The following is a 56278-nucleotide window of genomic DNA, read 5'->3' on the forward strand; positions in this document are numbered from 1 at the left end:
CTTCCAGGTCCAGCTGGGTCAGCTTCTCGATGTCGATCGTCGCCTGCTGTTCGGCGATGATCTGGTCCTTCACTTCGCGCAGGGCCGACGACCACTTCTGCTTGCGCTTCAGTGCGTCTTCCACCCACTCCAGGTTGGTCTGGTTGCCTTCCCAGGAACGGATGAAGTCCTTGCGCGGCATGCGGGCGGTGACGGTCGCCAGGTTCAGCACGCGGCGCTCATGGGCCTTGATCGACGCCATGGTGTCGCGCAGCTGCTTGGTCAGCACATCGGTCAGCGGCAGCGGCAGCTTCAGGGTGACGAATACCGCCGACATCTCTTCGCGCAGGCGCGGCAGGTTCTTCTTGTCGCCCTTGGTCGCCGCCTTCTTGAAGGCATTGAAGGCATCGCTCAGCGCCTGCATGCGCGCAGCGACTTCCTCCGGGTCCGGACCGGTCGGTGCGGCTTCTTCCTCGCCACCCTCGACATCATCGTCCTCGTCCTCGTCGCCGTCGGCGTCGGCATCGTCGCTGTCATCAGTGGCAGCTGCGGCCGGCGCAGGCACTTCGTCGGCCAGGTCGTTGAAGCCGACGATCACTTCGGCCAGGCGCTTCTTGCCTTCCTTGTGGGCTTCGTAGTCGGTCAGCAGCGACTCGACCGAGACCGGGAACTGGCCCAGGGCGGCCTGGACCTGCGAAAGGCCTTCCTCGATGCGCTTGGCGATGGCGATTTCGCCTTCGCGGGTCAGCAGCTCGACGGTGCCCATTTCGCGCATGTACATGCGCACCGGGTCGGTGGTACGGCCACCTTCGGTGTCGAGCGCGCTCAGCGCGGCGGCGGCTTCTTCGGCCGCGGTGTCATCGACTTCGCGGTTACCGGTGTTGCCGTCGTTGAGAAGCAGGGTTTCCACATCCGGCGCAACTTCATGGACATCAATGCCCATGCCGTTGATCATGCCGATGATGTCTTCGATCTGTTCCGGGTCGACCATGTCGTCCGGCAGATGGTCATTGACTTCGGCGTAGGTCAGGTAGCCCTGTTCCAGGCCCTTGCTGATCAGTTGCTTGATTTCGGATTGGGCAGGACGTTCGTTGGCCATGTAGTGCTCGCGCCACCGGCTAGGGAGAAATAGGGAACGTAGCATTATACCAGCCCGGGGCCCCGCCTGCCGGGCGGTGGTCCCGCAGGCTCAGGGCCTGAGAAGGAAGGTCACGGGACCGTCATTGACCAGGCTGACGACCATATGGGCACCAAACCGGCCCGTTTCCACCCCTGGCGCGTGATTTTCACGGCAGATGTCGACAAATCGATTGAACCCGCGTTCAGCCTCGTCCGGCGGCGCCGCGCTGGTGAAACTCGGCCGCATGCCCGAACGGGTGTCGGCGGCCAGGGTGAACTGGCTGACCAGCAGCAGGCCGCCGCCGGTGTCGCGCAGCGACCGGTTCATCTTCCCGGCCTCGTCGGCGAACACCCGGTAGCCCAGCAGGCGCTCGGCCATGCGTTGCAGCTGGGCCTCGGTGTCGCCCGGCTCCATGCCGACCAGGGCCAGCAGGCCGGGGCCGATCTGCCCCACCACCTCCTCGTCGACATGGACGGCAGCCTGGCTGACACGCTGGATCAGGACGAGCATCGTGGGCTTCCAATGAACGGGGCCGGCCACGATAGCAGCGCCCTTGGCTAAACTGGCGCCGATGAATCCGCAACGCAAAGCCCGGCTGGTCTACCGCGCCACCACCCTGTTCGCCCGCCTGCCCTGGCCCCTGCTGCGGGGGTTCGCGCACGCCCTGGCGTGGACGTGGGTCCGTCTCAATGCCCGCGAGAGCCGCGTCACCCGGCGCAATCTGGAACTGGCCTACCCGGAACTGGACGGTCCGGCGCGCGACCGCCTGCACCGCGAACTGCTGCGCTCCACCGCGCTGCAGGCCATCGAGACCCTGCGCCTGTGGAGCCAGAGGCCGGCCGACAACCTGCGCCTGCACCTGAAGCAGCGCCACGGCGAAACCCTGTACGACGCGGCCCTGGCCAGCGGCAAGGGCGTGATCGTGGCCGCGCCGCACTTCGGCAACTGGGAGCTGCTGAACCAGTGGCTGGCCTCGCGCGGGCAGATCGCCATCGTCTACAAGCCGCCGGAAGACGAGGCCAGCGACGCCTTCCTGCAGCTGGTGCGCGGCGGCCAGAATGTGCAGCAGGTGCGCGCCGAGGGCCCGGCCGTGCGCCAGCTGTTCAAGGTGCTCAAGGATGGCGGCGCCACCGGCATCCTGCCCGACCAGCAACCCAAGGCCGGCGATGGCGTGTTCGTGCCGTTCTTCGGCGTGCAGGCGCTGACCATGACCCTGGTCAACCGGCTGGCCGAGCGCACCGGCGCCACCGTGCTGTATGGCTGGTGCGAGCGCATCGGGCCCGACATGGAGTTCGCCCTGCACATCGAGCCGACCGACCCGGCCGTGGCCAACCCGGACCCGCAGGTGGCGGCGACCGCGCTCAATGCCGGCATCGAGCGCATCGCCCGCCGCGACCCGACGCAGTACCAGTGGACCTACAAGCGCTATACGCTGCGGCCACCGGGCAGCGGCGAGGAAGATCCGTATGCGACCGAAGAGCATCCGCACTGACGGCCTTCGCGCCCAGGCCCATCCGGCCCCTGCGACCGGCGGCCGCACCACGTTGAATACGACGCCGGCGCCCCCATAGAGACTGCGATGTCCGCCTCCCCCGGTCCTGCCATGCCTGCTGCCTCTTCCCTGTTCGGCGACCCCGCCGCGATCCGCTGCGAACGCGCGGTGGCCGAACTGCGTGCCGGTCGCCCGGTGCTGCTCCACGATGGCCAGGGCCAGCGCCTGGCGGTCATCGCCCTGGACAGCGCCACCGCCAGCAGCTTCGCCACGTTCGCCAGTGCCGCACGCGAGCGCCACTACCTGTTCCTGACCGCCACCCGCGCCCGCGTGCTCGGCGTGGAGGCACCGGAAGGCGTGCGCCTGCCGCTGGCCGGCGTTGCCTTCGATGCCCTGCCCTCGCTGGGCTACCTGCGCGAGCCTGGCCCGATGCCGGACGGCTGGACGGCCGGCGATGCCTTCGATGCCGGCGCGGTGGAGCTGGCCCGCCTGGGCCTGCTGCTGCCGGCGATGGTGGCCGTGCGCCTGGATGCAGATGACAGCACCTTCAATGGCGCTGCTGAAGTGGCGCTTTGCGATCTGGCCGAGGGCGCGGCCCACGCCACCCACGACTACGAACTGGTGGCGCGCTCGCCGGTGCCGCTGCGCGACGTCGGCATGACCACCTTCGCGGTGTTCCGCGGCGGCGTGGCCCAGCGCGACCAGGTCGCGATCATCGTCGGCGAACCGGACCTGTCGGCGGTGGTGCCGGTACGCGTGCACTCCTCGTGCCTGACCGGCGACCTGTTCGGCTCACTCAAGTGCGACTGCGGCGACCAGCTGCGGCGGGGCCTGCGCAAGCTGAAGGAACTGGGCGGCGGCGTGCTGCTGTACCTGGACCAGGAAGGCCGCGGCACCGGCATCGCCGCCAAGATGCGCGCCTACGGCTACCAGCACGACGGCCTGGACACCATCGATGCCGATGCACAGCTGGGCTTCGGTGCGGACGAGCGCCGCTACGGCAGCGCGGTGGCGATGCTGCACGGCCTGGGCATTTCGCGCGTGGCCCTGCTCAGCAACAACCCGACCAAGGCACAGCGCCTGCGCAACGCTGGCATCGAGGTGCTGGACTGCATTCCGGTCACCGGCGAGATCACCGCCGAGAACGAACACTATCTGCGCACCAAGGCCGATCGTGCTGGCCACATGCTGGATGTCGACGCGCTGATCCAGGCTGCCCAGTAACGCAGCCGACCTGCTACCGTCTGCGCGGTGCGGTCTCGGCCGCCATCGCCCGCCCTGCCGCCTGACGGAGCCCGCGTGACCGACGTTGCCCTGACCTCCCCGCCCACCGATGCCTGGCAGTCGCTGCCACAGCGCGCCGCCCGTCTCGCTGCACTGGAAGGCGCTTTCGGCGGTCTGTTCGTGCCGGGCCTGCCACTGGCCGCGGCCGCCTGGTTCTTCGATCTGCCCGGCGCCCTGTGGACTGCCGCCCTTGGGCTGCTGATCGGCATCGTCTTCGGCGCCTGGCTCGGCCGCCGACGCTTGACCCGCACCCGCTGGCGCTTGGATGCCCAGGGGCTGGGCCTGCGCCGCGACCTGATGTGGCAGCTGGAAACCCGCATTCCCATATCGCGCGTACAGCACCTGGACCTGCGCCGGGGCCCGCTGGAGCGCCGCGCCGGCCTGGCCACGCTGATCGTGCACACCGCCGGTACCCGCATGAGCGCGGTGACCGTAAGCGGCCTGGATGAAGCCGACGCCGAGCGCCTGCGCGACACCCTCTCGCACCAGCTGGACCAGGACGCCGACGCCCTGTGAGCCTGCCGCCGCCCCTGCCCGCATCGCTGCCTGCCGGTGGCGAGGACCATCGCCTGCACCCGTGGTCGTGGCTGTTCGTGCTGCTGATGCAGCTGCGCCACTACTTCCTGCCGCTGGTGGCGCTGCTGGTGTTCGGCCAGCGCGGCGACCGCGACCCGATGTGGGCGCAGCTGATTCCGCTGTCGGCGATTGCCGCGCTGGTGCTGGTCTCGGTGCTGCAGTACCTCAGCTACCGCTACCGCATCGGCAGCGATGCGATCACCGTGCGCAGCGGACTGCTGGCGCGCAACCGCCGCGAGATCCCGTTCGCCCGCATCCACAACGTGGAAGTGCGGCAGAACCCGTTGCACCGGCTGTTCGGCGTGGCCGAGCTGCGCCTGGAATCGGCCGGCGGCGTGCGTCCGGAAGCTGAAATGCGGGTGCTGAAGCTGGACCAGGCGCTGGCGCTTGAACGACTGGTGCGCCAGCGTGGGCAGGCACCGCAGGCCGCCGACGTTATCGCCGCCCCCTCGATCACCGAAGCCGGCGCCGAACAGGTGCTGCTGCGCCTGTCGAGCTGGGACGTGGTGCGCATGGGCCTGCTGTCCAACCGCGGTTGGGCACTGGCGATCGCCGCCTTCGGTGTGCTGTTCCAGACCGTGCCGCGGCCGGTGATGGACGCGGCCATCCAGCGTGGCGGCCGGGAAGCCTTCGGCTATGCCAGCCATCTGCATCCCGGCGTGGCCGGTGCCTTCCTGCTGCTGGCCGCAGCCTTGCTGCTGGGCTGGCTGGCGCTGCGTGCGCTGTCGGTGGTGCTGACCCTGCTGCGCTATCACGGCTTCACCCTCAGCGAGCAGGATCGCCGCCTGACCGTCTCGGCCGGCCTGCTCAGCCGCACCCGCAGCAGTGTCGCGCGTCGCCGCATCCAGGCCTGGACGCTGCGCGAAACCACCCTGCATCGCTGGTTCGGCCTGCGCCAGCTGCGCATCGACAGTGCTGCCGGCGGACCCTCGCGCGATGAGGATCGCGCCCTGCGCGAGCTGGCACCGCTGGCCCCGGCAATGCGCTGCGAGCAGCTGGTGCAGCATCTGTTGCCTCAACTGCAGTGGCCCCCGACGCAATGGCAATCCATTCCGCAGCGTGGCTGGTGGCGGCTGTGCCTGGGCGCGCTGGTGCTGGTGCCGTTGCTGGCGGCGGCCGCGTACTGGCGCTGGGGATCGTGGGGGCTGGTCGTGCTGGCCTGGCTGCCGGTGGCGCTGCTGGTGGCACATCGGCAGATGGCGCGCATGGGCTGGTACCTGGATGACCACTACGTGGCCGTGCGCGGCGGCTGGTGGAAGCGATGGTGGCGCTGGGCCGAGCTGGACAAGGTGCAGGGCCTGCGCCTGCAGCGTTCACCGCTGGACAAGCTGCTCGGCACCAGCAGCCTGCAGCTGGATACCGCCGGTGCGCATGGCGATGTGGCGCTCACCCTGCACTACCTGCCGCAGGCGCAGGCGCAGCAGGTGATGGAGCAGCTGGCCGCAGCGCTCGCGCGGCGCAAGCTGCGCTGGTAAGCAATACCGGTAGTGCCGGCCGCTGGCCGGCAACCGCAGACATGCCCCGGATTGCCGGCCAGCGGCCGGCACTACCGCGAGCGGGGCCGTGCATCCACGCATGGCGTGGATCCACATCAACCCGATCAGCGCTGCGACGGGCCCCAGTACCCCAGATCCTTGCGGATCTGCATGTCGCGCACCCAACTGCCGAATGGCTTGCGCCGCAACACACCCATTTCACCGGACAGGAAATCCTCGGTGGCCGCGATCACCCGCTCGCTGGACAGGCCATCGCGGTACGGATGGATGGTGTCGGCATAGCGCACGATCTCCGCCTGCAGCGCCGCGTCCGGATGCAGCGCGCGCTGCAGCATCGCCGGCAACTGCATCGGGTCGTCGAAGTCGATCATGTGCGGCTTGGGCACGCGGTTGCGGAAGGTCACCACCGGCTTGTGCTGGACGATGAACTCCGAAACGATCGACGAGGTATCGGACACCAGCACATCGGCAGCACGCTGTGCGGCCATCACCTGCTCCGGCTCGATGAAGCGCGCATTGGCACCGGCCAGCGCGCGGTAGCGTTCGAACAGTTCCGGTGGGCACTTCGGGTGCAGGGTCAGCAGCCAGTAGCGGTTGCCCTCGGCGATGTCGGCAGCAATCTGCGCATGCAGGTGCGGGGCCGCGCTCAGGCGTTCGGTGAAGGTCGAACCGAACAGGATCACCGGGCGTCTCCCAGCGGCGGCGCGCAGCGCGGCGCTCTCGCCACCATCGTCGCGGAACAGCGGGTCCAGCTTCGGCCAGCCGGTCTCGGCCACCGCGAAGTGGCCCTGCAGGGCCGCGATCTCACGGAACGGCCCGGTGGTGGCCGGCCCCTGCGTGCAGTACAGGTCGAACATGCCGCGCACCCGGAAGTGGCCGCGCGCACTGTCCCGCTTCTCTACGTTGAAGCCATGGAACAGCTGCACCTTGGCGCCGGACAGGAAGGTCGGCACCCAGTTGGCGGCACTGAACACGGCACGCGGCCGCATTGCCAGGGCCTGTTTCAGGCCGATGTTGGGCACCCCCGGCAGGCTGCTGCCGGCCGCGCCGTCCTCGAACCAGGCCGCCACTTCCTGCCCGGAGGCGTGCAAGGCCTGCACCAACGGGGCGAGAATAGGCAGCGCATAGCGCTCCGTCGCAAACAACAGGTAACCGGCCATCATGTCCTCCACGACCGCTCCCATCGAACGGCCTCGCATCTCGGCCTGCATTATCGCGTTCAACGAGGCCGGCCGCATCGGCGACTGCCTGGCCTCGCTGGCCTTCTGCGACGAGATCATCGTCGTGGACTCGCAGTCCACCGATGCCACCGTGGCCATCGCCGAGGCCGCGGGCGCCCGCGTGCTGCAGCGCCCGTTCGACGGCTTCCGCAGCCAGAAGGCGTTCTGCGTCGAGCAGGCCCGCCACGACTGGGTGCTGTGCCTGGACGCCGATGAGCGGATCAGCCCGGAACTGCGTGGGGCCATCGAACAGGCCCGCGACGGTGGCTTCGCCGGCCATGCCGGCTATCGCTTCGCACGCCTGTCGGAGTACTTCGGCAAGTTCCTGCGCCATGGCAATGCCTATCCGGACCGGGTGATGCGCCTGTTCGACCGCCGCCGCGGTGGCTGGCGCGGCAAGCGCGAGATCCACGAGGCCGCCAGCGTTGATGGCAGTGTCGGCACCCTGCGCGGTGACCTGGTCCACTATCCCTACCGCTCCTTGCAGCAGCAGCTGGCCAAGACCGAGAAGTACGCGCGGATGATGGCCGAGCACGAGTTCGCACGCGGCAAGCGGGCGACGCTGGGCAAGCTGGTACTGGCCCCGGCGTGGCGGTTCTGGCGCGGCTTCGTGTTCCGTGGCGGCTTCCGCGACGGTTGGCACGGCCTGGTCTACGCCTACGTGCGCGCCAACTACGTGCGCCAGAAGACCATCATGCTGTGGATGCTGGGCAACGGCCAGGCCGTGGCCGACCCGCCGAACCCCTGATCGCCGGGTCCAGCCCGGCGCGCCGATGCATCACGACCCGGTGATTGCCCGGTGGCGCGCGCCTTCGACGATCGACAGGCCGGTCAGCAGGCCGACCAGGGTCACGTAGAAGCTGGCGGTCATCTGGTGCGCGAACATCGACTGGGTCAGTCCGCACAACGCGTAGGTGATCACCAGCATGATGCCGGCTGCGGCCGGCCCACGGAAGGTTGACCGACCACTGCGGCGATGCAGGCGCACGAACAACCACAGCGGGATGCCATACACCGCCAGCAACAGCAGCAGGCCAGGTATGCCCTGGGTCGCTGCCCATTCGGCTACATCGTTGTGTGCATGCCCCAGGTGGCAGCGCGCCTCTACCGGGTTCTCACGGCAGACCGGCACGCGCTGCATCGCACTGTCGAAATGACCGATGCCAACACCTGCCAGCGGGTGATCGAGGAACGTCTCCCAGGCCACCTGCAGGCGCTCCACACGGGCACCGGCGGAAGAATCACTGTCGCCCAGCTCCATCCGCTGCACGTCACTGTGCAGCTCGCTCAGGCGGACCTGGTGGCGCAGCTCCGGTACCGACAGCAGCAGGGTCGCACCGATCGCCAGCATGCCGGCCAGCACCGACAGGCGCGCCGCACCGGTACGCCAGCGCAGGCTCAGCGCCAGCACCACCAGCAGCGCCAGCAAGGCGGCGAACACACCGCGGCTGCCGGTCAGCACGATGGTGCCGCAGCCGGCGGCCATGCCGAGGATCACCAGCGACCAGCGCCGCGACGGGCGACAGAACACCAGCAGCACCATCAGCACCATCACGATGTCAGCCAGCACGATGGCGTTGGTGGACAGCTCCGCACGCGGGGCGCCCCCCAGCACCTGCCACAGCGACATCGCGAAGGTAGCGAGCAGACCGGTCAATGACCCGTACCAGAGCCACCGCAGGTTGGGACGCAGCGCGCAGACCCAGAGCGCGATCCAGGGAATCACCACGAAGCGCGAACGGTTGTCGACGTCACGCAGGCCCTGCTCGAACAACACCACCGACAGTACGCCGAGCGCCAGCACCGCCAGCATCAGCCAGGCCAGCACTTTCACCGGCTGACCGGCCATGCCGCGTGCTCGCCACAGCAGCTCCGGCGCCAGCAGGGTGCTGAGCAGAAGCAGGAGACCATACGGCAACAGGTTGATCGGCACGGTCAGCACCAGTGCCGGCAGGCAGAACAGGCCCAGCTGGGCCAGCGCGTGTGCGAGCCCGTGGCGCCCACCGACGGGAACGCCCAGCGGGTCGCCGGCCATGAGGTTCAGGTTGTCCGGTGAAGCTGGCACGTCGGGAAGTATCGCTGCAATCTGCTGGAAGAACGGGACGGACCGACGGGGGCCATCCCAGCCTGCTGTTTTACTGCCTTTGGGCCCGCTTGGGCAGACTGGACAAGCAGAAATCGTGGTGGCTAGTCATGTTCCTGCAAACGCCGTTCACGTTCCCGCTCCTCTGCGGTGACCACGCAGGGCACCTTCACCGCCGCCGCCGGCACCAGCCACCAGCGTCGCCGGTTGGCCACGCCGGCCAGTTCGGAGCGGTTGCGGTCGACGCACGACAGCATTGCGTATTCGTGGACCAGCAACCACCGGCGTCCGGGCGCCAGCCGCTGCCAGCGCGTGGCCGCAACCAGCTGCTCGTCCCAGTCCGTCTCGAAACCGAAGGTCGCTGCGGGGCGGTCGGCCAGCAGCAGATGCTGTTCCTTCCAGGCCACCAGCCCCAGTTCGGCATCCGGGCCCAGACGGGTACCGACCGTGCGCATCAGGCCGCGGGCGGAACTGGAATCGTTCAGCAGCGGATAGCCGACCAGGCTGTACAGCACCCAGACCACCGCCAGGGTCGACACCAGCGCAAGATGCCGGCGACGACCGCAGGCCAGCAGGCTCAGTCCGCCCCACACGCCCATCGCCAGGATCGTCCAGGCCAGCGCGTCGACGGCTCCGGGCGCCAGCCCGCGGCTGTGGGTCAGGCGCAGCTCGAAGGCCGGGTCGCCCAGCACCGCCATCGCGCCGGCCAGCGCCAGGCCCAGAGACAGCAGCCCGGTGAACAGCCCCACCACGGCCTGCACGTCGCGCCGCTTCAACAATCCAGGCAACAGCGGCGCCAGCACCAGGCAGAACATCGGCAGCGCCGGCAGGATGTACACATCGCGCTTGCCGTCGGGAATCGAGAAGAACAGCACCACCATCAGCCACCAGGCCAGCGGCAGCAGATAGCGTGGATCGCGGCGGCGCAGCCGGCGGCGCCAGGCCGGAATCGCCCAGGGCAGTGCCAGGAACGCTGGGATCCACATCAGCGGCATCGTCGCCAGGAAGTACCAGCCGGGCTGGTGGTGGTCCCAGGAATGCGTGTAGCGCCGCGCCGTCTGCTGGAACAGGATGTCGTCCATGTAGGCCCGGTACTCGTCCGAGCCGGTGGCGAAGCCGGCCAGCAGCATCGGCGCCAGCCACAACGACACCGCCAGCACGAAGGCCAGCGGCGCCAGCCAGAAGCGCGCATCGCGCGCATGCAGGCCCACCCGTGGCCACTGCAGCGCCGCGGCGATCGCCGCGGGCACGATCATCAGCAGCGCCAGCATTCCCACGCCCTTGGTGATCACGCCGATGCCGGCGAAGAACCAGCCCAGCCACCACCAGCGCCAGGCGGGCCCCAGCAGCAGGTGGCGCAGCAGGCCGTAGTTGGCCAGGGTGATGAACAGCAGCAGCAGTGGATCGATCTGTGCCTTCTTCGCCTGGAAGGTGAACTGCAGCGCGAACAGCAGCGCCCAGCCGGCGTACAGCCCCACCCGCCGCGTCCACAGGCGCCGGCCCAGGTCGACCACGCACCACAGCGTGCCCAGTGCCGCCAGCAGCGACGGCAGCAGGAAGGCCACGCGCCACTGCCCGACCAGGCTGTACAGCGTGGCCTGCCACCACATCAGCATCGGCGGCTTGTCCGAGTACAGCTCGGTCCCGCGGTGCGGGAACAGCCAGTGCCCGCTGTCGAACATCTGCTTGGCCACCAGCGCGAAGCGCGGTTCGTCCGACGGCCACGGATCACGAAGGCCCAGCCCGGCCCCCAGCACCAGCAGGGCCATCACCACGAACAACCACGTCTCGCGCGACGCGCGGGATTTCAGCATGGGACTCGGAACGTCAGCGGGGGTCAGGCTGTTTTTAGCAGACGCGCGTAAAAGAAACCGTCAGCATCGCTGTCACCCGGCAGTCGCTGGCGCGCGATCCCGTCGCAATCCAGGCCGAATCTGTCATCCAGCGGCTGTGCCACCGCGTCCGGATGCCACTTCAGGAAGGCGCGCACCTGATCGACGTTCTCGGCACGCAGGATCGAGCAGGTGGCGTACAGCAGCACGCCGCCCGGGCGCAGCATCGACCAGCAGGCCTCCAGCAGGCGGGCCTGCACGCCAACCAGCGCATCGATGTCCTCGGCGCGGCGGTGGAACATCACGTCCGGCTGGCGGCGGATCACGCCGGTGGCCGAACACGGAGCATCCAGCAGGACGGCGTCGAACGGCGTGCCGTCCCACCAGGCACCGGGGTCGCTGGCATCGGCCACCAGGGTCTGCGCGCCCTCGCCCACGCCGGTGCGGGTGTAGGTATCGCGGGCACGCGCGAGGCGGCGCGCATCGATATCCAGCGCCAGCAGGCGCAGGCTCGGGTCACGTTCCAGCAGGTGTGCCGACTTGCCACCCGGTGCTGCACAGGCATCCAGCACACGGTCGCCGGGCGCCGGTGCCAGCGCATCCGCAGCACATTGCGCCGACAGGTCCTGCACCGACAGCGCACCATCGGCGAACCCCGGCAGCTGGTTCACCGCGATGGGCGCCGCCAGGCGCAGCGCATCGGCACTGAGCGGGCTGGCTTCGGCGGCAATGCCGGCCTCGGCCAGCGTGGCCAGCGCCTTGTCACGGCCACCCTGTTGGCGGCTGGCACGCAGCCACAACGGCGCCGGTTGCAGGCTGGCAGCGAAAATCGCCTCGGCCTGGGCCGGCCAGTCACGCTCGATGGCATCGGCCAGCCACTCAGGGAAGGCTTCACGCGCAGGCTGTTCCGGGAAACCCTCGCGCTGTGCGCGGCGCAGGATCGCGTTGACCAGGCCGGCCTGGCGTTCACGGCCCAGCGCGCGGGCAGCGTCGACCGTGGCCGAAAGGGCCGCATGCGCCGGCAGTTCCAGCACGTCCAGCTGGGCGAAGCCGACCATCAACAGGGTGCGCAGGTCGGCGTCGCGCGCCGACAGCGGCTTCTGCATCCACGACTGCAGGGCCGCGTCATAGGTACTGCGGCGACGAAGCACCGCAAAGCACAGCGCTTCCAGCAGCGCACGGTCGCGGCTGTCGGCCAGCTTGGGCAGCGCCCAGGCCAGCTCCGCCTTCAGCGAGCGGCCACGGGTGAACACCTGCGCCAGCACGCGTGCGGCCAGCATGCGGGTGGCTGCGCCCGGCGCCGCCTTGGCGACGGAGAAATCATTCTGCTTCGACACCGCTTATGCCCCCACGCGCAGGTCGCGGCGGGCATTGAGGTAGTCGGCGGCGGTGATCGCCTTGCCGCCTTCGCGCTGCAGCGTGCGCAGGCGCAGCGCGCCCCGGCCACATGCGATGTCGATGCCATCGCGGCTGGCCGCCAGCACCGTGCCCGGCGCCTGGCCATGGGCCAGGTCCAGGGCGACCGCGCCGTGGATGCGCACGCGTTCGCCAGCCAGCGTGGCCTCGGCGATCGGCCACGGATTGAAGGCACGCACGGTACGCGCCAGCGCATCGGCGTCCTGCGCCCAGTCCAGGCGGGCCTCGGCCTTGTCCAGCTTGTGCGCGTAGGTCACGCCCTGCTCCGGCTGCGGCCGCGCGATCGGCTTGATGCCGGCACGCAGCAGGCCCAGTCCGTCGGAGAGCACCTGTGCACCCAGCTCGGCCAGCTTGTCATGCAGCTGGCCGCCGGTATCGGTGGCCGCGATCGGCAGCTCCTGGTGCAACAGCACCGGGCCGGTATCCAGGCCCGCTTCCATCTGCATCAGGCACACCCCGGTCTTTGCGTCACCGGCCTGGATCGCGCGCTGGATCGGCGCGGCACCGCGCCAGCGTGGCAGCAGCGAGGCATGCACGTTCCAGCAGCCGTGGGTCGGGATCGCCAGTACCGCCTTGGGCAGGATCAGGCCGTAGGCCACCACCACCATCAGGTCCGGCTGCAGGTCGCGCAGCTGCTGCTGGGCAGCCTCGTCCTTCAGCGATTCGGGCTGGTAGACCGGAATGCCACGGGCCACGGCCTCGAGCTTGACCGGCGACGGCGCCAGGCCACGGCCACGGCCGGCCGGGCGGTCAGGCTGGGTATAGACGGCCACGACCTCGTGGTGGCGCGCCGCGGCGCGCAGCGACGACACCGCGAATTCCGGCGTACCGGCAAAGACAATCCTCATGGCTACCCCACTTGCAGGATGGATTCGTGCAGGAAAGAAAACGGCGCCGTCGGCCGGCGCCGTACAGCCCGCGCGCGTCGCGCAGGCACGGGCCACCCGGAGGGTGGCCCGGATTGGCGATCACGCCACGTGCTTGCGCTGCTTGGCCAGCTTCTTGCGGACCATCTCGCGCTTGAGCGGCGACAGATAGTCGATGAACAGCTTGCCGTCCAGGTGGTCCATCTCGTGCTGGATGCAGGTGGCCAGCACTTCACCGGCCTCCAGCTGCTGTTCCTGGCCGTTGCGGTCCAGGTACTTCACGGTGATGGTGTCGGCACGGGTCACGTCGGCGAAGATGCCCGGGACCGACAGGCAGCCCTCCTGGTACACCCGGCCCCCGTCCTTGGCGACGATTTCCGGGTTGATGAACACATGCGGTTCATTCTTCTCTTCGCTGACATCAATGACCATGAAGCGCTTGTGCACGTCCACCTGGGTGGCGGCCAGGCCAATGCCCGGGGCGTCGTACATGGTCAGGAACATGTTGTCGATCAGTTCCTGGAAGGCCGGCGTGGTGACTTCGGCGGCTTCGATCAACGCAGCCTTGGTACGCAGGCGCGGATCGGGGAACTCGAGAATGGGGAGAAGGGCCATGGCTGTTTCCGGATAGGGGGCCGGCACGCCGGCATACGTCGCAGATTCTAGCTCCAACGCTTGCCTTGCGCCCCGGTTTCTGGACTATAGTGCGCGGACCTGTTGGGGAATCAGGGCTTCACACCTATGTTGCTTCGTTTTCGTACGGTCGTCGCCGCGGCGATGCTGACCGTGGCTGCCTATGCTACCGCCGTGGAAGTGAATGGCGGGCACCCGGACACCTATGTGGTCCGAAAAGGGGATACGTTGTGGGATATCGCCGCACGTTTCCTGCAGAAGCCTTGGCTGTGGCCGGAGATCTGGCAAGCCAATCCGCAGATCGCCAACCCGCACCTGATCTATCCGGGTGACGTGCTGAGCCTGGCCTACCTGGACCGCGTGACCGTGTCCCAGGCCGGGCCGCGCCAGGAGGCCCCGATCGACGCCATTCCGCTGGCCCAGGTCGAGCCGTTCCTGAAGCAGCTGAGCGTTGTCGACAGCGTCAAGCAGCTGCCCTACGTGGTCGGCCTGGAGGACAGCCGCCTGCGCGTGTCCGGCGGCGACACCGTCTACGTGCGCCTGGCTGATGCCCAGGTGGGCCAGCGCTGGGCCGTGGTACGCCCGACCGTGCGTTACGCCCAGCCCAAGCCGACCGAGGACCTGACCGCCAATGGCGACGTCACCCCGGGCAGCGGCAACCTGTGGAAGGCCTACAACGCGCCCAACGCCCGCCGTGGCGTGCTCGGCTACGAGCTGGCCCAGGTCGCCACCGGCACCATAACCCAGGTCGCCGGCGGCAAGGTCGAGGCCTCCACGCTGGTGCTGGACAAGAACGTCGGCGGCCGCGAAGTACGCGCCGGCGACCGCCTGGTGCCGGTCGAGGCCAAGCCGTACGACCTGCAGTTCGTGCCCCACGTGCCCGCCGCGGGTGTCGAGGGCGTGGACGTGCGCGTGCTGGCCGTCACCGACATGTTCACTGCCGGTGGCCCACGCGACGTGATCGCGATCTCCGCCGGCCGTGCCCAGGGCGTGGACAACGGTACCGTGTTCTCGCTGTGGCGCCCGGGCCACCATGTGGCGCACCGCATGAAGTACCCGACCTCCTCGCGCATGGACGACTCGCTCAGCACGGGCGCGGGCCGGGTCTCGCTGCCGGACGAATATGCCGCGCATGCGATGGTGTTCCGCACCTTCGACAACGTCAGCTACGCGCTGGTGATGCAGGGCGTGAAGCCGGTGCGGGTGGGCTACAACGCGCTGCACCCGGACGCGAAGTAACCGTTGCCGGTCCACCGCAGGTCGTGCCGGTCGCGGGTCGGCAGGCACCTGCGGGAAAACCCGACGATCACATGCGAAGGCGCCCTAGGGCGCCTTCGTTGTGTGCAGCCGATAGTGGGGAATGACCACGCATGTACATGAGGCGCTGCTGCGCCTGTTGATGGCGGGAGGCGCACTGGCGCCACGACGGGCCCTGCTGCAGGCCGCGGGTGGTGCAGAAGCCGCCATCGCGCAAGGCACCGCGAACTGGCGCGCACACGGCTGCACGCCGGAGCAGTGCTCCGCACTGGAACGCCCCGATACCCGGGCCTGGACAGCCGCCCGGCGCTGGCTGGAACAGGACGACCATCACCTGCTGCCGTGCACCGACCCGGTCTTTCCGCCATCGCTGCTGGAGGTCCCAAATCCGCCGCTGGCCCTGTTCGTGGCCGGTGACCCCAGCCTGGCCTGGCGCCCCTCGGTGGCGCTGGTCGGCAGTCGCTCCCCCACCCCGGGCGGGCGCGCACTGGCCGCACGTTTTGCCGGCTGCTTCGTCGAGGCGGGCCTGGCGGTGACCAGCGGCCTGGCCGCAGGCATCGACGCGGCAGCGCACCAGGCCACGCTGGAGGCCGGTGGCTGCACCGTGGCGGTGATCGGCACCGGCCCTGACCGGGCCTATCCGGACAGCCACGCCCGGCTGCAGGCGCGGATCGCCGCCGAAGGCGTGGTGCTCAGCGAGTACCTGCCGGGCACGGCAGCGCGCCCCGGCCACTTCCCCGCGCGCAACCGGCTGGTGGCCGGGCTGGCGCTGGCCACCGTGGTGGTCGAGGCCGCGCAGCGTTCGGGCGCGCTGATCACCGCGCGCCTGGCCGCCGAGGCCGGCCGCGAGGTCTGTGCCCTGCCCGGATCGGTGCTCAACCCGCGCGCGGCCGGCTGCCACCGCCTGATCCGTGAGGGCGCGGCGCTGGTCGAGCGCCCCGAGGAGGTTCTGGAACTGCTCGCCCCCGTCCTTCGCCAGCAGTTGCCGGGCTTGCAATCGCGGTTGGCCACCCCCACTGAACAGGCACCGCCGGCGCTCCTGCCGGCGCGCTGGGCCGACGACCCTGACTACCAGTGCTTGTGGCGGGCCCTGGACCACAACCCAAGCGGTATGGATTCACTGATCACGCGCTGTGGATTGACGGCGTCACAGGTGTCCTCCATGCTGCTGGCCATGGAACTGGCGGGAATCGTGGTGTGCGTACACGGCCGCTACTGTCGAACTCCCTAGTTTCTTCACCTCCACAGCGTCGCGCGACGCAGGCCGAGGGGCAATGAAAGAGAGCATCCTGGATGTACTGCTGTACCTGTTTGAACACTATTTCAGCGAAGATGCGGACCTGATCCGTGACCGCGATTCGCTCCAGAACGGCCTGATCCAGGCCGGTTTCAGTCCCACCGAGATCAACAAGGCGTTCGACTGGCTCGATGCCCTGGCCGCGCAGCGGCCGAGCGTGGCCCAGGCGCGGGTCGATGGCCCGGTGCGCATCTACCATGGCCCCGAGCTGGACAAGCTGGACGTGGAATGCCGCGGTTTCCTGCTGTATCTGGAACAGCACGGCATCCTCGACGCCGACCAGCGCGAGCTGGTGCTGGACCGGGCGATGGCCCTGGACCAGGACGAACTGGACCTGGACGACCTGAAGTGGGTCGTGCTGATGGTGCTGTTCAACCAGCCCGGCTCCGAAGCGGCCTATGCCTGGATGGAGACGCAGATGTTCATGGACGAGCCAGAACCCCTGCACTGACCGTACACTTGGGGGCATAGCGCATTCAGGAGCGTCCCCGTGAGCGAGTGGTTCCATGCAGAAGGCAACCGGCAGCAAGGCCCGCTGCCGGCGGAACAGTTGGTCGAGTTGTTCCGCAGCAACCAGATCTCCCTGGACACCCTGGTCTGGCGTGACGGCCTGCCGCAATGGCAGCCGTTGCGCACCGTTGTCGATGAGCTGGGACTGATCGTGCCGGCGCTGGACGTCGCCGCGCCGGCCGTGGAACCCGAGCCCGAACCCGAACCGGTAGCGCCGCCTCCGCCGCAGCCGCCGGTGCTGCCGCCATCCACGCCCTATGCCACCCAGACGTCGGCCGGGGTCCTGCCGCCGCCGAAAAAGAAGCTCTCCGGTTGCGCCCTGACCGCAATCATCGGCGGCGGCCTGCTGCTGGTGCTGGTGCCGATCGTGGCCATCCTCGCGGCGATCGCCCTGCCCGCGTACAACGACTACACCGTGCGCGCCAAGATCGCCACCGCGGTCAATGCCCTGCAGCCGCTGAAGCAACAGGTGCAGCACTTCGCCGACGATGAAGGCCGCTGCCCCGGCGCCAACGATGCTGGTTTCCCGGCCCCGGGTGACTTCACCCAGGCCGGCCTGTCGGCGGTGAACATCGGCCGTTTCAACAACGGCCACTGTGGCATCGAAGCAACGCTGGCCGTGCCCGGCAAGAGCCTCGATGGCGACCTGCTGTGGCTGGAATATGATCGCGACAGCGGCCGCTGGGAATGCAGCGGTGAAAGCGACGACAAGTACCTGCCGCCGTCGTGCCGCGGCTGAGCCACGCGCACGGCAGCACCTCCAAGGACGATCCAACAGGGAACATGCAATGACTGAGTGGTACTACGCCGAAGGACAGCAACGCCAGGGCCCGCTGTCGGTCCAGGACATCCGCCAGCGCTTCCAGCGCGGCGAACTGAACCTGGACACCCTGGTCTGGCGCGAAGGCATGGCCCAGTGGGCCGCTCTGCGCCAGGTGGTCGATGAGCTCGGCCTGCAGACGCTGGCCGACGCCAGCACGGCCACCGCCAGTGGCGGCTTCGACCTGCGCAGCGACTACGCTGCCATCGACAACGGCACGGCTCCGCTGCCTGGCACAGGCGCGCTCAGCAGCTCGCCCTACAGCGCTCCGGCCGCCGCCGGTGCCGGTGGCCCGCAGCCGGTGATAGGCGGCGAGGTGGTCTACGCCGGCTTCTGGAAGCGCGTCGCGGCCTACATGATCGACTACTTCGTACTGGCAATCCCGGGCGGCATCATCGGCGCCATCATCGGCGTGGTGCTGGGCGCCAGCATGGGCGCGGTGGGCAGTGGCGAGACCTCCATCGAGATCGTCGCGCAGCTGGCCAGCGCGCTGATCAACATGGCCATCGGCGTGGCCTACTACACCTGGTTCCACTCCTCGCAGGGCGGCGCCACGCTGGGCAAGATGGCGGTCGGCATCAAGGTCGTGCGCAGCAACGGTGACCGCCTGACCCGGGGCCGCGCCTTCGGTCGCTACTGGGCCATGCTGCTGAGCAGCTTCACCCTCGGCATCGGCTTCCTGATGGCCGCCTTCACCGAGCGCAAGCAGGGCCTGCACGACATGATCTGCGACACCCTGGTGGTCGACCGCTGGGCCTACACCGACCAGCCGCACCTGCAGCGCCATGAGCTGGGTACGGTCACCATCGTGATCCTGGTGCTCACCGGCCTGCTGTCGCTGGCGGGCCTGGTGCTGCTGGTGGCCGCGGTCGGCTTCATCGCCAAGATGGCCTCATGAACGGCCATCCTCACGTCTGGCTGCTTGACAGGGGCTGGCCGGGCGTGATTCCTCTAATAAGGTGAAACCTGAACGCCCGGCACACTACCGGGCGTTCAGCGTATTGATTTGTCCGTGGCCGCTTCACTAATGCGGCCGTTTGCTCCACCCTAGCGGCCCCTCCCCTGCGGCTCGCCCCACAGACACTGCTGCCATGCCCAAGCACCTGCTCATCGTCGAATCGCCGGCCAAGGCCAAGACGATCAACAAATACCTCGGCAAGGACTACACCGTCCTGGCCTCGTATGGGCATGTGCGTGACCTGATTCCGAAGGAAGGCGCGGTCGACCCGGACAACGGGTTCGCCATGCACTACGACGTGATCGACAAGAATGAAAAGCATGTCGATGCGATCGCCAAGGCCGCCAAGGGCGCCGACGACATCCTGCTGGCGACCGACCCGGATCGCGAGGGTGAAGCGATCAGCTGGCACATCGCCGAGATCCTGAAGGAACGCGGGCTGGTCAAGGACAAGCCGATGCAGCGCGTGGTGTTCACCGAGATCACCCCGCGCGCCATCAAGGAAGCCATCAACCAGCCGCGCGCGATCGCCAGCGACCTGGTCGACGCCCAGCAGGCGCGCCGCGCGCTGGACTACCTGGTCGGCTTCAACCTGTCGCCGGTGCTGTGGCGCAAGGTGCAGCGCGGCCTGTCCGCCGGCCGCGTGCAGAGCCCGGCGCTGCGCATGATCGTCGAGCGCGAGGAAGAGATCGAAGCCTTCATCGCCCGCGAGTACTGGTCGATCGCTGCCGAGTGCGCGCACCCGTCGCAGCACTTCAACGCCAAGCTGATCAAGCTGGACGGGCAGAAGTTCGAGCAGTTCACCGTCACCGACGGCGACACCGCCGAAGCCGCCCGCCTGCGCATCCAGCAGGCTGCGCAGGGCTCGCTGCATGTCACCGACGTGGCCAGCAAGGAGCGCAAGCGCCGCCCGGCGCCGCCGTTCACCACCTCCACCCTGCAGCAGGAAGCCTCGCGCAAGCTCGGTTTCACCACCCGCAAGACCATGCAGGTGGCGCAGAAGCTGTATGAAGGCGTGGCGATTGGCGACGAAGGCACGGTCGGCCTGATTTCGTACATGCGTACCGACTCGGTGAACCTGTCTCAGGACGCGCTGGCCGAAATCCGCGACGTGATCGCCCGTGACTACGGCATCGCCTCGCTGCCGGACCAGCCCAACACCTACCAGACCAAGTCGAAGAACGCCCAGGAAGCGCACGAAGCGGTGCGCCCGACCTCGGCCCTGCGCACGCCGTCCCAGGTGGCGCGCTTCCTGACCGACGACGAGCGCCGGTTGTACGAGCTGATCTGGAAGCGTGCGGTGGCCTGCCAGATGATCCCGGCCACGCTCAACACCGTCAGCGTCGACCTGTCGGCCGGCAGCGAACACGTGTTCCGCGCCAGCGGCACCACCGTGGTCGTGCCCGGCTTCCTGGCCGTGTACGAGGAAGGCAAGGACAACAAGAGCGCCGAGGACGAGGACGAAGGCCGCAAGCTGCCGGCGATGAAGCCGGGCGACCGCATCCCGCTGGAACGCATCCTGGCCGAACAGCATTTCACCCAGCCGCCGCCGCGCTTCACCGAAGCGGCGCTGGTGAAGGCGCTTGAAGAGTACGGCATCGGCCGTCCCTCGACCTACGCCTCGATCATCCAGACCCTGCTGTTCCGCAAGTACGTGGAAATGGAAGGCCGCAGCTTCCGCCCGTCCGACGTCGGCCGCGCGGTGTCCAAGTTCCTGTCCAGCCACTTCACCCGGTACGTGGACTACGACTTCACCGCCAAGCTTGAGGACGAGCTCGACGCCGTCTCGCGTGGCGAAGAAGAGTGGATCCCGCTGATGGCCCGCTTCTGGGAGCCGTTCAAGGAGCTGGTGGAAGACAAGAAGGAATCGGTGGATCGTGCCGAGGCCAGTGGCGCGCGCGAGCTCGGCACCGACCCGAAGACCGGCAAGCCGGTCAGCGTGCGGCTGGGCCGCTTCGGGCCCTACGCGGCCATCGGCAGCACCGCCGAGGACGCCGAGGAGAAGCCGAAGTTCGCCTCGCTGCGCCCTGGGCAGTCGATGCACACCATCTCGCTGGAAGACGCGCTGGAACTGTTCCTGATGCCGCGTGCGCTGGGCGAGGACAACGGCGAGCCGGTCAGCGTCGGTATCGGCCGCTTTGGCCCGTTCGCCAAGCGCGGCAGCACCTATGCCTCGCTGAAGAAGGAAGACGACCCGTACACCATTGACCTAGCCCGCGCCGTGTTCCTGATCGAAGAGAAGGAAGAGATCGCGCGCAACCGGATCATCAAGGAGTTCGAGGGCAGCGACATCCAGGTGCTGAACGGCCGCTTCGGCCCGTACATCAGCGACGGCAAGATGAACGGCAAGATCCCCAAGGATCGCGAGCCGGCATCGCTGACCCTGGCCGAAGTGCAGCAGCTGATGGAAGAAACCGGCAAGCCTGTGCGCAAGGGCTTCGGCGCCAAGAAGGCCGCCGCGAAGAAGGCACCGGCCAAGAAGGCTGCGGTGAAGAAGGAAGCGGCGCCGAAGAAGGCCGCGGCCAAGAAAGCACCGGCCAAGAAAGCAGTAAAAAAGGCGGCCGCAAAGAAGGCCCCGGCGAAGAAGGCCGTCAAGAAGGCGGTCAAGAAGGCCGCGAAGTAACTCCACGCCCTGCGTGGATGAAGGGTCAAGGTGTGCGGACCAACGGTCCGCACCTACCGTCCGCACCCACCACCCCTTCTGCACGCGGCAGGGGGATAATGAAGGCCCACGTCGGGCCGGTCGCCGCCATGAAAGAACTTACCCTGGACTCTGCTGTCGCCACGCTCCGCGCCGGCGGCGTGATCGCCTATCCGACCGAAGCAGTCTGGGGCCTGGGCTGCGATCCCTCGCATGAGGCGGCGGTGCACATGGTGCTGCGGCTGAAGCAGCGCCCGATCGAGAAGGGAATGATCCTGGTTGCCGCCGAACTGTCGCAGCTGGAGGGCTGGGTGCGCCTGCAGGCGTTGCCCGATGCCCGCCAGCGCGCGGTGCTAGCCAGCTGGCCGGGTGCCAACACCTGGATCCTGCCGGCCGGTTCGCGTGCCCAGCCCTGGGTCACCGGCGAGCACAGTGGCATCGCCGTGCGCATCAGCGCCCATCCGCTGGTCGCCGCCCTGTGCCGCGCCTGGGGTGGCCCCCTGGTCTCCACCAGCGCCAACCTTGCCGGTGAACCACCGGCACGCAGCCGTGCCGAGCTCGACCCGCGCCTGCTGCGCCTGCTCGATGGCATCCTTGATGGCGAGACCGGCGGCCTGGCCCAGCCAACCCCGATCCGCGACGCGCTCAGCGGCAACGTGCTGCGCTCCTGAACCGACGATTGCACTGCCGCGGACAATCGCGCACCCTGCCGCCATGAACCTGCTGCGCACCGCCCTGGGCCTGTGCCTGTTGCTGCCATGGACCGCACCGGCCGCCGAGGACGTGCGCGTGTACCGCTGTGTCGCCAGCAACGGCGCCGTGGCCCTGCAGGACAAGCCATGCAGCAGTGGTCGGCAGGAAGTGCGTGACCTGCAGCGCCCGCGCGACCCGGCACCACGGGTGGTGCGCAGCGACGCGACACCCGCGCCGCCGGATGAGGCGCCGGTGATGCGCGATCGTGAGGTCCGCCACGTCTACATCCAGCCGCCGCAGCCGTTGTACGAGTGCGTGAGCGACGACGGTCGTCGCTACACCAGCGACAACAACGAGGGCAATCCGCGCTGGGTACCGTTGTGGACCAGCGTCTGGCTTCCGCACGGGCACCAGGGCCCGGTCCATCCCGGCCCACGCCCGGCCTTCGGCACGCCGGTCGGCACCCCCATCGGTGAAGGAACCGGCTACCGGCCGCCCGCGGTGGGTGTCGGTGTGCAGGTTCCGGCCGGCAGCGTGCTGGTCCGCGACAGCTGCCATGCGCTGCCGCCGCAGGAAGTCTGCGCGCGCCTGCGCGACCGCCGCTGGGAACTGGACCGCCGTTACAACAGCGCGCTGCAGAGTGAACGCACCGCCATCAGCGACGAACAGCGTGGCATCGACGCACGCCTGTCGCGGGACTGCGAACGCTGAGCGCAGCGCCTGCCGTGGCATGTACGCTGTGCACATGAAGAACCTGATCTGGCTGGCCCTGGGCCTGTTCGCCGGCAACGCAGTGGCCGACGACGGAGTGATCTACCGCTGCACCTCCAGCAGCAGCGATGTGCCCACCCTGCAACGTGCGCCCTGCCCTGCCGGCAGCAAGCAGCAGGTGGTGCGGATTCCGGCGGCCGCCAGCGCGCCGCCTGCGCCGGCCACACCGGCCCCGGCGCCTTCGCCACCCGAACCGGCGACGACAAGTACACCACCCGCTTCCGCGCCCAGCCCCCGTCGCCCCGGTGAAGGACGCACGATCATGGAAGCCGGCATGGTCGAACGCGAAGGCGGCGATCTGATACTCGACAGTGCATCGCTGCCACGCCAGGCCGATGCTGCGCCGGACAGCAATGCGCCGCCGAAGCCGCCGCTGCCACCGATCTTCCAGTGCACCGACAGCCAGGGCGGTAGTTACCTGCACGAGTACGAAGCCGCCCCCGGGCGCTGCGAACTGATGACCGTGCAGGGCCTGGGCGGCGCCACGCCGGTCAATGCCGCCGGCTGCGAAGTGGTGCGCGACCGCTGCGAGGAACTGCCGGACGCGCAGCGCTGCAGCAGCTGGCAGCAACGCTTTCGCGATGCACGTGGCCGTGAGCGGTTCGCCTCGCCGGAAAACCGCGAAAACGCCCGTGGCGAACGCGAACGGCTGCAGGGCGTGCTGGAGGCCAGCAACTGCCCTGTACCGGGATGACAACCATCCGGTCGTGCCGGCCGCTGGCCGGCAACTGCAATCATCTGAAGATCCTGTGGTTGCCGGCCAGCGGCCGGCACTACCACCGCATGATCAGAAGCCGTAACGCAGGAAACCGCCATCCACCGCGATGCACTCGCCGGTGACATAGCTGGCTGCGGGCAGGCACAGGAAGCCCACGGCCGCGGCCACTTCCTCCGGCTCGCCGATGCGGCGCATCGGCGTGCGATTGACCACTTCATCGTAGTAGTCCGGGTCCGACAACGGACCGGACGTGCGCCGCGTGCGGATGTACCAGGGCGCCACCGCGTTGACCCGGATGCCATCCTCCGCCCACTCGACCGCGAGGTTGCGGGTCATCTGGTGCATCGCGGCCTTGGTCATGCCGTAGACCACGCCACTGCGCACGTGGGTCAGGCCGGACACGCTGCCGACGTTGACGATCGACGACGAGGCGTGCCGGGCCAGCAGCGGATGCGCGTAGCGCGACAGCTCGAAGGCCGAGAACAGGTTGGTCTCGAAGATCCTGCGCCACTCGTCCTCGGAGTACTCCGTGGCTGCCTTGGTGACGTTGCCGCCGGCGTTGTTGACCAGGATGTGCAGGCCATCGCTGTGGTCTTCCACCCAGTCCAGGATCTGCCGGCGGTCCTCGTCATCGGAGACATCGGCAGCCAGCGCGTGCACCTGGTGCTGCGGATACACATCCAGCAGTTCGTCGCGCGCCGTCTCCAGCATGTCGATGTCGCGGCCGACGATCATCAGGTCGGCGCCGAGGCCGGCCAGTTCGTGCGCGATGGCCAGGCCGATGCCGGCGCTGGCGCCAGTGATCAGGGCAGTCTGGCCGTCCAGGCGCCACCGTTGCTGGGTCATGTGTCCTCCGGGGCCGCGCCCGCTGTGTTTCGATGCCGCAAGGATACGCGCTCACGGCGGCGCCCTGCCGGGGATGCGACACTTGCCCATACGCCCACCGCGGAGAGCCGCCATGCGCATCCTGATCCTGTCCACGTCGCTGCTGGCCAGCCTGCTGCTGGCGGCCTGCCAGCGGCCGCCGACGCCGAACCCGGAGAAGCCACCGGTGCCACGAGCGATGTCGCGTGCGATCAACGAACCACTGGACCGCGCCAAGGACGTGCAGAAAACCGTCGATGACGCCGCCGCGAGCGAGCGCAAGGCCGAGGCTGACGCAACGCAGTGACCGGTGGGGTCAGCGCCCTTTGCGCTGCAAAGGGATCCGACCCCATGAACGAAAACGCCCGGCCTAGGCCGGGCGTTCTCATTCGATACCGTTGCCGATCAGAACCCGCAGAAGCAGTACGCCAGCGCCTTCACCGGTGCGCCGTTGCCCTTTTCGCGGGCCGCGTTCTCGACGAAGCGCAACTGCGTGTCCACTTCCGGCATCGTGCGTGCCAGCATCATCCGCGCCATGCCCGAATCGGACAGCATCCAGGCACCGGCGCGGCTGCCAGCGAAACCGCTGACGAACTGCGCGAACGGCGTGGCTGCCTTCTCGATGTAGCGCACGCGGTAGGCATCGGCCTTGCCGAGCTTGGCGCGGCTGGCGGCGTCGGCCACTGCATCCTTCAGGCCACCGAAGGCATCGACCAGACCGCGTTCCTTGGCCTGTGCACCGCTCCACACGCGGCCGCGGGCGACCTCGTCCACCGCCTCGACCGGCTTCTTGCGGGCGTCGGCGACGCGACCGGTGAAATCGGCGTAACCCTTGTTGATCACCGTCTGGATGACCTGGCCCACGGCCGGGTCCATCGGGCGGGTGACGTCGAAGGCACCGGCGAAACGGGTAGTGCCGACACCGTCGGTGTGCACGCCGATCTTGTCCAGCGCGCGGCTGAAGTTCGGCACCATGCCGAAGATGCCGATCGAACCGGTGATGGTCGAGGGATCGGCATAGATGCGATCGGCGTTCATGCTGATCCAGTAGCCACCGGAGGCGGCCAGGTCACCCATCGACACCACCACCGGCTTGCCAGCGGCCTGCAGCGCCACCACTTCGCGGCGGATCTGCTCGGAGGCGAACACTTCACCGCCCGGCGAATCGACGCGCAGCACCACCGCCTTCACGTTGTCGTCGTCGCGCGCGGCACGCAGCAGCGCCGAGGTCGACTCGCCACCGATGCGGCCGGCCGGCAGGTCACCGCCACTGATTTCGCCGGCGGCCACCACCACGGCCACCTGCGGACGCGAGTCCACCGGGTTGCGGCGCGCATCGAGCTGTCCCAGGTAGGTGCCGAAGTCGACGTTGCGGAAACCACCGTCGGCATCCTCGTCGGCCACGCCGCGCTCGATCATCAGATCCTCGAACTCCTCGCGGGTCTTCAGCGCGGTCACCAGCTTCTGCTGCAGGGCGAACTTGGCCAGGTCGCCACCGGCGGCAGCGATGCCTTCCGGCAGGGTGTCAATGCCGGCGGCCAGCTGTGCCGGATCCAGGCGGCGGGCCTTGGCGATGTCGCCCAGGTAGCGCTGCCACACGTCATTCATCCAGAACAGGTCGGCTTCCTTGGAGGCCGGCGACGCAGCATCAAGCACGTACGGCTCGGCCGCAGACTTGTACTCGCCCACCTTGAACAGGTGCACGTCCACGCCCAGCTTGTCCTGCAGGCCGGTGCGGAAGTATTGGCGGTAGCGGCCGAGGCCTTCGAGCACGACCGAACCCATCGGGTCCAGGTAGACCTCGTCGGCCTGTGCAGCCAGCAGGTACTGCGACTGGCCCATGCTCTCGCTGTAGGCCACCAGCTGCTTGCCGGAAGCGCGCAGGTCCTGCAGCGCGGCGGCGACTTCACGCAGCGAGGCGAAGCCCGACGGCTGCAGCTTGTCCAGCTCCAGCACCACGCGCTCGATCTTCTTGTCTTCCTTGGCCGACTCGATCACCCGCAGCAGGTCGCGCAGCTGGATCTCTTCGGCACCGTTGTCACCCACCGCCTTGGCCAGCGCGCGGCTGACCGGATCGGCGCTGAACTGCTCGACCAGGCGGCCTTCCGGCGCGATCACGAGCGTCGTGCGGTCCTGCAGCGACTTGCTGGCACCGGCACCCATGCCGGCGGCGATGACGAACATCACCAGCAGCAGGAACAGCAGGCCGAAGAACACCAGGTTGAGGATCAACCGGCGGGTGAAGTTCATGACGTCCCACAGCCCGATGAAGAAGCTGGCGACGGGATTGCGACGCGCCGGGGGCAGCGGGGGCACGGGTTGATTCATGGAACGCTCCGGATGGCTTCTTGCCGTGGTACCAGCATAGCCGGTGCCGCGTGATGCAGCATCGGACACAAGTCAGGGGATCGCCCGCCATGGGTCGGCATGGCGGGCGGGATGATCAGGACAGCATCGACTGGCCGATGCGCAGGCTGCTGCGGCGCAGGCGCCAGCCCATCAGGATGGCAGCGGCGGTCAGGCCGACGATCAGGCCGATCCACATGCCCTGCGGGCCCATGCCCAGCCCCAGGCCGAGCCCGGCGCCGAGCGGCATGCCCAGGCCCCAATACGCGAACATGGCGATGAACATCGGCACGCGGGTGTCCTTCAGGCCGCGCAGCGCACCGGCCGACAGCACCTGGATGCCGTCCGGGAACTGGAAGGTGGCCGCGTACAGCAGCAGGGTCGAGGCCAGGCCGGCCACCGCCAGGTCGTTGGTGTACACACCGACGATGGCATCGTGGCCGAACAGCAGCACCGCCGCCGACAACGTCTGCGTGCCCATGATGATCGCGTAACCGGCCCAGGCCGCACGCCGCACGCCGAAGCCGTCACCACGGCCGACCGCGTGGCCGACGCGCACGGTGGTGGCCTCGGCCACGCCCATCGGGATCATGAAGCACAGCTGCGCGACGTTGATCGCGATCTGGTGTGCAGCAGCTTCATTGGCGCCGAGGCGGCCGATCAGCAGCGCGGTGACGATGAACAGGCCGCCTTCCATCAGCACGGTGATGCCGATCGGCAGGCCGGTGCGCAGCAGCTCCCAGATCGCCTTCCAGCGCGGCCCTTCGAAATGCGAGAACAGCTGCAGATGGGCGAAGCGCTTGGTGAACCACAGGTAGGTGCCGAAGGCGATCGCCTGCAGCCACATCATCACCGCCGAGGCAATGCCCAGGCCTTCGGCGCCCATTTCCGGGAAGCCAAGCTTGCCGTTGGCCAGCACGTAGCCCATCGGTGCCAGCACCAGCAGGCCACCGAAGCCCAGCAGCATGGTCGGCAGCGTCCAGTGCATGCCCTCGCTGAGATAGCGCATGCAGAAGTACAGGGTCAGCGCGGGGCCACCCCAGCGCACCGCATGCAGGAACGCGGTCGCCCCCGGCACGATGTCCGGCGCGATGCCGAATGCCGGCAGCAGCGGCGGCACCACGGTGAGGAAGGTGAACATGATCAGGCCCAGCCCCAGCGCCAGCCACAGTGCCTGGCGGAACAGCGGGCCGATCTCGCGCTCGCGGCCGGCGCCATGCAGCTGCGACACCGAGGCGGTGAGCGAAATCAGGGTGCCGATCGGAATCAGCATCGGCAGCCACAGCAGTGCCGTACCGATGGTGACCGCGGCAAGGGTCGCCGTGGCGTGGTGGCCGGCAATCACGTTGTCGACGAAGGAGATCAGACCGGTGGACACATGGCCCAGCACAAGCGGCAGGGCGAGCAGACCGGTGGCGCCGACTTCCTTGCTGAAGCGCGGCGTGGAGGTTGCAGTAGACATAAGGTGCTTGACGCGAACTGCGGTTGCGCGCGAAGGGCACAGGCACCGGGTTGCGGGCGCCCATCTTACGCGGGCGGCGCCAGCATTCCCATGACATGGCGTGAATGCTGGGTTTCAGCCGCCCCACACAAAAAGGGGACGGAGGGGATTAAGTCGTTTCAGGCCCGTTAGTGCCGGATGCGACTTAATCCCCTCCGTCCCCTTTTTTACTGGCCGGCCTGGCGTTTGAGCCAGCTGTCGCGTTCGGCGGCGGGCACGGCGAGGAAAGCGCTGCGCACCGTGTCGCGTTCCTGCGGCGGTGTGCGCTGCGCGACCAGGGCCAGCTGGGCCAGCTGCGCCGGGCTGAGCTGGCGCAACACGGCCAGCGCGGTTTCGCGCTGCTCCGGCGGCACGAACCCGAACAGGCCATGCAGCTTGGGGAATTCCAGGCCCAGTTGCGGGCCCAGCCGCCACCCGTCGCGGAACGCCTGGTCCTGCTCCCGGAACTGTTGGCGCAGGCGCTGCTGCTGGTCCGCGGGCAGTGCATTGAAACGCGCAGCCGCCTGGCGGATGCGCTCGCGCTCCGCTTCCGGCAACGCGCGCCAAGCGGCGTAGTCCGCGCGGCGCTGGCGTTGCTGCTGCGCATCGAGCTGGGCGAATCCAGCAGGCGTCGGGGTTGCAGTCGCCGGTGCCGGCGCGGCCGGCGAACTGCCCGGAACCGGTGGCGGCAAGGGCACGTTCAACGATTGCGGCGCGGCAGACAGCGACAACGGCAGGGCCAGCAGCAGGCTGGCGAACACGGACTTATTCATCGGCAGCAGCGGTTTCCAGCGTGGCACTGGCCGGCTCCGGCCGGCTCGGCTTGGATTGCGATTCGTCCACCGGCAGCGGGCCGCCGGCGGCGGTCCATGCATACAGGTCGGCATCGGCAACCAGCGGGTAGTCACGATCGGCCAGCATCGCTGCGTCGTCAGTGGCCTGGGCCTGGGTCGCATCCGGCGTGGCGTTGACGTTGCTCGGTGGCAGGGCTTCCACCGTCACCGGACCGGCTTCGCCCACCACGCCCTCCGGCAGCGGTGCATCACTGCCGAAGGAATGTCCCTGCAGGTAGCGCCAGCCCAGCGCAGCGGCCAGCAGTACCGCCACGGTCACCAGCAGGATCAGCGGACCGCGCCAGCGCGGTTTGGCATTCGCACGACGGCGCTTGCCGTTGGCGGCCGCACGCTCGTCCCGCTGCGGTGCGCGCCAGCTGGAAGACGGGGCTTCATTGTGGGCGGTAGGTGCAGCCGGCTGCTGCAGCTGCTGCAGGCGCGTGGCCGGCAGGTCACGGACACGGGCCTGTACCTGTTCGGCCAACTGGCGCCAGGCCGATGCATCGGGCTGTCCCTGGGCGTCACGCGGGCAGGCATCGGCCAGCAGGTGCTGGTAGCCGGCCTCGTCCTGGTCGAGCACGCGCATGGCGATGCCCTCGTCCAGGCTGCCGCCCACCCGCAGCAGTAGTGCCAGTCGCGGCAGTGGCGGCATCGTGCCCAGCGCGGCCAACGACGGCACCCACTGCCCGCCCACCGGCTCGCGCAGTGCCTGGCGCTGGCCCAGCAGGGTCCAGAAACGGGTCGGCCACTGCGCCATCGGCAGATCGCTGGCGACCGCCGCAAAGGCGCGCATCACCGCCACCAGGGTCTGCTCGGCTCGCGCGGCATCGCCGCACTGCAGTTCAGCGACCACCAGGGCACGGCGCTCGACGCCGCGCAGGAACGCCGACAGCGCGCCGGCCGCGGTCGAGGAAACAGGGGCGGGCACAGCCGTCATCGGTCACTCCAAAGGTCTGCCGGCATGATAGCGGCAGGCCATCGACGCCCGTAGGACTTGCGCCCACAGGCACTTCGTGCTGCAGGTTGTGCACAGCACCACGACCCCTCCGGCGAAAACTGTGGCTTCGGGCTGAATTCACTCTGTTTCAGCATTGTTTCACACTTAAATCATTGATTTTATTATCTTTTGATGTGTGGCGATTTTTTGACCAACCCGAGGGTGAGGCCGTCGCCATCGGCCTCCCAGGTGTCCGCCAGCGGGTAACGCACAGTGTTATCCACAGAACATGTGGATAAGACTGAATCTCCAATGGACACCGATATTTAGGTGACATTTATGATTCAACAGAGGCTGGCCGGCCCCCTCTGCCCCCTGCCATTCGCGCGCGCATGGCCCGTTACACTGGCCCGATGCTTTCACCGATTCCGACCCTGCAGGTCGCCCTGCCCGTCCCCCTGCCCCGCCTGTTCGACTACCTGTCGCCGGAGGGCGATGGCCCTGCGGTCGCGGTCGGCTGCCGCCTGAAGGTGCCATTCGGCAACCGGGAGCTGGTCGGTGTGGTGGTCGGTCACGGCCAGACCGACGACGGCCAGGGACTGCGCCAGGCCCTGGCCTGGTGCGACCCACAACCGCTGCTGCAGGGCGAGCTCTGGCAGAGCCTGCAATGGCTGGCGCGCTACACCCACGCACCGCTGGGCGAGGTGCTGAGCACCGCCCTGCCCGGCCCGCTGCGCCATGGCGAGGCCCTGCCCGACACCCATCACTGGGGCTGGCAGCTGACCGCCGCAGGCCGCGCCCAGCGCGATGCGCTGCGCGCCGGCAGCCGCCCGCGGCAATTGGCCGAACTGCTGGCCGAAGCCATCGTGGATGAGGACGTGCTGGGCGAACGCATGCAGGACTGGCGCACAGCCGCGCGCAGCCTGGCCAAGCGCGAGCTGGCCGAGCGCGTTGCGTTGAGCGTGGCCCCGCAGCATGCACAGCCACTGCCCGGCCCCACGCTCAACCCGGACCAGGCCGAGGCGGTGGCCGCGATCACCGCCGCGGAAGGCTTCCAGCCGTTCCTGCTGGACGGCGTGACCGGCAGCGGCAAGACCGAGGTCTACCTGCAGGCGATCATCCATTGCCTCGCGCAGGGCAGGCAGGCGCTGGTGCTGGTCCCGGAAATCGGCCTGACCCCGCAGACCCTGGCACGTTTCCGCGGCCGCCTCGGCATCGCCGTGCACGCCTTGCATTCGGGGTTGAATGACAACGAGCGCGCGCGCGTCTGGGCAGCGGCCTCACGTGGCGAAGCACGGGTCATCGTCGGCACACGCTCGGCGGTGTTCACGCCGTTGCCGCAGGCCGGCCTGCTGATCGTCGATGAGGAGCACGACGGCAGCTACAAGCAGCAGGACGGCATCCGTTACCACGCGCGCGATTTCGCCCTGGTCCGGGCCAAGGCACTGGGCATTCCGGTACTGCTCGGCAGCGCCACCCCCTCGCTGGAAACACTGCACAACGCCTATGCCGGGCGCTACACGCACCTGCGCCTGAAGCAGCGCGCCGGCGATGCACGGCCACCGCGCGTGCGCATCCTGGATGTACGCAAGCGCCCGCTGCACGACGGCCTCTCGGCCGATGTGCTGGCCGGCATCGGGGAGCACCTGCAGCGTGGCCAGCAGGTGCTGGTGTTCAAGAACCGCCGCGGCTACGCACCGGTACTGCTGTGCCACGACTGCGGCTGGACCGCGCCGTGCCAGCGCTGCGATGCGCCGATGACCGTGCATGGCGGCGGTCGTCGCCTGCAATGCCACCACTGCGGTGCGCGGCAACCGGCGCCGCTGGCCTGCCCGGCCTGCGGCAGCCTGGCGCTGCAGCCGCAGGGCATCGGCACCGAACGCTTGGAAGAACACCTCACCGCCGCCTTCGCCGGCTTCCCGGTGGTACGCATCGACCGCGGCACCACCTCACGGCGAGACGCGCTGGAACAGCAGCTGGCGAAACTGGGGGACCAGCCCGGCATCCTGGTCGGCACGCAGATCCTGGCCAAGGGCCACGACCTGCCCAAGCTGACCCTGGTGGTGGTGGTCGGCATCGACGAAGGCCTGTTCTCCGCCGACTTCCGCGCCAGCGAGAAACTGGCTCAGCAGCTGATCCAGGTAGCCGGCCGCGCGGGACGTGCACGTGACCCCGGCGAAGTCTGGCTGCAGACCCATCATCCCGGGCACCCACTGCTGGAAACCCTGGTGAGTGGTGGCTACCACCCGTTCGCGCAGGCCGAGTTGAACCAGCGCCAGGCGGCAGGGTTCCCCCCGTTCGCGCATCTGGCACTGATGCGTGCCGAAGCGCAGCAGGTGGAGCATGCCAATGCGTTCCTGCTGGCGGCCCGGCAACTGCTGGGCGAGCAGAACGTGGTGGAGGCCTACGGGCCGATGCCTGCACCGATGCCACGGCGTGCCGGCTACCAGCGCACGCAACTGCTGCTGTCGGCCCTGCAGCGCCCGCCCCTGCACGGCGTGCTCGCGCAGCTGGTGCCGCAGCTGTATGCATTGCCGGAAGCACGCAAGGTGCGCTGGTCGCTGGATGTGGACCCGACGGATCTCTACTGAAAAACAACCTGGAGTCAGAGCCCACCCACTGGGTGGGGTCCGACCCCGATACCCTGGGGTCGGATCCCTTTTCGCAGAAAAGGGCTCTGACCCCGAACGCTTTCGCTTACGTCAGCGGCGACATCACGCCGCGCTGGTAGGCCGGCCGCTCGCGCAGGCGCGCATACCAATCCGCCAGGTGCGGAAGCTCCGGTCGCTGGATCGGCAGTTCGAACCAGGCGTAGATCAGCGAGCCCAGCGGAATATCACCCATCGCGAATTTCTCGCCCGACAGCCATGGCTGTCGAGACAGGGTGGCATCGGCCATCGCCAGGTAATCACCGGCGCGGACGATGGCGGCGCTGATGCGTGCTTCGTCGCGGTCGGCCGGCGCGGTGCGCATGATGCCCCAGACCAGGTCGCTGTACAGCGGCGCCATCCGCGAGGTGCTCCAGTCCATCCACTTCTCGGCCTGGGCGCGTTCCATCGGGTCTTCGGCGTACAGGGTGCCCAGCGCGTAGCGGGCGCTCAGGTAGCGCACGATGGCGTTCGATTCCCACAGCGGCAGGCCGTGGTCTTCGATCACCGGCACCAGGCTGTTGGGATTCATCGCCTGGTACTCCGGCGTCTGCGTACCACCATGGCTGCCGCCGACTTCGATGGACTCATACGGCAGGCCGATTTCCTCGGCGCACCACAGCACCTTGCGGACGTTGCTGGAATTGCGGCGGCCCCAGATCTTCAACATGCGGGTTTTCCTTGCTGGCAATGCGAGCGGCAACGATACGCCTGATCGGGTGGGGTGTGTGCGTGCCGGACGCGGGATCTGCCATCTGCGGCTTGCCGGCCAGCGGCCGGCACTACCGGTCTTCTTCTGGCCAGCGGCCGGCACTACCGGTTCTTTTTCGGCAGCGCGCGGACGTAGGACGACTTGCCGTCCTTCTTCAACTCGAACAACCCGATTGCTGCCAGCAGATCACTGAGCTTGCCGTAGCCGTAGTTGCGCGGATCGAACGAGGCCTGGTTTCCGATCTGGCTGCCGACCGGCCCCAGGTGCGACCAGCCATCCTCGCCCTCGGCGGAGGACACCGCACGGCGCAGCATCTTCACCAGCCGGGTGTCGCTGCGCATCTCCGCACCGCTCTTGCGCGGGCGTGCATCATCATTGGCGACGGGCTCGTTCGACGCCTGTTCGCTCGATGCCTGCTCCGCATCCGGCACGCTGGCATGGGTCTGGCCCAGCGCTTCCAGGTAAGTGAACTTCGAGCACGCGTTGACGAACGGTTCGGGTGTTTTCTTCTCGCCGAAGCCATACACCTTCACGCCATCGGTCAGCAGGCGCATCACCATCGGGGTGAAATCGGCATCGCTGGACACGATGGCAAAGCCATCAAGGTTGCGCGCGTACAGCAGGTCCATGGCATCGATCACCATCGCCATGTCGGAGGCATTCTTGCCCTTGCTGTAGGCGAACTGCTGGATCGGGCGGATCGCATACTCGTGCAGCACCGCTTCCCAGCCCTTCAACCGCGGGCTCTTCCAATTGCCATAGGCGCGGCGCACGTTGGCCACGCCGTAGCGGGCGACTTCGGCCAGGACCTCGTCGATCTTCGAGGCCGGCGCGTTGTCGGCGTCGATCAACAGGGCGATGCGCTTTTCCGGTTCGCTCATGGGCTCCTCAGGGGCCGTTGCCTGAACCCGAGTATCGCCGATCCACGCGGGCGCTGACGTGACAGGCAGCCGCCGTGCGAAGATGCCAAGCGCTTCCCCCAATGCCCCCACTGGAGTGAGTCGATGAGTCGCGAGCGCGTTCCCCACCTGGTCGTTGTCGGCGGCGGTTTTGCCGGCCTCTGGGCCACCCGTGCCTTGGCCCGCGAGCGCATACGCATCACCCTGGTCGACCGCCGCAACCATCACCTGTTCCAGCCACTGCTGTACCAGGTGGCCACCGCCGGCCTGTCCGCGCCGGATATCGCCGCGCCGCTGCGCCACATCCTCGGCCACCAGCGCAATGTGGAAGTGCGCCTGGGCGAGGTGGTGGCCATCGACAAGCAGGCCCGGCAGATCCGCATGGCCGATGGCAGCGCGCTGGACTACGACAGCCTGCTGCTGGCCACCGGCGCTACCCACGCCTACTTCGGCAATGACCAGTGGGCCGATGATGCCCCCGGCCTGAAGACGCTGGACGATGCCATCGCACTGCGCCGCAAGCTGCTGCTTGCCTTTGAGCGCGCCGAGGCCGAGCCGGACCCAGCGAAGAAGGCGGCGTGGCTGAGTTTCGCCGTCGTCGGGGGTGGTCCCACCGGCGTCGAACTGGCCGGCACGCTGGCCGAGATCGCGCGCCACACGCTACGCAACGAGTTCCGCCACATCGACCCGGCCAGCGCCAAGGTGCGGCTGGTCGAGGCTGGGCCGCGCGTGCTGTCCTCGTTCCCGGAAGTGCTTTCGCTGAAGGCGCGCCGGCAGCTTGAAAAGCTGGGCGTGGAAGTGCTGACCGGTACCCCGGTGAGCGACATCGACAGCCAGGGCTTCAAGCTCGGTGACCAGTTCGTGGCGGCACGCACCGTGGTCTGGGCCGCCGGCGTGGCTGCTTCGCCGCTGGCGCGCACGCTGGACGTGTCGCTGGACCGCGCCGGACGCGTGCAGGTGCAACCGGACCTGACCCTGCCCGACCACCCGGAGCTGTTCGTGGCCGGCGACCTGGCCGCACTGAGCCAGGCCGATGGCAAGCCGGTGCCCGGCGTGGCACCCGCCGCCAAGCAGATGGGCAAGTACGTGGCCGAGGTGATCCGCGCACGCCTGCACGGCAAGCCCGAGCCCGGCCCGTTCAAGTACGCCGACTACGGCAACCTGGCCACCATCGGCCGCATGGCCGCGATCGTGCACCTGGGCCGGCTGCAGCTCTCCGGCGTGCTGGCCTGGTGGTTCTGGCTGGCCGCGCACGTGTTCTTCCTGATCGGCTTCCGCAACCGCATCGTGGTGCTGCTGAACTGGGCGGTCGCGTACTGGAGCTACCAGCGCAGTGCGCGCATCATCTTCGGTGATGACCGCGACGACCGGCGGCCGAAGCGGTAGAGCCGAAGACGGACACGGTTCTCTGCCTGGGAGTAGATCCACGCCATGCGTGGATGAATGTCTGTGCAGGACGCATCGAGCTCAGCCACGCATGGCGTGGCTCTACTGCCTCATCGGGCCACCGGGCACCCGCCGTTTCGACCATGTCCGGCAGAAGTCCTCCTTCCTCGCGGTATCGGCAATCTGCGCGGTACTCCAATGCCGGGTGATCCAGATCGTCAGTGCGGTACTGCTGAGATGCCAGCGCAGCATGCCGCGCTGCGGTTGCCGCCACAGGTGGCGTCGGGCAATCCAGAAGGCCTCCCGCTCCACTTCAGGCACCTTCTTCTTCATTCCGTCCTTGTCGAAGAACTGGGCGGTGAAGTGCCATGGATTCATCGGCTGGTATCCCGCCCGTGGTTCACCGCTGCATGCGGCCACACCACTGGGCGTGCGGTCGGCCGGCTTCGGTCGACCGTCCACCAATGCCAGCCCGAGCAGATACAGCAGGCCAGGCAGCAGCGCGATACCGGTGACCAGTACGACGACGGAGATCCATGCCTTGCCGGCAGCGCGCATCGCGCTCACTTCGCCTTCGGTTTCGGGTACCACAGCGCGTTGACGATGACCCAGCGCTGGTCGAAGCGCCCCATGTGGAAGTAGTCGACGAACCACGGGGTTTCCAGCCGCACCGAGGCCGCGTTGCCGGTCACGTCCAGCACCGTGCAGCGGCGATCCCATTGATCCTTCGGCGTCTTCAACGCGCCCTGCTTCGTCAGCGAGACCAGCTCTTCCTTCGACATCCGGCGCAGGCCCAGGCGTTCGTCGGGTGTATCGCCGAGGACCGCGCGCTTGGCCAGGTCCGGATGCAGGGAGCGGGCGACGCGTTGCGGGTCGGCCTCCAGCTGGCCGTCGACGTAGTCGTGGCAGGTGGCTTCGATGGCCGCGATGGTGGCCGGGTCGGCGGCGGGGCTCGTTGCTGCGGAAAGAGCGAACAGCAGGGCGATCGTGGACATCCGGGTCTCCAGCTCTGGGCGCGGGGCGATCATCGCATGGGCCGGGTGGCCCATCCACGCATGGCGTGGATCTACAGAAGCGTCTCGGCCGGTTCCTGCAGCCAGGCCAGCTTGCGTTCGCGCGGCTGCTGCTTGAGTTGCCACTCGGCCCGCGAGGCGGCGGCCCGGTCCGGGTATTCGCGCACGGCCAGCACGCGCAGCGGTGGCCGGGCCCGGGTGTAGCGCGCGCCTTTGCCGGCCTGGTGGGCGGCGAAACGCGCCTCCACATCGGTGCTGATGCCGGCGTAGTAGCTGCCATCGCGGCATTCGAGCAGGTACAGGAACCACGGGCGGAGGGACGGGGCCATGCCCGGATTATGCCGTGCTGCACTGCAGCGGATATACTGGCGCCCGAATGCAGGAGAGAGGCGCCGCGCTGGCGCCCGCCGAAGGCGCAGGCTCCCATGATCGCTCAGGCCGGTGGGCTGGTATCCCACCAACCATGCATTCGACTCGCCGAGCTGGAGAGAGGTCACCGGGCACGCCCGGGACGATCCGCCGAAGGGGCACGCGGCCTAGGCCGCTGAACTCTCAGGCAAAAGGACAGCGGGAGCGGCACCGGTCATCGTCATCCCGTCATTGCGCAGGCAGTGACGGTATACGCGCATGGCCGGCCCCACCGCGCCCGGAGCCTGTCCCATGCTGCTGTCCATCATCTACCTGATTGCCATTTCCGCCGAAGCCATGACCGGCGCACTGTCCGCCGGCCGCCGCCGCATGGACCTGTTCGGTGTGGTCATGATCGCCTGCGTCACCGCCCTCGGCGGCGGATCACTGCGCGACATCCTGCTCGGCCACTATCCGCTGGGCTGGGTGAAGCATCCCGAGTACCTGGGCTTCACCGTATGCGCGGCGCTGATCGCCACCTGGGTCGCACGCTGGATGCACCACTTCCGCCGCACCTTCCTGGTACTCGACGGACTGGGCCTGATCGCCTTCACCCTGATCGGCTGCTCGATCGCGCGCGAAGCCGGCCATGCGATGCCGATCGTGCTGATCGCCGGCATGCTGACCGGCGCGTTCGGCGGCGTGCTGCGCGACATCCTCTGCAACGAGGTGCCGCTGATCTTCCAGAAGGAGCTGTACGCGATCATCGCGCTGCTGACCGGCGCGGCGTATCTATTGCTGCTGCACTGGGGCGTGGCCGACGCCACCGCGATCCTGTGCTGCCTCGGTGGCGGTTTCGCGTTGCGCCTGCTGGCGATCCACTACCGATGGGAAATGCCTAAGTTCGTGTACCACGACGAAGTGCATTGAGGTTCGCGTTCGCCGAGCATGGGGTTCCATGCCTGGCGCGGATCTACCGCACCACCCCGGCGATGTACCTGGCGCTGTCGCTCATGCGCAGCGCCAGGCGCATCGCCGGTGCAGATGGGCCGGTCTCCAACTCCGACCGGCCCTGATCGCGGCCGCACCCCCGCAGGCGCTGGCCGCCATCCACACACGTGCCGCACTCAGGCGGCTTCGGACACCTTCACGTCGCGACGGGCGCGCACGGCCGCAGCCAGTCGCTCCAGCACCGTCACGGTGGTGTCCCAGTCGATGCAGCCATCGGTGATGCTCTGCCCGTAGACCAGCGGCTGGCCTTCGACCAGTTCCTGGCGGCCACCGACCAGATGGCTCTCGATCATCACACCAACGATGCGCTGTTCGCCGTCTTCCAACTGAACGGCGATGTCGTCGATCACCTTCGGCTGGTTTTCCGGGTTCTTCAAGCTGTTGGCATGGCTGGCGTCGATCATCAGGCGCGTCGGCAGCTTGGCCTTGGCCAGCACCTGGCAGGCATCGGCGACGCTGCCTGCGTCATAGTTCGGCTGCTTGCCGCCGCGCAGGATCACATGGCAATCCGGGTTGCCGGTGGTCGATACGATGGCGGTGCCGCCCTGCTTGGTGACCGACAGGAAGTGATGCGGGTTGGACGCCGCACCCACCGCGTCAGCGGCGATCTTGACGTTGCCATCGGTGCCGTTCTTGAAGCCGACCGGGCACGACAGCCCCGAGGCCAGCTCACGATGCACCTGGCTTTCGGTGGTACGCGCGCCGATCGCGCCCCATGCCACCAGATCGGCGATGTACTGCGGCGAGATCACATCGAGGAATTCGACACCGGCCGGCAGGCCGAGCTTGTTGATGTCGCGCAGCAGGCCGCGGGCGATGCGCAGGCCCTTGTCGATCCTGAAGCTGCCGTCCAGGTCCGGGTCGTTGATCAGGCCCTTCCAACCTACCGTGGTGCGCGGCTTCTCGAAGTACACGCGCATGACGATTTCCAGTTCGCCGGCCAGCGCATCGCGCAGCGGCTTCAGGCGCTGGGCGTATTCGATGGCGGCCTTCGGGTCGTGGATCGAGCACGGGCCCACCACCACCGCAAGGCGATCGTCACGGCCATGCAGGATCTGGTGCAGGGCCGCGCGCGAGGCGCTGACGGTGTCGGAGGCTTCATCGTCACAGGGCAGCATCGCCAGCAGCTGGGCAGGCGGTGTCAGCGGTTCGATGGTGCGGATACGCAGGTCGTCGGTGTGCGGGGGCATTGCAGGAGATCTCCGGAACGTTGGGGGTCCCCAGCGTGGCGGCATGAAAAAAGCCGCCAGGTTCGCTGGCGGCTTTCGGGAATGCGTCTGAAGCTTTCTTCAGGGTGAGCGCAGTCCTTCCTCCGCCAGTGGCTTCGGAAAGTAATACCAGTAAAAGCGGGTAGCGGCTGCGTTCATGGGGTGTATTGATAGCACAGCTTTTGCGCAGTGCAAAATGTTTCATCCGCAACTGGGGACGCGGTTCAGCGAGGTGCGCTCCAGCGCTGCCTACGCGGCGGCAGCCACGCAATGTCGCTCATTTGCCATGCACTTCCACGTCCAGCAGCAGGCCTTCGTGGATGTCGGCCCAACGCTCCAGCACGCGGTCCAGCTCCTGCCTGGCCTCGTCCAGCTGCTCGGGGTTGAGCAGGGAGCGCGCGGTATAGAGATCGGAGACCAACCGCCGCAGGGTCGCTTCCGGGATGGCCACCGACGGCCCTTCCAGCCCTGGCAACTGCAATGCCGGGCTGTCGCCAAGCGGGCCGAACAGCGTCACCTGGAGCTTGCTCTGCATGATCAACTTCCCTGCGGATGGACATGGGCAATGTCCTGTTTACCGCGTCCGGGTGACACGCGCATGTGCCGCCCGTGCTGCTGGCCGGGTGCCTGGGCACCTCCGCAGCACCGCTACAACGCGGCCAGGTCGGCCAGGTGCTGGTCCATGCTGTCCACTGCACCAATGGCATGGGTGGTGGTGAAGTACGCATGCCAGCCAGTAGCAGCAATGCCAGCCACCAGTGCATCAGCCTCATCGCGGCTGGCGCAGTGCCAGACCGCATAGAACTGCTCGCCGCTGCCGTGCGGCACGTCCGTGGCGATGCGACCCATCGCCAGTGGGGCAATGCGTGCCGGATCGAAGTGCTGCATGCCGGCACCGATACGGGCGAAGAAGGCATTCCGCTGCTCGGGCGGGAGTGTGGTCCAGGCGGGGGTGGCGATGTAGAGCTCGATGAAGGTGTGGGACATGGTGGTTCTTCCTTGAGGGTTCGGGGGTTGCCGGCCAGCGGCCGGCACTACCGGAGCGAGCGCAGTGCGCGTTTGCGGATGTAGGCATTGGCGTCGCCGTGGTGTTCGTACTGCCAGCGCGCGCACAGCGCATGCAGCCACTGCGGCTGTGTCTTGCCGGCATCATTGAGCCAATTGCCGACCGAGTCCTGCACATAGCGCTCCGGGTCATCAGCAAGCGCTTCCAGCATCGCCTCTGCAAGTTCCGGGTGCTGCTTGAACAGCGCGACATGTGTGGCCCACACGCCGCGCGGGCGCAGCGCTTCGCAGGCAAAGCGGCGCAGGTACGGCGATCCTTCCTGCGTCCACGGTTGCAGGTACTCCAGCGCCTGCAGTGGTGCGGCAACAATGTCGGCACGCGCGGCAACAATGTCGGCACGCAACGCCAGCCACGCCCATTCGCGCACGCCGAAGTGCGGGTCGTCGGCTAGTGGTCGCATCGCCTGCAGCTTGGCCGGCAGCGTCGCGCCGGCATCGTTGCCGGTCAGATAGCAGGCCCAGCCACGCACCGTGTCCGATGCATGCGCCTGCCAACGCGCAGGATCCCCCTGCCCGGCTTCGTGCAGCAGCCGCGCCGCCAGCGCCATGCGCTGGGTGATGCCCTTGCCTGATGCATCGCGCATGCACTGCAGCGCTTCCGGCTCAAGCGCAGGCGCCACCCCTTGCAACAGCTCGGCGAAATCTACTGCCAGGCATTCGGCCAGATGGGTGGCGGCGGCGTTGCCGCTATTGAGTGCACGCAGTCGATCCGCAGGAATGCGCGGGCTCATGCTGCGGATTCCCGTCCGGCGTCCGTGTGCTGCCAGACCTTGTGCAGCAGCTGTGACAGCTGCTGCTGTTCATCAGCATCCAGGCCGTTGAACAGCCCACCGATCCATTGCGTGTGCTGCTCGAACAGCGACTCGGCCAAGCGTTTTCCCGGTGCGGTCAACACGATCTGCAGACGACGACCATCCCCGTCATCGCTGCGACGCCGCAGCAGGCCTTCACGCTGCAGGCCATCGAGCAGGCCGCTGATGGTGGCGCGGGTCACGCCGGCGCGCTCGGCCAGCGCGTGCGGCGGCAGTGCGCCACCGGCCCCGTGCAACAGGAACAGCACGATGAAGCGACCCTCGCTGAGCCCATGCGGTGCCAGCCGCGCGGCGCAGTCGCGATCGATCGACGAAGACAGCGAGAGCAGCTGGAAGCACAGGCGCAGCTGCGCGATGTTGGCATGGCCGCGCCGCTGCGCTTCCTCAATCAAGGCATGGTGCTTGGCTTCGATCATCTGACAGTCGCATATGATTAGGCGGCTAATCATATTGTCAAATAGCTGAACCAGGCAAACCGTATGTGAATTTCAGCTAGTGCTTGCCAGCAGCAGGCGTGCGATCAGCCCACCGCCCTCACGGTGCAGCAGCTGCAGTTCGCCCGCGTGGCGCCTTGCTACATTGGCAGCCACAGCCAGTCCGAGTCCGGCGCCACCGGTGGCGCGGCTACGCGAGCTCTCGCTACGCTGGAACGGTTGCAGGAGGCGGGCGCGGTCGGCCTCGGCGATGCCGGGGCCGCGATCCATCACATCCAGCTGCACGCTGTGGCCCACCATGGCGACCCGCAACTCCACACCCCCGGCGTAGCGCTCGGCGTTATTGATGAGATTGTCGACCGCGCGCCGGAGCAGCAGCGCGTCGCCGTGCCAGGGCAGACTGTCCGGCCCCTGGAGGGAGATTTCGGCACCGCGCAGCAGCGCTGCCTGCACGCACTCCTCCAGCAGCGCAGCCAGATCCAGCGAGTGCATCTGCATCGGCTGCAGTTCACCACGTGCGTAGTCCAGCACCTGCTCGATCATCGTATCCATGCGTTCGATGTCCGCCACCATCCGTGCCGCCTGTGGCGCAGGTGCGAACTCGGCGCGTAGGCGCAGGCCGGTCAGTGGCGTGCGCAGGTCATGTGCTACGGCGGCCAGCATGTGGGTCATGTCCTGTGCCTGTACGCGTAAGCGATCGCGACCGGTGCTGATCGCGGAAGCCAGCATCTGAACTTCGCGTGGGCCGTCATCCGGCAACGGCGTATCGGCCTGCAGGTCCACACGTGCGCTGGCTTGGGCCAGGCGCCGCAACGGGCGCCCCAGCCGTACCGACGCCCACGCTGCCAGCGGCGCCAGCAGGACGGCACCGCCCAACAGTGCAATCACCACCTGGCGTCGCCAGGCCGCCAGATCGCTGTGATCGCTACCGACCACCTGCCAACCGCCACCGGCCCGGCGCACGCCCAGTTCGAACGGCGGCCATTGCATGGCAGTGAGCGCCGCGGCCTGCGTCTCCAGCACGCCAGCCCGCGCCGTGGCATCGAGCACCGTTCCGCCCTCGATGACCTGCACGTCGGGCGCCTTGCCCTGCCCGCTCCAGACCAGGCGTACATCCTTGACCGGCAAGCCCATCTGAAGCGCCGCCAGCTGTGTAAGCCAGTCGCTGGCGCTACCCTGTGGCGGCACATCCTGCATTGCCATATGCAGGCCCAGCGGCGCTGGCGCCTGTTCCCCACGCAACACCTGCATGGCCTGATCCAGCCGCATCGGCGGCGGCGCGGGCCGAGGCATCCAGCCGACCACGGCCACACTGACCAGGGTCGCCAGCAGTAGACTGGCCAAGGCCAGCATTGCGATCCAGCGTGTGGTCGACCACCGGGTGTTCACAGCACCTGTACCTCGACGTCGAAGCGATAGCCTTCGCCGCGTGACGTCTGCACCAGGGCTTCTGCACCGGGTGAGGCCTGCCCCAACTTGCGGCGCAGCCGGCTGATCGCGAGGTCAACGGCGCGATCGACGCTGTCACTGCCTTCACCGCGGCTCAGCTGCAGCAGCTGCTCGCGCCCCAGCACTCGCCCGGGACGTTCGGCCAGCACCAGCAGCAGGCTGAATTCACCGCGGCTGAGCACCAGCTCATTTCCATCCGGCGCGAACAGGCGGCGCTGCCCGGGCAGCAGTCGCCAGCCAGCAAAGCGGAGTTCGCTGGCCACCTGGCTGCGCAGCTTGTCCTGCCGGCGCAGCAGCGCGCGCACCCGTGCCAGCAGTTCGCGCGGGTCGAACGGCTTGGCCAGGTAGTCGTCCGCGCCCATCTCAAGGCCGATCACCCGGTCCGGTGCACTCCCCATCGCCGACAGCATCAGGATCGGGATGGCCCGTGCCTGCAGTCGTCGGCAGACCGACAGGCCATCTTCGCCGGGCATCATCCAGTCGAGGATGATCACATCCGGACGGTCGACCTGCAGCAGCACGTCCAGCGCCGCTGCGTCCGCCGCCACACGCACCTGGTAGCCATGCAGCAACAGGCAGTCGGCGATGGCATCACGGATGCTGGCGTCGTCATCGACAACAATGACACGGGCGGGAGTCGTCATGCGGGCAGTATCGGGCCGGTCTGTATCAGGACGGTATCAACAGCGATATTCCCGCGATACGCCGCTGCGCGCCAATGGGTGCCCATGATCACTGCGGAGATTTCCCTTGCGCCTCATCCTCCTGTCCCTGCTTGCTGCGCCACTGCCTGCGCCGGCGTCCGATGCCCCCGAACACGTGCTGCCGATGTGGATGCAGGGCGGTCATCCGGCCGTGGCCGTGTCGCTGGACGGGCGTGCCGAACCGCTGCGCTTCGTGGTCGACAGCGCGGCGGGAGCCACCCTGGTCGATGACCGCGTCGTGCGGCGCTATGGCCTGGAAGATGCGGATGCAGAGGTATCACAGGCCCAAGGGGCGAGTGCAGCATCGGCGCGGCTGCAGCGCATGCGCAGCACGTCCTGGCAGCTGGGCAGTTGGCAGCTGCAGGCCCAAGCCATGAAGGTCGATCTGTCGTCGTTGCCGAAGGACGATGATCCGGACATTGACGGCTTGATCGGCAACGATCTGACCGGGCGTTGGGACACCCGTTGGGACTTCGGCCGCAATCAACTGGCGCTGTGGACGCCTGGCCGATTGAACCTGGAAGGACCGGGTTGCCAGCCCAATGCGCTGCCCGGCCGCACTGACGGCCTGCGCCAGTTCGGCTTCATCGCGCTTGCACTGGGCGCGCCCGCCGTGGACGCCATCGCCGTGGTCGACACCGGTGCCGCGCAGACCATCCTCAACGCCGAAGCAGCCCGCGCACTGGGGCTGCGCACCGACGGCAGCGACGCGCGGGTGCGGGTGCGTGAAAAGGGCACCGAAGGCCTGGGCGGCGGAAAGCAGGCGACCTGGCTGTACACCCTGCCCGGCATGACCGGCAGCGGCTGGCAGCACCCGTCGATGGAGGTCCGCATCAGCGAACTGCCGGTGTTCAAGGCGATCGGCCTGGAGGCCCGGCCGGCGCTGATCCTCGGTGCCGATGCAATGCGCGGCGGCCAGGTGGACATCGGTGCCGGCGCAGCACGGATCTGCCTGCGCCGGCCGCAGGCCAGCTGACATCTGGCAATGACGCCAGCGGCAGCCTGGCGTAGCATCGCCGTGCGCCCCACCAGGAGTTCCACGCATGTGCCGTGCCACCCTGATGTGCTGACGCTGCTCCCGCTGGCGGTACTGGCCGCGCCGCCACCCGTGCCCACGCCGGCTCGCATCGATGCCGAAGCACAGCGGCTGATGCAGGCGGCCCATGCGCGCGGGATGGCGCTGGCGATGATCGATGACGGCAAGGTGGTGCATGTGGCCGCCTACGGTGAACGCAACGCCGCAGGCGAGCCGCTGCGCACCGACACCGTGATGTACGCTGCGTCACTGACCAAGATGGCCTTCGGCCACCTGGTCGCACAACTGGTGCAGGACGCGCGTATCGATCTGGACGCCAGCATTGCTACCGCCCTGGACAAACCGCTGCCGGACTATCCACCGGAACCGAAGAAGTACGCCGACTACAGCGTACTGGCCAGCGATGCCCGCTGGCGCCAGCTCACGCCACGCCAGCGGCTTTGCCAATTTCGGCTTTCTCGAACCGGATGGCCGGTTGAAGTTCCACTTCGAGCCCGGCAGCCGCTACGCCTATTCCGGCGAGGGCCTGATCCTGCTGCAGTTCGTGATCGAACGCGGGCGACTGGGCGATGATGTGGGTGCGTAGATGCAGCAGCGCGTGTTCGATCGCTTCGGCATGGCGCGCACCAGCATGGTGTGGCGCGCGGATTTCGCCGGCAACCTGGCCGATGGCTGGACGGCCGAAGGCAATACAGAGCCGCACGATGAACGCAGCCGTGTGCGGGCGGCGGGGTCGATGGATACCACCATCACCGACATGGCCCACTTCGCCGCCGGCTATGTGCGCGGCGATGGGCTGTCCCCGGCAATGCGCAGGGAGCTGGTGCGGCCACAGCTACCGATCACCACCGCCAGCCAGTTCCCAACACTGCAGCCGGAGCTGCCCGTTGCGCAGCAGCACAGGGATCTGGCCGCGGGCCTGGGCGTAGTGACCTTCCGTGGTCCCCAGGGTGCAGGCTTCTACAAGGGCGGCCACGACGATGCGGTCGGCAACACCCTGGTGTGCATCGAGCGGCACAAACGCTGCGTGGTGATCCTGGGCAACGATGTGCGGGCGGAGGCTACGTTCCCGGCACTGGTGGCGTTCGTGCTGGGCGATACCGGCGTGCCATGGCAGTGGGAATACGGCGCGGCGAAGGCATTCGTCGAATGAGGGCGCGTTGACGCCTGCATGGCAAGTGCGGCTGGACGGGTGCATCCACGCATGGCGCGGATCTACCAGCGAAACCGTGCACCTGTAGATCCACGCCATGCGTGGATGCCTGCCCCGCTCAGCGCGCCTGCTCGAAGAACATCAGGTACACCAGCCGGCCATTCTCCGGGCGGTCACCGAACGCCGGCCCGGCGGTATGCCAGAACCAGGGCCGCAGCAGCACCAGCCGGTTGAAGCGCATCGGGATGCGCATGGTCATTTCCCACTGGCTGTCATCGTTGCTATCGCGCTCGATGATGTCGCGATGCATGTCGCCGCCGTTGGCATAGCCCAATGCGGCCAGCTCCGCGGCATCCAGGGCCATGCGCTCGGTGCCGGTGCGGCGGTGGCGGAAGAACTCGGTGCCGCCCTCGCAGTGCTCCGATGCACTCAGGTAAAGGATGCCCGACCAGTGCGAGTGGTCGGCGTGTACCTTGGCGCGGCCGGTGTCACCGGCCAGGGTAAGGCGGAACTTGCCGTGCGACTGCAGCGGGTTGACCGGCCGCAGCGGTTCGTTGACCAGCCGCGAGACCGCGCCGGACAGTCCATCCAGATCCAGGCGCTGCTGCGAATTGCGGCCGGGGAACGCGCCCTCCTGCACGGGATAGGTCAGGCCCAGCGCCGCCTGGCGCAACCCCTGCGCATCGGCGGGAGAGAGGAAGTCGTCGACGACGATGAACGAGGTAGGCATGGTCACCGAGCGTAGCGATGCACTGCGGCGACGGCAACCGGGCAACGAAAAACCCCGCCTCGCGGCGGGGTTTTTCTTTACATCGGGCAAGCGTGCCGACCAAGGTCGGCAACGACCGCCGGGGGCGCGGACTTAGAAGTCCATGCCGCCCATGCCACCCATGCCGCCCATGCCACCGGCGCCACCCATGGCCGGCTCGTCCTTCTTCGGAGCTTCGGCAACCATGGCTTCGGTGGTGATCATCAGGCCGGCGATCGAGGCAGCGTTCTGCAGCGCCGAACGGGTCACCTTGGTCGGGTCCAGGATGCCGAACTGCAGCATGTCGCCGAACTCGCCAGTGGCGGCGTTGTAGCCGAAGCTGCCGGTGCCTTCCTTGACCTTGTTGATGATGACCGACGGCTCTTCGCCGGCGTTGGCCACGATTTCGCGCAGCGGGGCTTCCATCGCGCGCAGGGCGATCTGGATGCCGTGGTTCTGGTCTTCGTTGGCGCCCTTCAGGCCGGCCAGCGCGGTGACCGCACGGACCAGGGCAACGCCGCCGCCCGGGACCACGCCTTCTTCAACGGCTGCACGGGTGGCGTGCAGGGCGTCGTCGACGCGATCCTTCTTTTCCTTCATTTCGATTTCGGTCGAAGCGCCGACCTTGATCACGGCAACGCCGCCGGCCAGCTTGGCCACGCGTTCCTGCAGCTTCTCGCGATCGTAATCGGAGGAGGTGTCCTGGATCTGGGTCTTGATCTGGCCGACGCGTGCATCGACGGCAGCCTTGTCACCCACGCCATCGATGATGGTGGTGTTTTCCTTGGAAACCTGCACCTTCTTGGCGCGGCCGAGGTCCTTGATGGTGGCCTTTTCCAGCGACAGGCCAACTTCTTCGGAGATCACGGTGCCGCCGGTCAGCACGGCCATGTCTTCCAGCATCGCCTTGCGACGGTCGCCGAAGCCCGGAGCCTTGACGGCCACGACCTTGACGATGCCACGGATGGTGTTGACCACCAGGGTGGCCAGCGCTTCGCCTTCGACTTCTTCAGCGACGATCAGCAGCGGCTTGCCGGCCTTGGCGACGCCTTCCAGCACCGGCAGCAGGTCACGGACGTTGGAGATCTTCTTGTCGTGCAGCAGGATGAACGGGTCATCCAGGTCAGCGGTCTGCGACTGCTGGTTGTTGATGAAGTACGGGGACAGGTAGCCGCGGTCGAACTGCATGCCCTTGACCACGTCCAGCTCGTTGTCCAGGCCCGAGCCTTCTTCAACGGTGATCACGCCTTCCTTGCCGACTTCCTTCATCGCGTCGGCGATGATCTGGCCGATCGACTCGTCCGAGTTGGCCGAGATGGTGCCGACCTGGGCAATCGCCTTGTCGTCAGCGGTCGGCTTGGAGATGGTCTTCAGCTCGGCAACGGCGGCCACGACGGCCTTGTCGATACCACGCTTCAGGTCCATCGGGTTCATGCCGGCGGCAACAGCCTTGGCACCTTCGCGGATCAGGGCCTGGGCCAGCACGGTGGCGGTGGTGGTGCCGTCGCCTGCGTCATCGTTGGTGCGCGAAGCAACTTCCTTCACCATCTGCGCGCCCATGTTCTCGAACTTGTCAGCCAGTTCGATTTCCTTGGCGACGGAGACGCCGTCCTTGGTGATGGTCGGCGCGCCGAAGCTCTTTTCCAGCACGACGTTGCGGCCCTTCGGGCCCAGGGTGGCCTTGACGGCATTGGCGAGAACGTTGACGCCGCGCACCATGCGCGAACGGGCGTCTTCACCGAAACGAATATCCTTGGCAGCCATTGCATTTACCTCATTGGTAGCGCCGGACAAGGCCCGGCGGCTGGGATTTGGGGATCAGGTTGAAACAGGTCGCGCCGAGGCTCAGCCGATGACGGCGAGCACGTCGTCTTCGCGCAGGACCTTGTACTCGACGCCTTCGCTCTTGTACGAGCTGCCGGCGTACTGGCCGTAGATGACCTTGTCGCCGACCTTCAGCGACGGAGCGCGCACGCTGCCGTTGTCCAGCGGCTTGCCCGGGCCGACGGCCACGACTTCACCCTTGGTGGACTTTTCCTTGGCCGAATCCGGAATGACGATGCCACCGGCGGAGATTTCGTCGGCTTCGATCGGCTTGACCACAACGCGGTCGTGCAGCGGCTTGATGCTCATGAGAGACCTCTTAAGTTATTGATTGGTCTGAAAAAGTCTGGCGATGTTAGCACTCACCCCAGGTGACTGCCAGCATTGCTCGCGAAAAAGCCCGATGAATCGGGAGCAGGACAGAGATGGAGCTGCGCCCGGACCTTTCAAGGCCGGACAAGCAAAAATTTTCTGCGCCCGGAAATGCACCGATCCCTGCCCTGCGTGAAGACATTCAGGCCGGTGCAACGCGACAACCCCGTGTCCAAAACCCTCGACATTTGGTGATACGCGTCGCACTGTCAGATATCTGACGTTCATTTACGACAAAGTGTCACTGGATCGGCCTTAGGCTCGGCCCCGCATTCCCAATCACAAGGAGTAGTCGATGCGATTGCTGTCCCCGCTTGCCGCCGCCTGCCTGCTGGCCCTGGCCGCTGCGCCGGCCCAGGCCGAGGTCTTCATCAATGAACTGCACTACGACGACAGCACCGCCGCCGGTGACGTCGGCGAAGCGATCGAGGTCGTGGCCACCGCCGGTGAGGACCTGTCCGGCTACCGCCTGTACCTGTACAACGGGTCCAACGCTTCGGCGGCCGTGGTCTACGCCAACAATCCGGTCCCGGCCGGCACCGCCGCCAGCTGCGGCAGCGCGACCATCGCCGTGGTCAACTACCCGACCAACGGCCTCCAGAACGGCCCGAACGACGGCATCGCCCTGGTCGATGCCAGCGGCAAGGTGGTCCAGTTCCTCAGCTACGAGGGCGCCATCACCGCCTCCGGCGGCCCTGCCGCCGGCATGACCAGCCAGAACATCCCGGTGGCCGAGACCAACAGCACGGCGCCGGGCACCTCGCTGCAGCTGACCGGCAGCGGCAGCCAGTACGCCCACTTCACCTGGGCCGAATCGGCCAAGCAGACGTTTGGCAGCTGCAACAACGGCCAGACCTTCAGTGGCGGCGGTACCCCGGGGCCGAACACGCCGCCGTCGGTCTCCACCACCACCCCGGCGCAGGGCAGCAGCACCTTCCCGGCTGCCGCCGACCTGGAAGTGGTGTTCAGCGAGACGGTGAACCTGGCCAGTGGCGCCTTCGCCCTGAGCTGCGGCACCTCCGGCAGCGTGCCGCTGACCTTCCCGGCCAGCGGTCGCAGCGTGAAGCTGTCCACCAACACTGCACTGGTGGCCGGTGAAGCCTGCCGCTTCGACATCCGCGCCGCGCGCATCACCGACCTGCAGGGCGCACACCCGGCCGCCGACAGCCGCATCGCCTTCACCGTGGCCAGCACCGGCGGCAATCCGGACCCGGGCAACCCGGGCGTGCCGGCCGGCTACTACTCCAAGGTCAACACCAGCAGCCCCAGCCAGCTGCGCTGCTCGCTGCACGCCACCATCAAGGGCCATACCGCCTATCCGTACAGTGGCTCGGGCACCAGCACCTGGACCATCCTGGAAATCGCCGACGAGGATCCGAACAATTCCGGCAGGATCCTGGATGCGTACCGCAACCGCAGCTACGCCAAGGTGACCGACCGCGCCGGCAGCGGCAGTGGCCTGAAGTACAACCGCGAGCACACCTGGCCGAACTCGCTGGGCTTTGCCACCACCACCGGTGACAAGGGCCTGCCGTACGCGCCGTATACCGACACCCACATGCTGTACCTGACCGACGCGCAGTGGAACGCCGACCGTGGCAACAAGCCGTTCGGCAAGTGCGACGCCAACTGCGGCGAGCGCGCCACCGAGGCCAACAACGGCCAGGGCGGCGGCAGCGGCGGCTATCCGGGCAATTCCAACTGGGTGCGCACCCCGGACGGCAACACCGGCACCTTCGAAGTGTGGGGCAAGCGCAAGGGCGACATGGCGCGTGCGGTGATGTACATGGCGATCCGCTACGAGGGCGGCAAGGATGCGGCGACCGGCCAGTCCGAGCCGGACCTGGAGCTGACCGACGACCGCAGCAAGATCGCCAAGACCAGCAGCTCGCCGGCCTACATGGGCCTGCTGTCGACGCTGATCGACTGGCATCTGTCCGATCCGCCGGATGATGCCGAGCGTGCGCGCAATGACGTGGTCTACAGCTTCCAGGGCAACCGCAACCCGTTCGTCGACCACCCCGAGTGGGCAACCCCGGCCCTGTTCACTTCGGCCAAGCCGGCGACCTGCCAGCTGGCCAACTGACCGCGCAACGCAGCGGTCCATTGCCGCCGCCGGGCCCTGACCCGGCGGCGGCCCTATACTCGACGGTCATGTCGACCGTCGATCCCGTCCTGCTGCTGTTGACCACCTGCCCGGACCGGGCCAGTGCCGAGCGCATCGCGCACGCGCTGGTCGGCGAGCGCCTGGCCGCGTGCGTGACCCGCCTCGATGGCGCGCAGTCGACCTACCGCTGGCAGGGCGAGGTGACCACCGACGCCGAACTGCAGCTGCTGGTGAAAACCACCGCGAGCCGCGTCGATGACGCGATTGCCCGGATCGTCGCACTGCATCCGTATGAACTCCCGGAGTGCATCGCGGTCGAAACCCGGGCCGGCCTGCCGGCGTATCTGGACTGGATCCGGGCACAGACCCGGGAGGACACTGATTGAAGACTCTGTTTGCGCGCGGCGCCGCCTTGTGCGCCCTGTTGTGGCTCTCGCTGCCGGCCTTCGCGCTGGATGAGAAGGACCTGCTGCCGGTGGACCAGGCGTTCGCGCTGACCGCCAGTGCCCCCGAACGGGGCCAGGTGCAACTGCAGTTCAAGATCGCGCCGGGCTACTACCTGTATCGCCACCGCACCAGCGTCAAGGCCGACCCGGCCTTCAACGCCGGCGCGCTGCAGATGCCCAAGGGCGACAAGCACCACGACGATTTCTTCGGCGAGGTCGAGACCTATCGCGAGCGCCTGCAGGCCACCCTGCCCGGCACGCCGACCGAGGCCGCCGGCACCATCAGCCTGGAAGTGCGTTACCAGGGCTGCGCCGATGCCGGTGTGTGCTACCCGCCGCAGAAGCGCGTGGTGCAGGTCACCCTGCCGGGCGCCGGTGCGGCGTCCGCGCCGCCTGCCGCGCGTACCGGTGCGGCAAGCCCGTTCAACAACCCGCTGGCCGGTGCCGGCAACACGGGCGGGCTGCGCCTGCCGGGCGCGGCCAGCAACAGCCAGGCGCTGCCACTGCCGTCGGAGCAGGCGTTCGGCTTCGATGCCATCGCCAGCGACGGCAACACCCTGCTGCTGCGCTTCAGCCCGGCGCCCGGCTATTACCTGTATCGCGACCGCACCTCGCTGAAGCTGGAAGGCAGCGCCGGCGTGCTGGCCGACAAGCCGCGTTGGCCGGCCGCGCAGTCGCATCGCGACGAGCACTTCGGCGATGTCTCGGTGTACTTCAACCAGGTGGAGGTGCCGCTGCCGCTGCGCCGCACCGTCACTGAGGCGGTCGACAGCACCCTGGTGGTGACCTTCCAGGGTTGCCAGACCGATGGCATCTGCTACCCGCCGATGACGCGCCGGGTGAAGCTGTCGATTCCGGCCGGCAAGATCAACGCCAGCGCCGGCCAGGCGCCAGCGCGCGACGACGTGATCAATCCGCTGCGCGCTGCCGGTGAGCCGCGTGAGTCCGCCAACGGCGCACCGCTGCGCCTGCTGCCGACCGTCCCGAACGACGGCGCTGCCGCCCCGGCTACCGCCGGAAGTGAAGGCGCAGGCAATGAGTTCGCCGCCGACGCGCGGGGTGACAACGCGCTGCGCACGCGCCCGCCGGCGACCACCCCGAACCCGGACCGTTCGTTCGTCTGGGTGCTGCTGCTGGCGCTGGCCGGTGGCCTGGTGCTGAACCTGATGCCCTGCGTGCTGCCGATCCTGTCGCTGAAGGTGCTGAGCCTGGCGCAGAGTGGTGAAAGCCCTGAGCGGGCGCGCAGCCACGCCCTCTGGTACACGCTGGGCGTGCTGGTCGCGTTCGCGGTGATCGGCGCGCTGATGGTGGGCCTGCGTGCGATCGGCAACGCCGTCGGCATCGGCTTCCAGCTGCAGCACCCGGGCGTGGTGGCGGCACTGGCGTACATCATGTTCGCGGTGGGCCTGAGCCTGTCCGGCGTGTTCACCCTCGGCGGTGGCATCGGCAACCTCGGCCAGTCGCTGGCCAGCCGCAGCGGCCCGGCCGGCGATTTCTTCACCGGTGCGCTGGCCTGCCTGGTCGGCAGTGCCTGCGTCGGCCCGTTCATGGGCGGTGCGATCGCCTACGCGTTCATTGCCCCGCCGCTGAAGGCGATGACCGTGTTCCTGTTCCTCGGCCTGGGCCTGGCGCTGCCGTTCCTGCTGATCGGCTTCGTGCCGGCGCTCGCACGCCGCCTGCCCAAGCCCGGCCCCTGGATGGAAACGCTCAAGCACGTGCTGGCCTTCCCGATGTATGCCACCGCGCTGTGGCTGCTGTGGGTGCTGGGCAAGCAGCGCGGCGTGGACGGCATGGCGCTGGTGCTGGGTGGCCTGCTGCTGTTCGCCTTCGGCCTGTGGCTGTTCGAGCGCAACCGCTGGACCGGCTCGCGGGCAGTGACCCTGCTCGGCGTGTTGTTGGCAATCGGTGCACTGGTTCCCGCCTGGGGCGTCACCCAGCTGGCACCACCGGCGCGTGCCGCACAGGCCGCCAGCGACAACGTGGTGGACTATTCGCCGCAGCTGCTGGACCGCCTGCGCGCCGACAACCGCGTGGTGTTCGTCAACATGACCGCCGACTGGTGCGTGAGCTGCAAGGCCAATGAGCGTGCCGTGCTGTCGCGGCCGGAGTTCAAGGAACTGCTCAAGCGCACCAATGCGGTGTACATGCGCGGTGACTACACCAACGTCGATCCGCAGATCACCACGTTCCTGGAAGAGCACAAGGCCGTGGGCGTGCCGCTGTACGTGGTGTACGGCCCGGGTGCGCCGCCGACCGTGCTGCCGACCCTGCTGACCCAGGCGGTGGTCGAGGAAGCGCTGCTGCGCACCGCACGATGAAATGGCAACGGCCAGCGCTGCTGTGGACAGCGGTGCTGGCCGCCGGCCTCGGCCTGTGGGCCGGGCATCGTTTGTCACCTGCCCCGTCTGCACCGGCCGCGCCAGCGACGGCTTCCACAGCGACGGCCGTGACGCCCACGCTGCAGGTGGGTGATCCCTTGCCGGCGCTGACGCTGCCGGACCTGGCGGGACAGCCGCTGGACCTGCGCGCTCGCTTCGCCGGCCGCCCGCTGCTGATCAACGTCTGGGCCAGCTGGTGTGCGCCCTGCGTGGAAGAGATGCCCGAACTGGCGCGCTTCGCCGATGCCCAGGGCGACACCGGCGTGCAGGTGCTGGGCCTTGCACTGGACACCGCGGACGACGTGCGCAGTTTCCTGCAGCGGGTACCGGTGGATTACCCGATCGTGGTCGAAACGCCGGGGCCACGCGATGCCAGCGTACAGCTGGGCAATACGCAGGGCCTGCTGCCCTACAGCGTGCTGTTCGATGCACAGGGGCGGATGGTGAAGGTCAAGTTGGGGCCGTTCGCCCACGGCGAGATCGACCGCTGGGTGAAGTGAGGGTTCGGCAGGGTTGCACCCTGCACCTGCAGAGGCCTTCAAGCCACGGCAACTGCAACCGCCAAAACGGCTCAGGATTGCTGATGGCTTGGCGAGGCGGTGCGGCTGGGCAGGACACGCCGTAAACCCCGCTCCGCGGTCCGGCCCAGCCGCTGGCGGCTGTACGTTCGGGCGCTTGCGAAGCAGTGCTTCGCAAGCAAAGCGCCCTCACCCATGGGGGCTCGATGGCGCCATCCATGGCGCCAACGGTCCTGCCCAACCACACCGCCCCACCTCTGACAGACTCCCGCAGCTGTTGGTAGGTGTCGACCTTGGTCGACACATCTGTCAGATATCGAAATGAATCCGGGGTCAGATCCGTTTTCCTGCGGAAGAACGGATCTGACCCCAAGAGTATTTCCGACAGATCGCGGAAATCTGTCTAAGGCGGGGTGGGTCCGGTTGCGGGGGGGTCCGCGGCATGGATGCCGCGGCCAAGCCCCCAAGGATGGGTTTACGGCGTCCCCCGCAACCGGACCCACCCCGCCAACCCCAGGAAACCTGCTGTTGCTGTTGCTGTTGCTGTTGCCGGCCAGCGGCCGGCACTACTGCGGGTGCCGGGCGCCGCCCGGCCGATCCCCCCGCTTGACCGCAGGCAGGGCGCCACGGAGAATTCCGCGACTAATTCTCATTTGCTGTTGCGCAGGATGCGGGCGGCAGCCTTCCGGGCCCTCCTCCTTCGATGTTCAAGAACGTCCTGTTCCAACTGCACTGGCTGCTGGGCATCACCGCCGGTGCCGTGCTGGCCGTGATGGGCCTCAGTGGCGCCACGTTGTCCTTCGAGGACGAGCTGCTGCGCGCCGCCAATCCCGGCTTCGCCGAGATCGCCGAGCACCATGCCGAGGGACAGCATCCCCTTGCACTCAGTGAACTGGTGCCGCTGCTGCAGTCCGGCAGCGACCGCCCCCTGCAACGCCTGCGCGTGGATGCCACCGGGCAGCGGCCGTCGGTGGCACGCTTTGCTGGTGGCAAGGAAAACTGGGTGTATTTCGATCCCTACAGCGGTGAGCGCTTCAGCGCCCTGCGCGGGCAGGCGTTCTTCGACTTCGTCGAGGATCTGCATCGCCACCTTGCCGCGGGCGAACGCGGCAAGTGGATCACCGGCAGCTGTGCCATCGCCCTGCTGTTCTTCACCCTGTCCGGGCTCTACCTGCGCTGGCCACGACGCTGGTGGCACTGGCGCAGCTGGCTGGCAGTGGAGTGGAAACGCAGCGGACGGGGCTTCCTGTGGAGCCTGCACTCGGTGGTCGGCACCTGGGTGCTGCTGATCTACCTGATGAGCGCGCTGACCGGCCTGTGGTGGTCGTTCGACTGGTACCGCAGCGCGGCCAACACGCTGCTGGGCGTGGCCCCGGCGGCCAAGCACAAGGTCGCCACCGATGCGCCGCTGGATCTGCACCGTATTGAAGCCACTCTTTACGCGTTGCCAGGCGTGCGCACCGGCTTCATCGACCTGCGCCTGCCTGAGAAACCCGGGCAGGCACTGAATGTGCGGGTGATGGCCGGTGACCCGGCGCAGCGCAGCGGCGGCCATGATCGGGCACACGACCTGCTGCAGCTGGACCCAGGCACCGGCGCCGTCCTCGATAGCCGCCCCTATGCACGCCAGGGCACCGGCGGCCAGTTGGCCACCAGTGTGTTCGCGCTGCATTCGGGCAGCTACTTCGGCGTACCCGGTCGCGTGGTGGTGATGCTCAGCAGCCTGGGCATGAGCCTGTTCTTCATCACCGGCTGGATGCTGTACCTGGACCGCCGGCGCAGCCAGCGTGCCGCGCGCGGGCTGCGCCAGTCGCTGCCGATGCCGGCCAGCGATGCCGGCAACGCGGCGTGGCTGGTGGTGCATGCCAGCCAGAGCGGGCTGGGC

Annotated in this window: 54 protein-coding genes and 2 riboswitches (2 of these 56 running past the window's edge); of the genes, 26 read left to right on the top strand and 28 right to left on the bottom strand. The window is 68.0% G+C overall.

Going from position 1 to position 56278, the window contains the following annotated elements; genetic code table 11:
- Positions 1–1078, bottom strand: partial view of an RNA polymerase sigma factor RpoD gene (rpoD, locus tag EGM71_RS18305; RefSeq protein ID WP_188486216.1) — the 5' portion only. The gene continues 776 nt to the left of window position 1, outside the view; 1078 of the gene's 1854 nt are visible here — the first part of the coding sequence; the start codon lies at positions 1076–1078; its stop codon lies beyond the left edge, outside the window.
- 90 nt (positions 1079–1168) lie between these two features.
- Positions 1169–1609 carry a D-aminoacyl-tRNA deacylase gene (gene dtd / locus EGM71_RS18310; RefSeq protein WP_014038624.1) on the bottom strand — a complete coding sequence of 147 codons (441 nt, stop codon included), beginning with the start codon at positions 1607–1609 and terminating at the stop codon, positions 1169–1171.
- 61 nt (positions 1610–1670) lie between these two features.
- Here dtd and EGM71_RS18315 point away from each other — a divergent pair, with 61 nt between their 5' ends.
- The 4 genes from EGM71_RS18315 (at position 1671) to EGM71_RS18330 (ending at position 5926) form a co-directional block, all read left to right on the top strand.
- Positions 1671–2591: a lauroyl acyltransferase gene (locus EGM71_RS18315; RefSeq protein WP_188486218.1), complete on the top strand. Its 921-nt coding sequence runs from the start codon at positions 1671–1673 to the stop codon at positions 2589–2591.
- An 87-nt stretch (positions 2592–2678) separates the two neighbouring features.
- Entirely contained in the window at positions 2679–3815 is a 1137-nt protein-coding gene (gene ribA, locus EGM71_RS18320) for a GTP cyclohydrolase II RibA (protein WP_188486220.1), read from the top strand.
- A 75-nt stretch (positions 3816–3890) separates the two neighbouring features.
- Positions 3891–4391, top strand: a complete 501-nt coding sequence (locus EGM71_RS18325) for a PH domain-containing protein (RefSeq protein ID WP_188486222.1) — start codon at positions 3891–3893, stop codon at positions 4389–4391.
- Complete coding sequence (locus EGM71_RS18330; RefSeq protein WP_188486224.1) at positions 4388–5926, top strand: PH domain-containing protein; 1539 nt, start codon at positions 4388–4390, stop codon at positions 5924–5926. The genes EGM71_RS18325 and EGM71_RS18330 overlap by 4 nt, the downstream gene beginning before the upstream one ends.
- A 125-nt stretch (positions 5927–6051) precedes the next feature.
- On the opposite strand, the gene EGM71_RS18335 is transcribed toward EGM71_RS18330, so the two are convergent.
- Positions 6052–7110 carry a CDP-glycerol glycerophosphotransferase family protein gene (locus tag EGM71_RS18335; RefSeq protein ID WP_188489899.1) on the bottom strand — a complete coding sequence of 353 codons (1059 nt, stop codon included), beginning with the start codon at positions 7108–7110 and terminating at the stop codon, positions 6052–6054.
- Between EGM71_RS18335 and EGM71_RS18340 the strand changes: the two genes are divergently transcribed.
- Positions 7109–7915 (top strand): glycosyltransferase family 2 protein, encoded by an 807-nt coding sequence (locus tag EGM71_RS18340; protein WP_188486226.1) that lies wholly within the window; start codon positions 7109–7111, stop codon positions 7913–7915. The genes EGM71_RS18335 and EGM71_RS18340 overlap by 2 nt on opposite strands.
- 30 nt (positions 7916–7945) lie before the next feature.
- Here the strand turns inward: EGM71_RS18340 and EGM71_RS18345 are convergent, their stop codons facing one another.
- The 5 genes from EGM71_RS18345 to def form a co-directional block, all read right to left on the bottom strand.
- A complete protein-coding gene (locus EGM71_RS18345; protein WP_188489901.1) occupies positions 7946–9202 on the bottom strand; it encodes an O-antigen ligase family protein in 1257 nt (418 codons plus the stop codon).
- 152 nt (positions 9203–9354) lie between these two features.
- Positions 9355–11064, bottom strand: coding sequence for an ArnT family glycosyltransferase (locus tag EGM71_RS18350; protein ID WP_188486228.1), 1710 nt, complete (start codon positions 11062–11064; stop codon positions 9355–9357).
- A 23-nt stretch (positions 11065–11087) separates the two neighbouring features.
- The gene (gene rsmB / locus EGM71_RS18355; RefSeq protein WP_188486230.1) at positions 11088–12419 is read right to left on the bottom strand and encodes a 16S rRNA (cytosine(967)-C(5))-methyltransferase RsmB; all 1332 of its coding nucleotides are present in this window, start codon (positions 12417–12419) and stop codon (positions 11088–11090) included.
- A gap of 3 nt (positions 12420–12422) precedes the next feature.
- The gene (fmt, locus tag EGM71_RS18360) at positions 12423–13346 is read right to left on the bottom strand and encodes a methionyl-tRNA formyltransferase (protein ID WP_188486233.1); all 924 of its coding nucleotides are present in this window, start codon (positions 13344–13346) and stop codon (positions 12423–12425) included.
- A 120-nt stretch (positions 13347–13466) separates the two neighbouring features.
- Positions 13467–13979 carry a peptide deformylase gene (def, locus tag EGM71_RS18365; RefSeq protein WP_008267110.1) on the bottom strand — a complete coding sequence of 171 codons (513 nt, stop codon included), beginning with the start codon at positions 13977–13979 and terminating at the stop codon, positions 13467–13469.
- 126 nt (positions 13980–14105) lie between these two features.
- On the opposite strand from def, the gene EGM71_RS18370 reads away from it, so the two are divergent.
- The 9 genes from EGM71_RS18370 (at position 14106) to EGM71_RS18410 (ending at position 23638) form a co-directional block, all read left to right on the top strand.
- Positions 14106–15236 (top strand): LysM peptidoglycan-binding domain-containing protein, encoded by a 1131-nt coding sequence (locus EGM71_RS18370; protein WP_188486235.1) that lies wholly within the window; start codon positions 14106–14108, stop codon positions 15234–15236.
- A gap of 121 nt (positions 15237–15357) precedes the next feature.
- Positions 15358–16485 (top strand): DNA-processing protein DprA, encoded by a 1128-nt coding sequence (gene dprA, locus EGM71_RS18375; protein WP_188486236.1) that lies wholly within the window; start codon positions 15358–15360, stop codon positions 16483–16485.
- Positions 16486–16528: 43 nt separating this feature from the next.
- Complete coding sequence (locus EGM71_RS18380; protein ID WP_005419622.1) at positions 16529–17002, top strand: DUF494 family protein; 474 nt, start codon at positions 16529–16531, stop codon at positions 17000–17002.
- Positions 17003–17041: 39 nt separating this feature from the next.
- On the top strand, positions 17042–17800 hold the full coding sequence (locus tag EGM71_RS20920; RefSeq protein ID WP_188486238.1) for a pilin: 759 nt from the start codon (positions 17042–17044) through the stop codon (positions 17798–17800).
- 49 nt (positions 17801–17849) lie between these two features.
- The gene (locus tag EGM71_RS18390) at positions 17850–18779 is read left to right on the top strand and encodes an RDD family protein (RefSeq protein ID WP_188486241.1); all 930 of its coding nucleotides are present in this window, start codon (positions 17850–17852) and stop codon (positions 18777–18779) included.
- A gap of 193 nt (positions 18780–18972) precedes the next feature.
- Positions 18973–21462 carry a DNA topoisomerase I gene (locus EGM71_RS18395; protein WP_188486243.1) on the top strand — a complete coding sequence of 830 codons (2490 nt, stop codon included), beginning with the start codon at positions 18973–18975 and terminating at the stop codon, positions 21460–21462.
- Positions 21463–21560: 98 nt separating this feature from the next.
- Positions 21561–22151, top strand: coding sequence for a Sua5/YciO/YrdC/YwlC family protein (locus EGM71_RS18400; protein WP_083663093.1), 591 nt, complete (start codon positions 21561–21563; stop codon positions 22149–22151).
- Between the two features lie 43 nt (positions 22152–22194).
- A complete protein-coding gene (locus EGM71_RS18405; protein WP_188486245.1) occupies positions 22195–22884 on the top strand; it encodes a DUF4124 domain-containing protein in 690 nt (229 codons plus the stop codon).
- Between the two features lie 34 nt (positions 22885–22918).
- Positions 22919–23638: a hypothetical protein gene (locus tag EGM71_RS18410; RefSeq protein WP_188486247.1), complete on the top strand. Its 720-nt coding sequence runs from the start codon at positions 22919–22921 to the stop codon at positions 23636–23638.
- Between the two features lie 93 nt (positions 23639–23731).
- Here EGM71_RS18410 and EGM71_RS18415 read toward each other — a convergent pair whose 3' ends face one another.
- Positions 23732–24508: an SDR family oxidoreductase gene (locus EGM71_RS18415; RefSeq protein ID WP_188486249.1), complete on the bottom strand. Its 777-nt coding sequence runs from the start codon at positions 24506–24508 to the stop codon at positions 23732–23734.
- Positions 24509–24620: 112 nt separating this feature from the next.
- On the opposite strand from EGM71_RS18415, the gene EGM71_RS18420 reads away from it, so the two are divergent.
- Positions 24621–24833, top strand: coding sequence for a hypothetical protein (locus EGM71_RS18420; RefSeq protein ID WP_188486251.1), 213 nt, complete (start codon positions 24621–24623; stop codon positions 24831–24833).
- A 98-nt stretch (positions 24834–24931) separates the two neighbouring features.
- Here EGM71_RS18420 and sppA read toward each other — a convergent pair whose 3' ends face one another.
- From sppA to EGM71_RS18440, 4 genes are all read right to left on the bottom strand, one after another.
- The gene (gene sppA, locus EGM71_RS18425) at positions 24932–26854 is read right to left on the bottom strand and encodes a signal peptide peptidase SppA (RefSeq protein WP_188486252.1); all 1923 of its coding nucleotides are present in this window, start codon (positions 26852–26854) and stop codon (positions 24932–24934) included.
- A 115-nt stretch (positions 26855–26969) separates the two neighbouring features.
- Entirely contained in the window at positions 26970–28334 is a 1365-nt protein-coding gene (locus EGM71_RS18430; RefSeq protein WP_188486253.1) for an MATE family efflux transporter, read from the bottom strand.
- Between the two features lie 206 nt (positions 28335–28540).
- Positions 28541–29125 carry a DUF3106 domain-containing protein gene (locus EGM71_RS18435; protein WP_188486255.1) on the bottom strand — a complete coding sequence of 195 codons (585 nt, stop codon included), beginning with the start codon at positions 29123–29125 and terminating at the stop codon, positions 28541–28543.
- Positions 29118–30122: a hypothetical protein gene (locus EGM71_RS18440; RefSeq protein ID WP_188486257.1), complete on the bottom strand. Its 1005-nt coding sequence runs from the start codon at positions 30120–30122 to the stop codon at positions 29118–29120. The genes EGM71_RS18435 and EGM71_RS18440 overlap by 8 nt, the downstream gene beginning before the upstream one ends.
- Positions 30123–30535: 413 nt before the next feature.
- On the opposite strand from EGM71_RS18440, the gene EGM71_RS18445 reads away from it, so the two are divergent.
- A complete protein-coding gene (locus EGM71_RS18445; protein WP_188489903.1) occupies positions 30536–32713 on the top strand; it encodes a primosomal protein N' in 2178 nt (725 codons plus the stop codon).
- Between the two features lie 106 nt (positions 32714–32819).
- Here the strand turns inward: EGM71_RS18445 and EGM71_RS18450 are convergent, their stop codons facing one another.
- Positions 32820–33440 (bottom strand): glutathione S-transferase family protein, encoded by a 621-nt coding sequence (locus EGM71_RS18450; protein ID WP_188486259.1) that lies wholly within the window; start codon positions 33438–33440, stop codon positions 32820–32822.
- 143 nt (positions 33441–33583) lie between these two features.
- Entirely contained in the window at positions 33584–34363 is a 780-nt protein-coding gene (locus EGM71_RS18455; RefSeq protein ID WP_014648580.1) for an NYN domain-containing protein, read from the bottom strand.
- Between the two features lie 123 nt (positions 34364–34486).
- Here EGM71_RS18455 and EGM71_RS18460 point away from each other — a divergent pair, with 123 nt between their 5' ends.
- Positions 34487–35767, top strand: coding sequence for an NAD(P)/FAD-dependent oxidoreductase (locus EGM71_RS18460; RefSeq protein WP_188486261.1), 1281 nt, complete (start codon positions 34487–34489; stop codon positions 35765–35767).
- 102 nt (positions 35768–35869) lie between these two features.
- Here the strand turns inward: EGM71_RS18460 and EGM71_RS18465 are convergent, their stop codons facing one another.
- From EGM71_RS18465 to EGM71_RS18475, 3 genes are all read right to left on the bottom strand, one after another.
- Positions 35870–36325: a hypothetical protein gene (locus EGM71_RS18465; RefSeq protein WP_188489905.1), complete on the bottom strand. Its 456-nt coding sequence runs from the start codon at positions 36323–36325 to the stop codon at positions 35870–35872.
- 5 nt (positions 36326–36330) lie between these two features.
- Positions 36331–36762, bottom strand: coding sequence for a nuclear transport factor 2 family protein (locus EGM71_RS18470; protein WP_188486263.1), 432 nt, complete (start codon positions 36760–36762; stop codon positions 36331–36333).
- Positions 36763–36833: 71 nt separating this feature from the next.
- On the bottom strand, positions 36834–37109 hold the full coding sequence (locus EGM71_RS18475; RefSeq protein WP_153854631.1) for a GIY-YIG nuclease family protein: 276 nt from the start codon (positions 37107–37109) through the stop codon (positions 36834–36836).
- A gap of 40 nt (positions 37110–37149) precedes the next feature.
- Positions 37150–37239, top strand: a riboswitch (glycine riboswitch).
- 13 nt (positions 37240–37252) lie between these two features.
- Positions 37253–37356, top strand: a riboswitch (glycine riboswitch).
- Positions 37357–37440: 84 nt separating this feature from the next.
- Between EGM71_RS18475 and EGM71_RS18480 the strand changes: the two genes are divergently transcribed.
- Positions 37441–38058, top strand: coding sequence for a trimeric intracellular cation channel family protein (locus EGM71_RS18480; RefSeq protein ID WP_005411215.1), 618 nt, complete (start codon positions 37441–37443; stop codon positions 38056–38058).
- Between the two features lie 197 nt (positions 38059–38255).
- Here the strand turns inward: EGM71_RS18480 and EGM71_RS18485 are convergent, their stop codons facing one another.
- From EGM71_RS18485 to EGM71_RS18515, 7 genes are all read right to left on the bottom strand, one after another.
- A complete protein-coding gene (locus tag EGM71_RS18485) occupies positions 38256–39329 on the bottom strand; it encodes a 3-deoxy-7-phosphoheptulonate synthase (RefSeq protein WP_188486265.1) in 1074 nt (357 codons plus the stop codon).
- A gap of 295 nt (positions 39330–39624) precedes the next feature.
- Positions 39625–39882: a hypothetical protein gene (locus EGM71_RS18490; protein ID WP_188486267.1), complete on the bottom strand. Its 258-nt coding sequence runs from the start codon at positions 39880–39882 to the stop codon at positions 39625–39627.
- Between the two features lie 113 nt (positions 39883–39995).
- On the bottom strand, positions 39996–40334 hold the full coding sequence (locus tag EGM71_RS18495; protein WP_188486268.1) for a DUF6616 family protein: 339 nt from the start codon (positions 40332–40334) through the stop codon (positions 39996–39998).
- Positions 40335–40381: 47 nt separating this feature from the next.
- A complete protein-coding gene (locus EGM71_RS18500) occupies positions 40382–41143 on the bottom strand; it encodes a DNA alkylation repair protein (protein ID WP_188486270.1) in 762 nt (253 codons plus the stop codon).
- Positions 41140–41640, bottom strand: a complete 501-nt coding sequence (locus EGM71_RS18505) for a MarR family winged helix-turn-helix transcriptional regulator (RefSeq protein ID WP_188486272.1) — start codon at positions 41638–41640, stop codon at positions 41140–41142. Before EGM71_RS18505 ends, EGM71_RS18500 begins: the two co-directional genes overlap by 4 nt.
- 72 nt (positions 41641–41712) lie before the next feature.
- Positions 41713–43011, bottom strand: coding sequence for an ATP-binding protein (locus EGM71_RS18510; RefSeq protein ID WP_188486274.1), 1299 nt, complete (start codon positions 43009–43011; stop codon positions 41713–41715).
- A 32-nt stretch (positions 43012–43043) separates the two neighbouring features.
- Positions 43044–43751 (bottom strand): response regulator transcription factor, encoded by a 708-nt coding sequence (locus EGM71_RS18515; RefSeq protein ID WP_188486276.1) that lies wholly within the window; start codon positions 43749–43751, stop codon positions 43044–43046.
- 106 nt (positions 43752–43857) lie between these two features.
- Between EGM71_RS18515 and EGM71_RS18520 the strand changes: the two genes are divergently transcribed.
- The 3 genes from EGM71_RS18520 (at position 43858) to EGM71_RS20880 (ending at position 46000) form a co-directional block, all read left to right on the top strand.
- Positions 43858–44787, top strand: coding sequence for a retropepsin-like aspartic protease (locus EGM71_RS18520; RefSeq protein WP_188486277.1), 930 nt, complete (start codon positions 43858–43860; stop codon positions 44785–44787).
- An 87-nt stretch (positions 44788–44874) separates the two neighbouring features.
- Positions 44875–45420 (top strand): serine hydrolase, encoded by a 546-nt coding sequence (locus tag EGM71_RS20875; RefSeq protein WP_223224499.1) that lies wholly within the window; start codon positions 44875–44877, stop codon positions 45418–45420.
- 25 nt (positions 45421–45445) lie between these two features.
- Positions 45446–46000 carry a hypothetical protein gene (locus EGM71_RS20880; RefSeq protein WP_262975120.1) on the top strand — a complete coding sequence of 185 codons (555 nt, stop codon included), beginning with the start codon at positions 45446–45448 and terminating at the stop codon, positions 45998–46000.
- Between the two features lie 118 nt (positions 46001–46118).
- On the opposite strand, the gene EGM71_RS18530 is transcribed toward EGM71_RS20880, so the two are convergent.
- From EGM71_RS18530 to EGM71_RS18540, 3 genes are all read right to left on the bottom strand, one after another.
- Positions 46119–46730 carry a DUF6445 family protein gene (locus EGM71_RS18530; protein WP_188486280.1) on the bottom strand — a complete coding sequence of 204 codons (612 nt, stop codon included), beginning with the start codon at positions 46728–46730 and terminating at the stop codon, positions 46119–46121.
- 132 nt (positions 46731–46862) lie between these two features.
- Complete coding sequence (groL, locus tag EGM71_RS18535; protein WP_014038666.1) at positions 46863–48512, bottom strand: chaperonin GroEL; 1650 nt, start codon at positions 48510–48512, stop codon at positions 46863–46865.
- An 81-nt stretch (positions 48513–48593) separates the two neighbouring features.
- Positions 48594–48881, bottom strand: a complete 288-nt coding sequence (locus EGM71_RS18540) for a co-chaperone GroES (RefSeq protein ID WP_006396661.1) — start codon at positions 48879–48881, stop codon at positions 48594–48596.
- Positions 48882–49239: 358 nt separating this feature from the next.
- Here EGM71_RS18540 and EGM71_RS18545 point away from each other — a divergent pair, with 358 nt between their 5' ends.
- From EGM71_RS18545 to EGM71_RS18565, 5 genes are all read left to right on the top strand, one after another.
- Positions 49240–51030, top strand: a complete 1791-nt coding sequence (locus tag EGM71_RS18545; protein ID WP_188486282.1) for an endonuclease — start codon at positions 49240–49242, stop codon at positions 51028–51030.
- A gap of 68 nt (positions 51031–51098) precedes the next feature.
- The gene (gene cutA, locus EGM71_RS18550) at positions 51099–51437 is read left to right on the top strand and encodes a divalent-cation tolerance protein CutA (protein WP_014648595.1); all 339 of its coding nucleotides are present in this window, start codon (positions 51099–51101) and stop codon (positions 51435–51437) included.
- Positions 51434–53815 (top strand): protein-disulfide reductase DsbD family protein, encoded by a 2382-nt coding sequence (locus EGM71_RS18555; protein WP_188486283.1) that lies wholly within the window; start codon positions 51434–51436, stop codon positions 53813–53815. Before cutA ends, EGM71_RS18555 begins: the two co-directional genes overlap by 4 nt.
- A complete protein-coding gene (locus tag EGM71_RS18560; RefSeq protein ID WP_188486285.1) occupies positions 53812–54375 on the top strand; it encodes a TlpA family protein disulfide reductase in 564 nt (187 codons plus the stop codon). Before EGM71_RS18555 ends, EGM71_RS18560 begins: the two co-directional genes overlap by 4 nt.
- 721 nt (positions 54376–55096) lie before the next feature.
- Positions 55097–56278, top strand: the 5' portion of a protein-coding gene (locus tag EGM71_RS18565; protein WP_188486287.1) for a PepSY domain-containing protein. 1341 nt of this gene lie beyond the right edge of the window; only the first 1182 of its 2523 coding nucleotides appear in the window; its start codon is at positions 55097–55099; the stop codon falls past the right edge of the window.

It is taken from the genome of Stenotrophomonas maltophilia (genome assembly GCF_006970445.1).
Taxonomy (GTDB): domain Bacteria; phylum Pseudomonadota; class Gammaproteobacteria; order Xanthomonadales; family Xanthomonadaceae; genus Stenotrophomonas; species Stenotrophomonas maltophilia_AU.

Excerpts from the sequence above, each read along its gene's own strand:
- EGM71_RS18410 (WP_188486247.1), top strand. The coding sequence starts at position 22,919 with ATGAAGAACCTGATCTGGCTGGCCCTGGGCCTGTTCGCCGGCAACGCA.
- EGM71_RS18380 (WP_005419622.1), top strand. The coding sequence starts at position 16,529 with ATGAAAGAGAGCATCCTGGATGTACTGCTGTACCTGTTTGAACACTAT.
- EGM71_RS18470 (WP_188486263.1), bottom strand. The coding sequence starts at position 36,762 with ATGTCCACGATCGCCCTGCTGTTCGCTCTTTCCGCAGCAACGAGCCCC.
- EGM71_RS18460 (WP_188486261.1), top strand. The coding sequence starts at position 34,487 with ATGAGTCGCGAGCGCGTTCCCCACCTGGTCGTTGTCGGCGGCGGTTTT.
- EGM71_RS18395 (WP_188486243.1), top strand. The coding sequence starts at position 18,973 with ATGCCCAAGCACCTGCTCATCGTCGAATCGCCGGCCAAGGCCAAGACG.
- EGM71_RS18475 (WP_153854631.1), bottom strand. The coding sequence starts at position 37,109 with ATGGCCCCGTCCCTCCGCCCGTGGTTCCTGTACCTGCTCGAATGCCGC.
- cutA (WP_014648595.1), top strand. The coding sequence starts at position 51,099 with ATGTCGACCGTCGATCCCGTCCTGCTGCTGTTGACCACCTGCCCGGAC.
- EGM71_RS18510 (WP_188486274.1), bottom strand. The coding sequence starts at position 43,011 with ATGCTGGCCTTGGCCAGTCTACTGCTGGCGACCCTGGTCAGTGTGGCC.
- sppA (WP_188486252.1), bottom strand. The coding sequence starts at position 26,854 with ATGAATCAACCCGTGCCCCCGCTGCCCCCGGCGCGTCGCAATCCCGTC.
- EGM71_RS18495 (WP_188486268.1), bottom strand. The coding sequence starts at position 40,334 with ATGTCCCACACCTTCATCGAGCTCTACATCGCCACCCCCGCCTGGACC.
- dprA (WP_188486236.1), top strand. The coding sequence starts at position 15,358 with ATGACCACGCATGTACATGAGGCGCTGCTGCGCCTGTTGATGGCGGGA.
- groL (WP_014038666.1), bottom strand. The coding sequence starts at position 48,512 with ATGGCTGCCAAGGATATTCGTTTCGGTGAAGACGCCCGTTCGCGCATG.
- EGM71_RS18315 (WP_188486218.1), top strand. The coding sequence starts at position 1,671 with ATGAATCCGCAACGCAAAGCCCGGCTGGTCTACCGCGCCACCACCCTG.
- EGM71_RS18430 (WP_188486253.1), bottom strand. The coding sequence starts at position 28,334 with ATGTCTACTGCAACCTCCACGCCGCGCTTCAGCAAGGAAGTCGGCGCC.
- EGM71_RS18560 (WP_188486285.1), top strand. The coding sequence starts at position 53,812 with ATGAAATGGCAACGGCCAGCGCTGCTGTGGACAGCGGTGCTGGCCGCC.
- EGM71_RS18335 (WP_188489899.1), bottom strand. The coding sequence starts at position 7,110 with ATGATGGCCGGTTACCTGTTGTTTGCGACGGAGCGCTATGCGCTGCCT.
- EGM71_RS18390 (WP_188486241.1), top strand. The coding sequence starts at position 17,850 with ATGACTGAGTGGTACTACGCCGAAGGACAGCAACGCCAGGGCCCGCTG.
- dtd (WP_014038624.1), bottom strand. The coding sequence starts at position 1,609 with ATGCTCGTCCTGATCCAGCGTGTCAGCCAGGCTGCCGTCCATGTCGAC.
- fmt (WP_188486233.1), bottom strand. The coding sequence starts at position 13,346 with ATGAGGATTGTCTTTGCCGGTACGCCGGAATTCGCGGTGTCGTCGCTG.
- def (WP_008267110.1), bottom strand. The coding sequence starts at position 13,979 with ATGGCCCTTCTCCCCATTCTCGAGTTCCCCGATCCGCGCCTGCGTACC.
- EGM71_RS18345 (WP_188489901.1), bottom strand. The coding sequence starts at position 9,202 with ATGGCCGGCGACCCGCTGGGCGTTCCCGTCGGTGGGCGCCACGGGCTC.
- EGM71_RS18485 (WP_188486265.1), bottom strand. The coding sequence starts at position 39,329 with ATGCCCCCGCACACCGACGACCTGCGTATCCGCACCATCGAACCGCTG.
- EGM71_RS18405 (WP_188486245.1), top strand. The coding sequence starts at position 22,195 with ATGAACCTGCTGCGCACCGCCCTGGGCCTGTGCCTGTTGCTGCCATGG.
- EGM71_RS18490 (WP_188486267.1), bottom strand. The coding sequence starts at position 39,882 with ATGCAGAGCAAGCTCCAGGTGACGCTGTTCGGCCCGCTTGGCGACAGC.
- EGM71_RS18340 (WP_188486226.1), top strand. The coding sequence starts at position 7,109 with ATGTCCTCCACGACCGCTCCCATCGAACGGCCTCGCATCTCGGCCTGC.
- EGM71_RS18500 (WP_188486270.1), bottom strand. The coding sequence starts at position 41,143 with ATGAGCCCGCGCATTCCTGCGGATCGACTGCGTGCACTCAATAGCGGC.
- EGM71_RS18450 (WP_188486259.1), bottom strand. The coding sequence starts at position 33,440 with ATGTTGAAGATCTGGGGCCGCCGCAATTCCAGCAACGTCCGCAAGGTG.
- EGM71_RS18530 (WP_188486280.1), bottom strand. The coding sequence starts at position 46,730 with ATGCCTACCTCGTTCATCGTCGTCGACGACTTCCTCTCTCCCGCCGAT.
- EGM71_RS18370 (WP_188486235.1), top strand. The coding sequence starts at position 14,106 with ATGTTGCTTCGTTTTCGTACGGTCGTCGCCGCGGCGATGCTGACCGTG.
- EGM71_RS18540 (WP_006396661.1), bottom strand. The coding sequence starts at position 48,881 with ATGAGCATCAAGCCGCTGCACGACCGCGTTGTGGTCAAGCCGATCGAA.
- EGM71_RS18440 (WP_188486257.1), bottom strand. The coding sequence starts at position 30,122 with ATGACGGCTGTGCCCGCCCCTGTTTCCTCGACCGCGGCCGGCGCGCTG.
- EGM71_RS18455 (WP_014648580.1), bottom strand. The coding sequence starts at position 34,363 with ATGAGCGAACCGGAAAAGCGCATCGCCCTGTTGATCGACGCCGACAAC.
- EGM71_RS18420 (WP_188486251.1), top strand. The coding sequence starts at position 24,621 with ATGCGCATCCTGATCCTGTCCACGTCGCTGCTGGCCAGCCTGCTGCTG.
- EGM71_RS18435 (WP_188486255.1), bottom strand. The coding sequence starts at position 29,125 with ATGAATAAGTCCGTGTTCGCCAGCCTGCTGCTGGCCCTGCCGTTGTCG.
- EGM71_RS18350 (WP_188486228.1), bottom strand. The coding sequence starts at position 11,064 with ATGCTGAAATCCCGCGCGTCGCGCGAGACGTGGTTGTTCGTGGTGATG.
- EGM71_RS18545 (WP_188486282.1), top strand. The coding sequence starts at position 49,240 with ATGCGATTGCTGTCCCCGCTTGCCGCCGCCTGCCTGCTGGCCCTGGCC.
- EGM71_RS18480 (WP_005411215.1), top strand. The coding sequence starts at position 37,441 with ATGCTGCTGTCCATCATCTACCTGATTGCCATTTCCGCCGAAGCCATG.
- EGM71_RS18515 (WP_188486276.1), bottom strand. The coding sequence starts at position 43,751 with ATGACGACTCCCGCCCGTGTCATTGTTGTCGATGACGACGCCAGCATC.
- EGM71_RS18445 (WP_188489903.1), top strand. The coding sequence starts at position 30,536 with ATGCTTTCACCGATTCCGACCCTGCAGGTCGCCCTGCCCGTCCCCCTG.
- EGM71_RS18415 (WP_188486249.1), bottom strand. The coding sequence starts at position 24,508 with ATGACCCAGCAACGGTGGCGCCTGGACGGCCAGACTGCCCTGATCACT.
- EGM71_RS18505 (WP_188486272.1), bottom strand. The coding sequence starts at position 41,640 with ATGATCGAAGCCAAGCACCATGCCTTGATTGAGGAAGCGCAGCGGCGC.
- EGM71_RS18465 (WP_188489905.1), bottom strand. The coding sequence starts at position 36,325 with ATGCGCGCTGCCGGCAAGGCATGGATCTCCGTCGTCGTACTGGTCACC.
- ribA (WP_188486220.1), top strand. The coding sequence starts at position 2,679 with ATGTCCGCCTCCCCCGGTCCTGCCATGCCTGCTGCCTCTTCCCTGTTC.
- EGM71_RS18400 (WP_083663093.1), top strand. The coding sequence starts at position 21,561 with ATGAAGGCCCACGTCGGGCCGGTCGCCGCCATGAAAGAACTTACCCTG.